At 50.7% G+C, this 55,901-nt stretch carries 64 protein-coding genes (2 of these 64 running past the window's edge); 55 read left to right on the plus strand and 9 right to left on the minus strand.

Annotated elements, in window-relative coordinates:
• Positions 1-569: the 5' portion of a hypothetical protein gene (locus WCV85_02705; protein MFA6473759.1), read on the minus strand. Its footprint begins 331 nt before the window's first position; only the first 569 of its 900 coding nucleotides appear in the window; the start codon lies at positions 567-569; its stop codon lies off the left edge, out of view.
• Between the two features lie 85 nt (positions 570-654).
• On the minus strand, positions 655-975 hold the full coding sequence (locus WCV85_02710; GenBank protein MFA6473760.1) for a YerC/YecD family TrpR-related protein: 321 nt from the start codon (positions 973-975) through the stop codon (positions 655-657).
• A 69-nt stretch (positions 976-1,044) separates the two neighbouring features.
• Between WCV85_02710 and WCV85_02715 the strand changes: the two genes are divergently transcribed.
• The 14 genes from WCV85_02715 to WCV85_02780 all read left to right on the plus strand — a co-directional run bounded on the left by WCV85_02715 (position 1,045) and on the right by WCV85_02780 (position 17,097).
• A complete protein-coding gene (locus tag WCV85_02715) occupies positions 1,045-1,863 on the plus strand; it encodes a succinylglutamate desuccinylase/aspartoacylase family protein (protein ID MFA6473761.1) in 819 nt (272 codons plus the stop codon).
• Positions 1,864-1,923: 60 nt separating this feature from the next.
• Complete coding sequence (locus WCV85_02720) at positions 1,924-2,682, plus strand: sugar phosphate nucleotidyltransferase (GenBank protein ID MFA6473762.1); 759 nt, start codon at positions 1,924-1,926, stop codon at positions 2,680-2,682.
• Between the two features lie 184 nt (positions 2,683-2,866).
• Entirely contained in the window at positions 2,867-4,039 is a 1,173-nt protein-coding gene (locus tag WCV85_02725; GenBank protein ID MFA6473763.1) for a phosphoglycerate kinase, read from the plus strand.
• Positions 4,040-4,047: 8 nt separating this feature from the next.
• The gene (gene eno, locus WCV85_02730; GenBank protein MFA6473764.1) at positions 4,048-5,307 is read left to right on the plus strand and encodes a phosphopyruvate hydratase; all 1,260 of its coding nucleotides are present in this window, start codon (positions 4,048-4,050) and stop codon (positions 5,305-5,307) included.
• Positions 5,300-6,856 (plus strand): 2,3-bisphosphoglycerate-independent phosphoglycerate mutase, encoded by a 1,557-nt coding sequence (gene gpmI, locus WCV85_02735; protein MFA6473765.1) that lies wholly within the window; start codon positions 5,300-5,302, stop codon positions 6,854-6,856. Before eno ends, gpmI (WCV85_02735) begins: the two co-directional genes overlap by 8 nt.
• A gap of 4 nt (positions 6,857-6,860) precedes the next feature.
• Positions 6,861-8,462 (plus strand): 2,3-bisphosphoglycerate-independent phosphoglycerate mutase, encoded by a 1,602-nt coding sequence (gene gpmI, locus WCV85_02740; GenBank protein MFA6473766.1) that lies wholly within the window; start codon positions 6,861-6,863, stop codon positions 8,460-8,462.
• Between the two features lie 13 nt (positions 8,463-8,475).
• A complete protein-coding gene (locus WCV85_02745) occupies positions 8,476-10,374 on the plus strand; it encodes an Ig-like domain-containing protein (protein MFA6473767.1) in 1,899 nt (632 codons plus the stop codon).
• Between the two features lie 71 nt (positions 10,375-10,445).
• Entirely contained in the window at positions 10,446-11,495 is a 1,050-nt protein-coding gene (locus WCV85_02750; protein ID MFA6473768.1) for an N-formylglutamate amidohydrolase, read from the plus strand.
• A gap of 13 nt (positions 11,496-11,508) precedes the next feature.
• Positions 11,509-12,363: a hypothetical protein gene (locus tag WCV85_02755; GenBank protein ID MFA6473769.1), complete on the plus strand. Its 855-nt coding sequence runs from the start codon at positions 11,509-11,511 to the stop codon at positions 12,361-12,363.
• Positions 12,356-13,792: a PEP-utilizing enzyme gene (locus WCV85_02760; GenBank protein MFA6473770.1), complete on the plus strand. Its 1,437-nt coding sequence runs from the start codon at positions 12,356-12,358 to the stop codon at positions 13,790-13,792. Before WCV85_02755 ends, WCV85_02760 begins: the two co-directional genes overlap by 8 nt.
• Positions 13,793-13,804: 12 nt before the next feature.
• Positions 13,805-14,740: a PEP/pyruvate-binding domain-containing protein gene (locus WCV85_02765; GenBank protein MFA6473771.1), complete on the plus strand. Its 936-nt coding sequence runs from the start codon at positions 13,805-13,807 to the stop codon at positions 14,738-14,740.
• 35 nt (positions 14,741-14,775) lie between these two features.
• Positions 14,776-15,018 (plus strand): DUF4342 domain-containing protein, encoded by a 243-nt coding sequence (locus WCV85_02770; protein MFA6473772.1) that lies wholly within the window; start codon positions 14,776-14,778, stop codon positions 15,016-15,018.
• A 99-nt stretch (positions 15,019-15,117) separates the two neighbouring features.
• Positions 15,118-16,407, plus strand: a complete 1,290-nt coding sequence (locus WCV85_02775) for an ABC transporter permease (GenBank protein ID MFA6473773.1) — start codon at positions 15,118-15,120, stop codon at positions 16,405-16,407.
• 21 nt (positions 16,408-16,428) lie between these two features.
• On the plus strand, positions 16,429-17,097 hold the full coding sequence (locus tag WCV85_02780) for an ABC transporter ATP-binding protein (protein MFA6473774.1): 669 nt from the start codon (positions 16,429-16,431) through the stop codon (positions 17,095-17,097).
• A gap of 76 nt (positions 17,098-17,173) precedes the next feature.
• Here the strand turns inward: WCV85_02780 and WCV85_02785 are convergent, their stop codons facing one another.
• Positions 17,174-17,863, minus strand: coding sequence for a ribonuclease III domain-containing protein (locus WCV85_02785; GenBank protein ID MFA6473775.1), 690 nt, complete (start codon positions 17,861-17,863; stop codon positions 17,174-17,176).
• An 80-nt stretch (positions 17,864-17,943) separates the two neighbouring features.
• On the opposite strand from WCV85_02785, the gene WCV85_02790 reads away from it, so the two are divergent.
• Together WCV85_02790 and WCV85_02795 are read left to right on the plus strand one after the other, a co-directional pair.
• Positions 17,944-19,995, plus strand: coding sequence for an acetate--CoA ligase family protein (locus WCV85_02790; GenBank protein ID MFA6473776.1), 2,052 nt, complete (start codon positions 17,944-17,946; stop codon positions 19,993-19,995).
• A complete protein-coding gene (locus WCV85_02795) occupies positions 19,992-20,270 on the plus strand; it encodes a hypothetical protein (GenBank protein MFA6473777.1) in 279 nt (92 codons plus the stop codon). Before WCV85_02790 ends, WCV85_02795 begins: the two co-directional genes overlap by 4 nt.
• 45 nt (positions 20,271-20,315) lie before the next feature.
• Here the strand turns inward: WCV85_02795 and WCV85_02800 are convergent, their stop codons facing one another.
• Entirely contained in the window at positions 20,316-20,612 is a 297-nt protein-coding gene (locus tag WCV85_02800) for a hypothetical protein (protein MFA6473778.1), read from the minus strand.
• Between the two features lie 48 nt (positions 20,613-20,660).
• Here WCV85_02800 and WCV85_02805 point away from each other — a divergent pair, with 48 nt between their 5' ends.
• The 19 genes from WCV85_02805 (at position 20,661) to WCV85_02895 (ending at position 38,185) form a co-directional block, all read left to right on the plus strand.
• A complete protein-coding gene (locus WCV85_02805; protein MFA6473779.1) occupies positions 20,661-22,412 on the plus strand; it encodes a 2-oxoacid:acceptor oxidoreductase subunit alpha in 1,752 nt (583 codons plus the stop codon).
• A gap of 4 nt (positions 22,413-22,416) precedes the next feature.
• Entirely contained in the window at positions 22,417-23,283 is an 867-nt protein-coding gene (locus WCV85_02810; GenBank protein MFA6473780.1) for a 2-oxoacid:ferredoxin oxidoreductase subunit beta, read from the plus strand.
• Between the two features lie 107 nt (positions 23,284-23,390).
• On the plus strand, positions 23,391-23,576 hold the full coding sequence (locus tag WCV85_02815) for a hypothetical protein (GenBank protein MFA6473781.1): 186 nt from the start codon (positions 23,391-23,393) through the stop codon (positions 23,574-23,576).
• Between the two features lie 81 nt (positions 23,577-23,657).
• Positions 23,658-25,391 (plus strand): single-stranded-DNA-specific exonuclease RecJ, encoded by a 1,734-nt coding sequence (recJ, locus tag WCV85_02820; protein ID MFA6473782.1) that lies wholly within the window; start codon positions 23,658-23,660, stop codon positions 25,389-25,391.
• Positions 25,388-25,795: a ribonuclease HI family protein gene (locus WCV85_02825; GenBank protein ID MFA6473783.1), complete on the plus strand. Its 408-nt coding sequence runs from the start codon at positions 25,388-25,390 to the stop codon at positions 25,793-25,795. The genes recJ and WCV85_02825 overlap by 4 nt, the downstream gene beginning before the upstream one ends.
• A gap of 4 nt (positions 25,796-25,799) precedes the next feature.
• On the plus strand, positions 25,800-26,681 hold the full coding sequence (locus tag WCV85_02830) for an alpha/beta fold hydrolase (protein MFA6473784.1): 882 nt from the start codon (positions 25,800-25,802) through the stop codon (positions 26,679-26,681).
• A gap of 98 nt (positions 26,682-26,779) precedes the next feature.
• Positions 26,780-27,565, plus strand: a complete 786-nt coding sequence (locus WCV85_02835) for a hypothetical protein (GenBank protein MFA6473785.1) — start codon at positions 26,780-26,782, stop codon at positions 27,563-27,565.
• 835 nt (positions 27,566-28,400) lie between these two features.
• The gene (locus tag WCV85_02840) at positions 28,401-30,245 is read left to right on the plus strand and encodes an alanine--tRNA ligase (protein ID MFA6473786.1); all 1,845 of its coding nucleotides are present in this window, start codon (positions 28,401-28,403) and stop codon (positions 30,243-30,245) included.
• 709 nt (positions 30,246-30,954) lie between these two features.
• Positions 30,955-31,152 carry a translation initiation factor IF-1 gene (gene infA, locus WCV85_02845; GenBank protein MFA6473787.1) on the plus strand — a complete coding sequence of 66 codons (198 nt, stop codon included), beginning with the start codon at positions 30,955-30,957 and terminating at the stop codon, positions 31,150-31,152.
• A gap of 8 nt (positions 31,153-31,160) precedes the next feature.
• Positions 31,161-31,274: a 50S ribosomal protein L36 gene (gene rpmJ, locus WCV85_02850; protein ID MFA6473788.1), complete on the plus strand. Its 114-nt coding sequence runs from the start codon at positions 31,161-31,163 to the stop codon at positions 31,272-31,274.
• A gap of 3 nt (positions 31,275-31,277) precedes the next feature.
• Positions 31,278-31,667: a 30S ribosomal protein S13 gene (gene rpsM / locus WCV85_02855; protein ID MFA6473789.1), complete on the plus strand. Its 390-nt coding sequence runs from the start codon at positions 31,278-31,280 to the stop codon at positions 31,665-31,667.
• A 9-nt stretch (positions 31,668-31,676) separates the two neighbouring features.
• Positions 31,677-32,144 carry a 30S ribosomal protein S11 gene (gene rpsK / locus WCV85_02860; protein MFA6473790.1) on the plus strand — a complete coding sequence of 156 codons (468 nt, stop codon included), beginning with the start codon at positions 31,677-31,679 and terminating at the stop codon, positions 32,142-32,144.
• An 8-nt stretch (positions 32,145-32,152) separates the two neighbouring features.
• Positions 32,153-32,761: a 30S ribosomal protein S4 gene (rpsD, locus tag WCV85_02865; GenBank protein ID MFA6473791.1), complete on the plus strand. Its 609-nt coding sequence runs from the start codon at positions 32,153-32,155 to the stop codon at positions 32,759-32,761.
• A gap of 18 nt (positions 32,762-32,779) precedes the next feature.
• Positions 32,780-33,553 carry a DNA-directed RNA polymerase subunit alpha gene (locus tag WCV85_02870; protein MFA6473792.1) on the plus strand — a complete coding sequence of 258 codons (774 nt, stop codon included), beginning with the start codon at positions 32,780-32,782 and terminating at the stop codon, positions 33,551-33,553.
• Positions 33,554-33,561: 8 nt separating this feature from the next.
• The gene (gene rplQ / locus WCV85_02875; GenBank protein ID MFA6473793.1) at positions 33,562-33,912 is read left to right on the plus strand and encodes a 50S ribosomal protein L17; all 351 of its coding nucleotides are present in this window, start codon (positions 33,562-33,564) and stop codon (positions 33,910-33,912) included.
• Positions 33,912-34,277, plus strand: a complete 366-nt coding sequence (gene rplM / locus WCV85_02880; protein MFA6473794.1) for a 50S ribosomal protein L13 — start codon at positions 33,912-33,914, stop codon at positions 34,275-34,277. The genes rplQ and rplM overlap by 1 nt, the downstream gene beginning before the upstream one ends.
• 12 nt (positions 34,278-34,289) lie before the next feature.
• Complete coding sequence (gene rpsI / locus WCV85_02885) at positions 34,290-34,859, plus strand: 30S ribosomal protein S9 (protein ID MFA6473795.1); 570 nt, start codon at positions 34,290-34,292, stop codon at positions 34,857-34,859.
• A gap of 47 nt (positions 34,860-34,906) precedes the next feature.
• Complete coding sequence (locus WCV85_02890) at positions 34,907-36,442, plus strand: flippase (protein MFA6473796.1); 1,536 nt, start codon at positions 34,907-34,909, stop codon at positions 36,440-36,442.
• A 6-nt stretch (positions 36,443-36,448) separates the two neighbouring features.
• Positions 36,449-38,185 (plus strand): glycosyltransferase, encoded by a 1,737-nt coding sequence (locus tag WCV85_02895; protein MFA6473797.1) that lies wholly within the window; start codon positions 36,449-36,451, stop codon positions 38,183-38,185.
• A 95-nt stretch (positions 38,186-38,280) separates the two neighbouring features.
• Here WCV85_02895 and WCV85_02900 read toward each other — a convergent pair whose 3' ends face one another.
• On the minus strand, positions 38,281-38,919 hold the full coding sequence (locus WCV85_02900; protein ID MFA6473798.1) for a hypothetical protein: 639 nt from the start codon (positions 38,917-38,919) through the stop codon (positions 38,281-38,283).
• Between the two features lie 311 nt (positions 38,920-39,230).
• On the opposite strand from WCV85_02900, the gene WCV85_02905 reads away from it, so the two are divergent.
• From WCV85_02905 to WCV85_02925, 5 genes are all read left to right on the plus strand, one after another.
• Complete coding sequence (locus tag WCV85_02905) at positions 39,231-41,201, plus strand: AAA family ATPase (GenBank protein ID MFA6473799.1); 1,971 nt, start codon at positions 39,231-39,233, stop codon at positions 41,199-41,201.
• A gap of 39 nt (positions 41,202-41,240) precedes the next feature.
• Complete coding sequence (locus WCV85_02910) at positions 41,241-41,642, plus strand: hypothetical protein (GenBank protein MFA6473800.1); 402 nt, start codon at positions 41,241-41,243, stop codon at positions 41,640-41,642.
• A 36-nt stretch (positions 41,643-41,678) separates the two neighbouring features.
• Positions 41,679-42,293 (plus strand): dihydrofolate reductase family protein, encoded by a 615-nt coding sequence (locus tag WCV85_02915; protein MFA6473801.1) that lies wholly within the window; start codon positions 41,679-41,681, stop codon positions 42,291-42,293.
• Between the two features lie 112 nt (positions 42,294-42,405).
• On the plus strand, positions 42,406-42,900 hold the full coding sequence (locus WCV85_02920; GenBank protein MFA6473802.1) for a hypothetical protein: 495 nt from the start codon (positions 42,406-42,408) through the stop codon (positions 42,898-42,900).
• Complete coding sequence (locus WCV85_02925; protein ID MFA6473803.1) at positions 42,900-43,061, plus strand: hypothetical protein; 162 nt, start codon at positions 42,900-42,902, stop codon at positions 43,059-43,061. Before WCV85_02920 ends, WCV85_02925 begins: the two co-directional genes overlap by 1 nt.
• Before the next feature lie 96 nt (positions 43,062-43,157).
• On the opposite strand, the gene WCV85_02930 is transcribed toward WCV85_02925, so the two are convergent.
• Positions 43,158-43,616, minus strand: coding sequence for a hypothetical protein (locus tag WCV85_02930; protein ID MFA6473804.1), 459 nt, complete (start codon positions 43,614-43,616; stop codon positions 43,158-43,160).
• A gap of 191 nt (positions 43,617-43,807) precedes the next feature.
• Here WCV85_02930 and WCV85_02935 point away from each other — a divergent pair, with 191 nt between their 5' ends.
• From WCV85_02935 to WCV85_02985, 11 genes are all read left to right on the plus strand, one after another.
• The gene (locus tag WCV85_02935; protein ID MFA6473805.1) at positions 43,808-44,158 is read left to right on the plus strand and encodes a DUF5674 family protein; all 351 of its coding nucleotides are present in this window, start codon (positions 43,808-43,810) and stop codon (positions 44,156-44,158) included.
• A complete protein-coding gene (locus WCV85_02940) occupies positions 44,155-44,478 on the plus strand; it encodes a hypothetical protein (GenBank protein MFA6473806.1) in 324 nt (107 codons plus the stop codon). The genes WCV85_02935 and WCV85_02940 overlap by 4 nt, the downstream gene beginning before the upstream one ends.
• Positions 44,479-44,507: 29 nt before the next feature.
• A complete protein-coding gene (locus tag WCV85_02945; GenBank protein MFA6473807.1) occupies positions 44,508-44,819 on the plus strand; it encodes a YdeI/OmpD-associated family protein in 312 nt (103 codons plus the stop codon).
• 22 nt (positions 44,820-44,841) lie between these two features.
• Positions 44,842-45,096, plus strand: coding sequence for a GIY-YIG nuclease family protein (locus WCV85_02950; protein ID MFA6473808.1), 255 nt, complete (start codon positions 44,842-44,844; stop codon positions 45,094-45,096).
• Positions 45,097-45,301: 205 nt separating this feature from the next.
• Positions 45,302-45,649: a hypothetical protein gene (locus tag WCV85_02955; protein ID MFA6473809.1), complete on the plus strand. Its 348-nt coding sequence runs from the start codon at positions 45,302-45,304 to the stop codon at positions 45,647-45,649.
• Between the two features lie 207 nt (positions 45,650-45,856).
• Positions 45,857-46,051 (plus strand): hypothetical protein, encoded by a 195-nt coding sequence (locus WCV85_02960; protein ID MFA6473810.1) that lies wholly within the window; start codon positions 45,857-45,859, stop codon positions 46,049-46,051.
• 146 nt (positions 46,052-46,197) lie between these two features.
• A complete protein-coding gene (locus tag WCV85_02965; protein MFA6473811.1) occupies positions 46,198-46,593 on the plus strand; it encodes an ATP-binding protein in 396 nt (131 codons plus the stop codon).
• Between the two features lie 142 nt (positions 46,594-46,735).
• Positions 46,736-47,539, plus strand: coding sequence for a M23 family metallopeptidase (locus WCV85_02970; protein MFA6473812.1), 804 nt, complete (start codon positions 46,736-46,738; stop codon positions 47,537-47,539).
• A gap of 11 nt (positions 47,540-47,550) precedes the next feature.
• Entirely contained in the window at positions 47,551-48,033 is a 483-nt protein-coding gene (locus tag WCV85_02975; protein ID MFA6473813.1) for a VOC family protein, read from the plus strand.
• Between the two features lie 4 nt (positions 48,034-48,037).
• On the plus strand, positions 48,038-48,457 hold the full coding sequence (locus WCV85_02980) for a DUF1801 domain-containing protein (protein ID MFA6473814.1): 420 nt from the start codon (positions 48,038-48,040) through the stop codon (positions 48,455-48,457).
• A 93-nt stretch (positions 48,458-48,550) separates the two neighbouring features.
• Positions 48,551-48,949 (plus strand): VOC family protein, encoded by a 399-nt coding sequence (locus WCV85_02985; protein ID MFA6473815.1) that lies wholly within the window; start codon positions 48,551-48,553, stop codon positions 48,947-48,949.
• Positions 48,950-49,269: 320 nt separating this feature from the next.
• Here WCV85_02985 and WCV85_02990 read toward each other — a convergent pair whose 3' ends face one another.
• The 3 genes from WCV85_02990 to WCV85_03000 form a co-directional block, all read right to left on the minus strand.
• Entirely contained in the window at positions 49,270-49,638 is a 369-nt protein-coding gene (locus tag WCV85_02990) for a hypothetical protein (protein ID MFA6473816.1), read from the minus strand.
• Positions 49,628-49,954: a helix-turn-helix transcriptional regulator gene (locus WCV85_02995; GenBank protein MFA6473817.1), complete on the minus strand. Its 327-nt coding sequence runs from the start codon at positions 49,952-49,954 to the stop codon at positions 49,628-49,630. The genes WCV85_02990 and WCV85_02995 overlap by 11 nt, the downstream gene beginning before the upstream one ends.
• Positions 49,955-50,487: 533 nt before the next feature.
• The gene (locus tag WCV85_03000; GenBank protein MFA6473818.1) at positions 50,488-50,847 is read right to left on the minus strand and encodes a hypothetical protein; all 360 of its coding nucleotides are present in this window, start codon (positions 50,845-50,847) and stop codon (positions 50,488-50,490) included.
• Positions 50,848-51,018: 171 nt separating this feature from the next.
• Between WCV85_03000 and WCV85_03005 the strand changes: the two genes are divergently transcribed.
• The 4 genes from WCV85_03005 to WCV85_03020 all read left to right on the plus strand — a co-directional run.
• Positions 51,019-54,213 (plus strand): efflux RND transporter permease subunit, encoded by a 3,195-nt coding sequence (locus WCV85_03005; GenBank protein MFA6473819.1) that lies wholly within the window; start codon positions 51,019-51,021, stop codon positions 54,211-54,213.
• Between the two features lie 86 nt (positions 54,214-54,299).
• Entirely contained in the window at positions 54,300-54,647 is a 348-nt protein-coding gene (locus tag WCV85_03010; protein MFA6473820.1) for a nucleotide pyrophosphohydrolase, read from the plus strand.
• A 163-nt stretch (positions 54,648-54,810) separates the two neighbouring features.
• Entirely contained in the window at positions 54,811-55,542 is a 732-nt protein-coding gene (locus WCV85_03015; GenBank protein ID MFA6473821.1) for a hypothetical protein, read from the plus strand.
• Between the two features lie 21 nt (positions 55,543-55,563).
• Positions 55,564-55,901, plus strand: the start of a protein-coding gene (locus WCV85_03020) for a hypothetical protein (GenBank protein MFA6473822.1). Its footprint extends 448 nt past the window's final position; only the first 338 of its 786 coding nucleotides appear in the window; it begins with the start codon at positions 55,564-55,566; its stop codon lies off the right edge, out of view.

Consider the following 55,901-nt stretch of genomic DNA (forward strand, 5'->3'; position numbering starts at 1 on the left):
AAATACTTTTCCCGACTCTCCGTTATGTAGCGTCCCCAAAGGCGTTCGTTACGTTGGTAGGCATCACGTAGTTCTCTGTTGCTGTTGAGGGCATTTAAAACGTGAACTGCATCTGCTGGATGCACATCAACGGTAAATTGTACAGATGAGCACCGGCACAAGTGCTCCAGTGCGTTTCTTCCATCCAACTGCACCCACAAAGCATCACGCTCTTCTTGGACGTAGAGCAGCGGGCCGTTCCAGCAGAAGTCAGGACGAAAGCAAGGGACTGCGTTGTACTGCTTCGCTACCCCGTATAGCCAGGTGAGCCCCGCTTGCACGCGTGGCCACAGGATGTTGAATGTCGGCTGCGGCGCGACGTTGATTTCAATCTTCTGGCGACCTAATTCAAGTTTTACCGTGCAGTCGTCGGGTTTTCCTGTGGCACAGCGCAGAATGCACTGACTTACTGCTTCCGTAATGGGCGTGCCATCCAGGAAGGTAAAATCAGTTTCAATCTCCACACCCACAGCCCCGAGCGTCTGTGTCCTTTCCGTTCCTTGGGTAAAGTAGTCAATGAGCGTTTTCATTCTTCCAACCTTTCAGAAAATTGTGTTTGGTTATTTCAAAAATCCCTCTCGTTTGAGAGGGGAGTAAGCTTAAAAATAATTCAGCTCAAGCCTCTGTCAAACGAGATCTGGAATGAGTTGCATGATGCTTTTTTTGGGACAGCATGAGTTGGTACCCACCCAAACCTTTGGTTAGCCAGCGCTGCACTCGGGCGACGGTTGTGGAGCTCAGGCCAGTCTTTGCAACGATTTGGGTATAGGGGATACCTTGATCAAGCATTTGCGCGGCTTTCCACCGACGGCTAAACTCAGTAATCTCAGCAGGCGTGAGGAGATCACGGAGGAATTTTTTCATTTCCGCAAGATTTCGCACCCGGAGGAGCGTTTGGAAGAGGTCTTGCGTTTGTGGGGTGTCCCAGGTGGGCATAAGAGTGTAGTACTTTACTAAACTAAAGTAGCATGCTACGGTTCAAGCTGTCAACATGTTCCTCCTGCTATGCCACAACTTCCTCCAAAAACTTACCTTTTCACTGGATCCAAGCCCGGAAACACCTCGGTTATTCTTGCTGGGGTGCACGGTGATGAGCGTGCCGGGATAATTGCCTTGGAGCAGCTTCTCTCGGATTTTCGTATCAAACGGGGTAAGGTTTTTGTCATTTTTGGGAACCCAGCGGCAATTCAGCTGGGGGTTCGGCAAGTTGAGGAAAATTTGAATCGGTGCTTTCTCCCAAACCAAACTGGTACTTCCCTGGAAGCCCGTCGTGCCCAGGAATTGCTGCCGATTCTTGACCAATCATCAGCAGTGCTTGACCTCCACGCCACGCATAGCACTGCGTCCATACCTTTCATCATAGTTGCAGGTGCGGGACTTCCGCTCGCTCGCCAACTCAACTTTCCCATTCTCTCCACTGGATGGAACATTTTGGAACCAGGTGGGACTGATGGGTACATGGCTTCACAAGGGAAAATTGGCATTTGTGCAGAGTGTGGATCAATGAATGATGAAGGGCGAGGTGTGCAAATCGCAATGCAAACGATCACTGACTTCCTTATCCTACGAGGTCATAGAGAGGGTGTGTCTTCCAAATCAACACCGAAGCGAATTGTGGAAGTGCAGCAGAAAGTATGCCGGCAAACGAATGATTTTCGGTTCCGAAAGAACTTCGCTGACTTTGAGCGCTTGCCAGCCGGAGAAGCATTTGCCTGGGATGGCCCGCGTACGTTTATTGCACAACCAGAACAGTGCATTATTTTTGCACGACCTGGGAATGCCCCCGGTGATCAGGTGTTCATTCTGGGTGCAGAAAGAGCGTAGGCTTGTACATTTTCAAGCCTTATGCGCTAGAATGGGTTTATCAGCATTAATGCAAAGCATATGAAAGGCATCATTCTCGCGGGTGGCACTGGTTCCCGGCTCTTCCCCCTCACCCGGGTGACAAACAAGCACTTACTACCTGTTTACGACCGACCCATGATTTACTACCCCCTCCAGACCCTGGTAGAGGCTGGGTTGAAGGATATTATGATTGTCTCTGGCAAAGGCCACGCTGGGGGCTTCCTGGAGCTCCTGGGTGATGGCCATGCCTTTGGGGTCAAGCTCTCCTACGCTGTGCAGGAGAAACCCGGTGGTATTGCTCAAGCTCTGGGATTGGCAGCGGACTTTGCGGATGGTGAAAAAGTGGTGGTCATTCTGGGTGACAATATTTTGGAAGACAGCATTGCCAAAGCAACTACAGATTTTGCCGCGCAAGAGCAAGGTGCCAAGATTTTCTTAAAGGAAGTGGACAATCCAAAGTCCTTTGGCATTGCTGAAGTGCAGGGTGACAAGATCCTTAGTATCGTGGAAAAGCCGCAGGAGCCAAAAACGAACTTTGCGGTCATTGGCGTGTACATGTTCGACGGCACGGTCTTTGACGTGGTGAAGACTCTCAAACCCTCAGCTCGAGGCGAATTGGAAGTGACTGATTTGAACAACTACTACGTGCAGCAGGGGACCATGACCTTTGAAAAGCTCACCGGTGCCTGGGGCGATGGCGGTGAATCCTTTGATTCGCTCATGAAAGCTTCTGCTCTGGCTCAAGCGTGGCGCCAGTCTGGGAAACTTGGTACGCCCATTGGGGCGAAGGAAGAGTAGGGGGAGGAGAGAGCCTTAAAGCCGTAAAGCTTTAGAGCTATAGAGGTTTTTTAAAAAAGGTGGTTGCAAGGCTGCCTTTTTGTCATGTCTATCATAGGTGTGTTGCATTTGGAAAATCGTCATAAAAATGGTATGATACATCTTGCAAGCAGGCAGCTTCCCCTCCAGATTTTTTGTTGACGCTATGCAGCTCAAGTCATTGCGGGATATGTCAGTAACCGGCCGCCAGGTGATTGTCCGGGCGGATTTTAACGTTCCGCTGCGCGATGGGAAGGTGAGCGATCCAAGCCGCATTTTGGCAGCGCTGCCAACCCTGGAATACCTCCGGAACCAGCAGTGTAGAATTGTCATCATCACCCACTTTGGCAAGGCGAAGGGGAAAGTGGATCCAGCATTTAGTTTGCGTCCGGCGTTTGAGGTGCTGGCAGAGCGTCTACCTGGCGTGCAGTTTGCATCCGAGGTTCCTGGCACACCTGAAGCTATTGCTCGAAGCCAGAAAGTCCGGCAAGGAGACATTACCCTTTTTGAAAATCTCCGCTTCCACCCGGGCGAGCAGGCCAACGATCCAGCTTTTGCAGCAGACTTAGCGAAAATGGGGGATTGCTACGTCAACGAGGCTTTCTCAGAGTGCCACCGTTCTGTAGCGTCCCTGGGTCAGTTAGCTGGACTCCTGCCTGCCGCGGCTGGGTTTCAGTTGGAAAAGGAAGTGAAATACCTCGACCGCATTCTCCAAGCACCGGCACGGCCGATGGTGGGGATCATTGGTGGGGCAAAGATTTCCACCAAGTTGCCGGTCATTCGGGCGCTGTTGGAGCACGTGGATTACTTGCTGCTTGGTGGCGCACTGGCGAACACGATTCTCAAAGCCCAGGGCGTGGCGGTTGGTAAATCACTGGTTGAAGAGAGCATGGTGGAAGCAGTGAAGGATCTGACCCTCACGACGAATAAACTCCGGATTCCGGTGGACGTGGTCATTGCACATTCGCTGGAGCCTGATGCACCGGAGCAGACCGTGGCCGTGGGGAATGTGCCCGATGACCAGCTCATTCTGGATATTGGACCGGAAACCGTGGAGCTGTACAAGCTCATTTTGCAGCAAGCGGCAACCGTGGTGTGGAACGGACCCATGGGGTACTTTGAATTGCCACAGTTTGCCAAAGGCACAGACGAGGTGGCGAAGTTCGTCGCCGGCCTTTCCGCAACGACGGTGGTGGGTGGTGGCGAAACCCTGGATGCAGTGAATGCGCTGGGTTTGGGTTCGAACATCACTTTTGCCTCTACTGGCGGTGGCGCCATGTTGAAATTTTTAGAAGGCAAACCCCTCCCGGGTATTGTGCCACTTCTTCAAAACGCATAATTTTTTCTATGCCAACAATTACCGCAATCCACGCTTTAGAAATTCTTGATTCTCGTGGCAATCCCACCGTACAAGTTTCGGTAACCCTGGATGATGGGACAGTTGGCACAGCAGCCGTGCCGTCCGGAGCCTCCACTGGTTCGCACGAAGCACTGGAGCTGCGTGATGGTGATGCAAAACGCTACGGCAGCAAAGGTGTTCAGAAAGCTATTGCCAATGTTGCAGGTCCACTTGCAAAGACCATTGTTGGGATGTCGGTTGCAGATCTTGCGGCAATTGACCAGAAAATAAGAGAAGCTGATGGGACAGAAAATAAATCGAACCTGGGTGCCAACGCGTGTCTGGGCGTTTCGCTTGCCGTGGCACGTGCGGCTGCAATAGCTGCCAAGCAACCCTTGTACGCTTTCCTGGCCGCGCAGTACGGGTATCCAACCACTGGGTTTCGTTTTCCTACACCCATGTGCAACGTGATCAACGGTGGGGTGCATGCCGATTCCGGTCTCTCATTCCAAGAGTTCATGCTCATTCCTGCGCCAGGTGATTTTCCTGAGCAGCTGCGCAAAGCCGCGGAAGTGTTCCACAGTTTGGCAAAAGTGCTGAAGGGGAAAAATTTGCCAACGCTCGTTGGCGATGAAGGCGGCTACGCGCCGCGCGTGACAAGCAACAGTGAGCCATTTCAGTTACTGGAAGACGCCATCACCCAAGCCGGACAAGCATTAGGTACTGACGTATTCCTGGGTATGGACGCAGCTGCCAGCGAATTTCAGCAACCTGACGGGACGTACCGCCTGGCACTGGAAGGGCAGAATTTGAGTGCGGACCAACTGACCGCGCTGTATCAAGAGTGGAACGCAAAGCATCACCTAGTCTCTGTTGAAGATGGTTTGGGTGAAGATGATTGGGAGCACTGGCCCGCGCATACTGCCGCGCTGGGCAAGGCTGGAATGATGGTTGTGGGTGATGACTTATTCGTCACTAATGTGAAACGGCTGCAACGTGGCATTACAGAGAAAGTGGCCAATGCCATTCTCATTAAGGTGAACCAAATTGGCACGCTGACGGAAACCGTTGACGCAATTCGCCTGGCCCAAAAAGCTGGGTACAAGGTAATCATTTCCCATCGTTCTGGTGAAACAACTGATACAACAATTGCTGACCTGAGTGTGGCTATGGGCGCAGACTACCTGAAGGCTGGTTCGCTGTCCCGGGGCGAGCGTTTGGCAAAGTACAACCGGCTCTTGGAAATCTGGCACGACCTCCATGCCTGAGCGCTGCCAAGTGGTCAAAACTCAGCTGCCGTTGGTCCTGGTCATCATGGATGGCTGGGGGATTGGGAAACCTGGCGCCTGGAATCCAATATCCGTTGCCAAGACGCCCAATTACAACCGACTCCTTCGGACGTCACCCTGGACGAAATTGCAAGCGAGTGGGAAGGATGTTGGCCTGGCGCGTGGGCAGGACGGCAATTCCGAAGCCGGGCACTTGAACATTGGTGCTGGTCGCCTGGTGCTCCAAGATGCAGTGTACATTTCCCGTTCTATTAGCGACGGTTCCTTTTTCCGTAACACCGCTTTCCAGCGAGCGGTTCGGCACGTGCAGAAGCACAAGTCAACTTTGCACCTCATGGGCATGCTGGGCAATGCGCAGAGCGCGCACGCAAATCCTGATCACTTACTGGCGCTGCTCACCTACGCGCACCTTTCCAAACTCCCGCACGTTGCGGTGCACTTGTTCACAGATGGCCGGGATAGCCCGCGTTTTTCCGCAATCAAGCTGCTGCGTAAGCTGGAGCGAACATTGCACCACACGAACATTGCCACGGTGTGCGGACGGTACATTGCCATGGATCGAGCTTTACATTGGCGGCGCATTGAACGCGCGTACGACATGCTCACCCTGGGCACAGGTTTACGGGCAGCAAGTGCAGATGAAGCCATTTTGGAAGCCTACAACCGGAATGAGAGTGATGAATTTATTCAACCTACGGTGATTGTGAAGGACAAGCAGAAGCCCATGACTATTGGGAACAATGATTCCATCATTTTCTTCAACCTCCGCAGTGACCGCGCCCGGCAATTGACGAAGGCTTTTGTCCAGCCAAATTTTTCTGGCTTTCGGCGAAAGAAAGTCATCAAGAACCTGGTATTCGTTGCCATGACCGACTTCGGACCAGACTTGCCCGGCGTACTTTCGGCTTTCCCTAGCCGGGATATCAACGATACATTACCCATTGCACTGAAGGCCTACCGCCAGTTGTACATATCCGAGAGTGAGAAGTATGCGCACATGACCTACTTCTTCAACGGTGGGTATGACCATGCCGTTGCAGGTGAAGATCGGGTGTTTGTTCCATCACCAAAAGTCATGACGTACGATACTCGACCGGCAATGGCAACGGCAGAACTCGTACGACGTGTGGAACGGGATGTTTCCCAACATGCACACGACTTCATCGCCGTTAATTTTGCCGCCCCAGATATGGTGGCGCACACTGGGCACTTCCACGCATCAGTGAAAGCTGTGGAAGCGGTTGACGCAGCCCTTGGGAAATTATCAGCATTGGTGAAGAAGGTGAAAGGCACGTTAGTGATTACCGCAGACCACGGCAACATTGAAGAACTGAAGAATGTCCGCAGCGGTGAAGTGGATACCGAGCACTCCGCAAATCCAGTTCCTTTCATTGTTGTTGGGTCACACCTGAAGAAAGTGCGTTTGCAGAAAACCGGTCGGTTGGCAGATATTGCGCCAACCATTCTCCACCTCATGAACACCCCGCAACCCGCGGCCATGACAGGCAAGAGCTTGCTCTGCTCCTAACGGTATGCCTGAAACCTTTACTCCAAAAAATCGACCCGTCGTGCTCATCATCCTTGATGGCTGGGGACTAGCTCCGGTCTCGCGCAGCAATCCCTTTAGCATGGCAAAGCTCCCTGCGTACGAATCGTTGTGCACGCATTTTCCCACCATGGCCTTGCAAGCCTCAGGGGAGTCAGTAGGTTTGCCCTGGGGGGAGATGGGGAACTCTGAGGTAGGGCACATCAACCTTGGTTCAGGCAAAATTGTCTACCAAAATTTACCACGGATTAACAAAGCGATTGCCGATGGATCGTTTTTCACCACCGCGGCATTTCAGCAGGCAGTAGCAAATGTAAAGCAGCGAGATTCGCAACTGCACCTGATGGGTTTGGTGAGTTCTGGTGGGGTGCATAGTTTCAATGAGCATTTGTATGCCCTGCTTGAATTTGCCAAACGTGAAGGGGTGGCCAAGGTTTTCGTCCATGCATTTTTGGATGGACGGGACACCCCACCCAAGAGTGCGGAAAACTTCATTGCGAAATTGCAGCAGCATATCCAAGAGACTGGCGTGGGGGCAATTGCGACGCTTGCGGGCCGGTTCTGGGCCATGGACCGGGACAATCGTTGGGAGCGCATTAGCAAGGCGTACGACGCGCTGGTTCGTGGCAAAGCTGACGTGCAAGGGACGGATCCCTTAGTCATCATTCAGCAAAGTTACGCGAAGGGAGTGCTGGATGAAGAGTGCGTACCGTCCGTGATCACGGATGCCAGTGGAAAGCCTGTCGCGACCATTCAGGACGGGGATAGTGTCATCACCTTCAATTTTCGGCCAGACCGGATGCGACAAATAACCAAAGCTTTTACGTTGCCGGGTTTTGAAAAGTTTGACCGAGGGCCGTACATGCAGAATCTCACGTACGTGACCATGACGGAGTATGATAAAGATTTGCCAGTCACGGTAGCTTTTCCACCGGAGCAAGTTGCCTTTCCTGTAGCACGTGTCATTGCCGATGCGGGGTTGTCCCAGCTGCACATTGCGGAAACCGAGAAGTACGCGCACGTTACCTACTTCTTCAATGGGGGGCAAGAGCAGGCGTATCCAAGAGAAGAGCATGTTCTCATTCCCAGTCCACACGTGTCATCCTATGACCAAAAGCCAGCCATGGCTGCGCGGGAAATTACCGAGCGGTTGGAAAAGGAATTAGCCAAAGCCGCGTATGACTTCTACGTCGTCAATTTTGCCAATGCGGATATGGTCGCCCACACCGGGAACATGCAAGCAACCATTGAAGCCATGGAAATTCTGGACGAATGTTTGCAGCGTGTGAGCGAAGCAGTACTTGCGGTGAATGGCGTCGCGTTCATTACTGCAGACCACGGTAACGCTGAAGAATTGTTGAATTTGCAAACTGGCTCGATTGATAAGGAGCATAGTACCAGCCCAGTGCCATTCATTGCGCTGAGTCAGGCTTGGAAAGACACCTCGCCCTATTTGCTCCCGGGCGGGACGCAGGTACTGACAAGCGTCCAACCGGTTGGTATACTCTCGGATGTTGCAGTGACGATACTCGAAACCCTTGGGTTGCCTGTGCCAGAAGAAATGACCGGGAGAAATTTGCTCAGTTAGTAACCTCCTCGCCATGATTCACTTCCTCACCCGCAAACTTGAAGGGATCCATCCAGCGCACCACTGGACGTTTGGCATTGCCGGACTGGCGTCCATTGCCATTTTGGTCGTGCTCTTCATGGCAAGTCGGCCACCAGTACCATCGCTGACCGGTCTGCGCGAGAATGGCCTGTACCGCATTGATAGCCCACTGGAACTGGAGTTTGCCTGGCCTGTGGAGCGAAAGCTGGACGTAACGGTTTCACCTGCAGTGCAGCCGCAGATTTCCTACCACAATTTTCTCCAGCAACGGCATTTAGCCACGGATGCGGTGATAACTCCAGAGCATACCTGGCTACCAAACACCACGTACACGGTTGAAGTGAAAAATGTCCGGCGGATGCTCTGGCCTTTTGGTGGACCAAAAACTTTCACTTTCACCTTTACTACACAAGCACTCCCAGCAGTCGCTGTGGTGCAGCCAGGATCGACGCAGGAAATTCCGGCTGATCAGCAGTGGGATGTGGTGCTGGACAGAGCAATTGATCGAGCGGCAACTTTTGAGGTGCAAACCGAGCCTGCGGGCGCATTGACCGTCACCGCGCAAGCAGATCAACGTACCTTACACGTTCAACCGCAGCAACTGTTGACGCAGGGGCAACCGGTAACCTTGGTGGTGTCGCGAACGCCGCAGCAGTTCATTTTTGATTCTGACGTTGTGGCCAGCCAAGGCGAGCCTGAGGAAATCCATCGGTCGACGTATACCGTGCGTCAGCCACCTGGCCTTTCCGCCGTGCAACCACAAGGAGCTGGAGTAGCGCTCGCCTCGCCCGTACGGTTAACCTTTTCTGAGCCAGTTGCAGTTGCGGATGTTGAAAAAAATGTAGCAATTGCGCCAAAGGTAACAGGGAACTGGTCGCAAGTTGATGCACAGACCGTGCAGTTTGCCCCAAGTGATCTTGTACAAGCAACAACGTACACCGTCAGTGTGCCCAAAGGTTTGAAAACCACCACAGGAGGATTTATTCCAGCCGAAGTCGTATCACAGTTCCGCACTATTGAACCAGTTGCAGTGACAGGGGTGAGTCCAGCACATGGGAGCGGTGGCGTCCGCGTCGGATCCAAGCTGCGCTACACCTTCAATCAAGTAGTGGACCATGCCAGTGCCGAAGCGCATTTCCGCATTACGCCAAAGGTGGAGGGGACTATGAGCTGGGCAGGGAATGTCTTATCATTTACACCCAAGACTGCATTGACGTTGGGTACAGCGTACAGCGTCACCTTGGGTTCTGGAATAACCAGCCCAGCGGGTTTGCCGTCAACGCAGGATGCAACGTACACCTTTTCCACCGAATTAGCCGTCACCCGCATTGCCGTGCCCTTCCACCGTCAGGAACGGAGTCTGAGTTGTGAAGCTGCTACTGCGGTTATGGCCCTGCGCTACTACAAGGTGTCTATTACCGAGAAAGCCATTATTGACGCGGTGGGTTTTGACCGAACGAAGAAACAGGGGAATGTTTGGGGAAACCCGCATGTAGCTTTTGTGGGAGACATTAATGGCCGGCAACCCAGCACTGGGTACGGTGTGTACTGGCAACCTATTGCAAAAGCTATTAGTGCGTACCGGCCAGCACGGTGGTTTACGGGTTGGTCCCTGCGGCAACTGCTTACTGAAGTGGAAGCCGGGCATCCAGTGATTGTCTGGGGTACAGCTGGGTCTGGGAAGCGGATTGACTGGAAAACCCCAAGCGGCGGGAACGTGGTGGCCGTGATGGGGGAGCACGTCTTCGTGGTCATGGGCTACATAGGCTCCATTGATAACCCTCAGGTCATCATCACCCAAGATCCGCTCTCTGGTGAGCACCGGTTTACCAAGGCGTCGTTCCTGTGGAATTGGGGCGTGTTGGGGAACAGCGGGGTCGTGGTAGAGTGAAAAAATTGCATAGACGAACTGTATTTATGGCGGTATAGTTTCTGTACCGAAGGATATAATTTATACACGATATGCCAGAATCATCTGAACACTTTCCATACATCCAAGAGGGTCAAGAAGCACGGGAACGTGAGCCCGTTTCGGTTGTTAATGCATTTCAGGAACGCGGATTACCATCAAGAGAAGATCAACGCGTTGTAGAGATTACAGGTGAACAATCTGTGGTTGAGCATTTGGAACCGTTGCAAGCGCAGAATGCGCCCAATGTACTGTACGGGGTACCCCATGGCGGCGAGCTTGTCCCCAAAGAGCTGCACGACCGAATGACCGAAGAGGGGCGAGAGACATCAGTCATGATTGATCTGAATACGCCAGATATTTTTCGAAGTGAAAGAATTCCTTCGGTTGAAACAAAAATTTCACGGTACATTGTTGATCCAAATCGAGCACCAGATTTTCGTCCAGAGGAAGCTTTTGAACCCGGAAAGGCGCCTGGAAAAATACTTTGGAAAACCGGGGCAAATATGGGTCCAATGTATGAACGTGAGCCGTCCGCTGATGAAATTCAAGAGTATGCGAAAAAGTTTTACCTACCCTACTATAATCGAATGATGGGAACGGTAGGGACAATGCTTGATCGACGTGCTTCACCCTCTGAGCGTGTATTGATTCTCGATGGTCATTCATTTCCAGTTGTTGAAGATTTACGAAAGTACTACCAGCATTATGGTATAGACCAACCTGAACTCCTCCCCATGTTCATTTTGGGAGACCGTGATGGTGAAGGTTGCGACCCAGACATCATGCAGCGTTTTCGGGTAGGACTTGAACGTGGATTCCAAGAACTCTCCGAGCAAGATCAGGCGTTACTTCAAACAAGCATGAAAGGCCCATTGGTTAGTCAAAATGAGTTCTTAAAAGGAGTGCATAATATTTCATTTTGGGGTGCGCGTGAGCAAGGGGCAAACGCAATACAAATTGAAATGAATGAGAGTGCTTATGTTGACAGGCAGGGAAGTAGTTGGGAAAAATTCACTTACAATCCGCAAAAAATCACTTTGATGCAGAGAATTATTGAACGTGCATCACTTGAAGTAAATGAGCTCTTGAAGCGGAAGTAATTCAACACTTACTATGTCCGAAACTTTTTTCCAAGAGTTTGACCAGAAGATCACCGCATTTGCCAGCAAGGGGAAAATTCGGCTTGGCATGGGTTTGGCTTCACCAGATGATGCAATTCTGAACAGCTTAAAGCAAGTTGAACAGTATGCCCAAATAACTTTGGTTGGACCTGCGTCCATTCAAGGTTTGAAAGATTTCCCAGTGATTGTTGACCCCGAACCAGAAGTCCGCTTAGCAACACTCCTAGCAAAAGGAGAGTTTGATGCTATTATCCGCGGGACAGTTGATGACTTTAAAACGTACGAAAAATACACCGAGTTGACAGGGGAAAAGTACACTTTTGCACCTGCACTTTTGGCGTCACCGAATGGTTTTCATTTTTTCCTCACCTCTGCAAGCAACCCGGAGAATTGGCAAAAAGAAGATCGGCTGCTGTCGTCATCACAAATTGCTGGTTTTCTTCAATCTTGGGATGTAACTCCGAACCTCGCTGTTTTTTCTGGGGAGCGACATGAAACTTACCCTCGGAAAAAGCATATTCGTGAAGGGGTGGTTGGAATACTCAATCAAACGTATGAAGATGCTGAGTGGATTGTGAAGGAACTGCAGGCGCAGGGGTTCCAAGCAAAGCACTGGGCAATAGATTTGAACCCAGCAATTGAAGCGGGCGCAAATATAATTTGTCCGGTCAATGGTATGGTTGGCAACCAAGTATTCCGGGTCCTCCTTTTCTGTGGTGGGAAAATTCTCTTTGGAACGCGCTTAGGTTTATCAAAACTGTACGAAGATAACAGCAGAACCGAAAAGGATTTTTCCTACCATGTGAAGTGGTTAGCGGCATTGGTGAATAAGCAAGCATATGCATGAACGTTTTGCTGATCGTTTTCTACATGCAGGTCAAAATCAGCTTCTCACAAAGCAGGAAGGGAACCTCTCGCTTCTCAATTTTGCCTGTTTGTTAAAAGGGTGTTCCCCAGCCTATACCCGACGATACTACGGAAAAATGGATTTTGGATCCCTTGCTTTTTTTAGCCAAAAGAAGCATGGTATTTCTTTTTTCTCATTACAAAAGTATCAAGAAACCACTCGTCGTACGTTCAGTGCATATCATCAACGAAATACGAAAAAAAGCCCAAATGTACAGGATTTTCAGAAGTTGTGGAGGGTGGTTGATGGTTTATATAGCAAGTTCAATGAACAGCGTATTCGTCAATTAGATGAACAAGCTTTACAGAAGTGCATTTCCGAAATTTTAGACAAGATTGCCCGTCTTTTGGCGATGACCGTGTATACCGAGTCATTGGATATTCCGCAAATACAAACTTACTTTCGCGAAAGTGGTGGAAGAGCGAGTATAGAAAATTCTTTCTTGCAAAAAGTTGTGGTACCAACCTTCGCATCATTTTCTCAGCATGCTCACAAGTTACTCCTTAAAAAATATTCGAATCATGATGCGCAATTTCTCTTCAGTGATTACTTTTCCAGCCCAACCGAGATACAAGCACAAACCCGAGCACATAGTTTCATTCGTCAAAAAGGTGGTGTACAGGCAATGCGCCAAACACTACGGCAAATGCAAAAAATGACAAAAAAATCAGAGCAGGTTATACGTCATTTTTGGAAGAAGTTACTACCGCAGGAGCGTAAAGTTTTCGCTTTTGTCCAAGCGAGTATTGCTTTACGGGATCTCCGAAAAATCCCGTTTAATAAACTGTTGGTGCTTTTAAACACTGCAACTCGGGAGGTGCTGCAACGAAATAAAATCCCAGCGCAACTATCCCCGTATGTTTTTTATGCTGAGCTTGAGGAAGGGGTGGTTCGTCAACCTTCCTATCTAAAAGTTTTACGTAGCCGGGAACGAAGAGGTGTGAACGCCTACTTTTTTCCAAATGCTGTCCATATCCGATCCGGCGCCTATAACCAAGAATTGAAGCAATTACTACGAGCCGTTGGGTCGAAGGCTCGGTCTACTCAACTGCAAGGGACAACTGCATTCATAGGCGTCGTGGAAGGGAAAGTGCAACGAATTCTGAGTGAAAAAGATTTTCACCGCTTCCGGAAAGGGAATATATTAGTTACCAGTATGACACGGCCTGAATTTGTCCCCCTACTTAAAAAGTCAATCGCCATCATCACTGACGAAGGTGGGGTGACTTGCCATGCCGCAATTATTTCTCGTGAATTACAAATTCCTTGTATTGTGGGAACGCAAATTGCTACAAGGGTGTTGAAAGATGGCATGCAGGTGCGAGTGGATGCTAAACATGGTGTTGTGCAGGTGTTGAAAAACAAGTAATACATGAATACAATGTATACAAAAGAATTTGCGAAAATTAGGAAATCAGATTCTTTCATGGCTGGGGGTAAAGGCGCATCATTAGGAAAAATGACACAAGCGCGGATACCTGTTCCCCCAGGCTTTGTTATTCTTGCCACGGCATTTGACAAGTTTATTCTTGAAGGGAGTATTGCAACTATCATTGGATCAACGTTGCGAAAGGTAGATTCCCGACAAACCAAGTCTGTCGTTGTCGCTTCTAAAGAAATCCGACAGGTCATACGTCGAACCAAAATTCCCAGTGAAATACAGAAAGCCATTCAGCAGCAAGTTTCAAAATTAGGAGCACATTTTTTAGCAGTACGCTCTTCCGCAACGGCTGAAGATGGGGTTGATGCTTCTTGGGCAGGGGAACTGGAAAGTTACCTTAACGTGACTCCGCAGAATGTTATGGCAGCAGTTCGGAACTGCTGGTCTTCGCTGTTTACCCCTCGAGCAATTTTTTATCGATTTGAAAAGAAATTCCAGAAGAGAAAAGTATCTGTAGCGGTGGTAGTGCAAACGATGATTCAATCCGAAGTATCTGGTGTAGCTTTTACCGTACATCCGGTAACCAAAAATCGAAATCATGTGGTCATTGAAGCAGGCTATGGATTGGGTGAAGCAATTGTGGGTGGAAAAATTACTCCGGATATGTTCGTGGTGCATAAAAAAAGTGGGAACATCATCGAACGTCGCATTAGCGAGCAGCACATGCAGATTGTCCGTTCAGGAACCGGTACAAAGGAGACAAAAGTACCACGTCAAAAAATTGGTTTGCAAAAACTTTCTGATGCAGTCGTGTTACGTCTAGCAAAACTTTGTCTGACCATTGAGCAGCATTACAAAAAGCCCCAAGATATTGAGTGGGCTTTTGCAAAAGGAAAACTATGTATAGTGCAAAGCAGGCCAATTACTACTTTATGATAGAATAAAAGTATCGCAAATAACCAGATTATTGTATGCCCGAAACCCAAGAAGAATTTAAAATCACCAGCGAAAAGCTGGTGGAAAAAGTGAAGGAACTTATCCACGAAGGGAACATTCGGCGGATCATCATTAAGAACGAGAAAGGGGAGTCAGTCCTGGAAATTCCTGTCACCCTGGGTGCGGTTGGCTTCTTGCTTGCCCCCTACTTGGCTGCCATTGGCGCTTTAGCGGCGGTGCTGACCAATTGTTCTGTGGTTGTGGTGAAGAAAGCATAAGCTCAACCTGGTGCGAAAGACAACAGTCTTGACTTTTTACGTAGGAGTTTAATACTATTCTACAGCCTCTCACTATAGGTAATTACTTTTTTCTCACATATGATGGAAATTTTTCGAAACATGTTTCGGCGGAAAATGCGAACTGTGCTGACCATCGTTGGTATCACCGTGGGCATTTTTGCGTTTACGGTTATGGGTTCCATGGCACTCCGTTTCAACAAAATGATTGCCGGGGGGAAGAGCTTCATTACCGGGCAGATTACGCTCATGCCCAAAGGGACGTCATTCACCTCCATGGGCGGTGCCGCGTTTTTGCCGGTTGATACCCTGCAGCAAATCAGCAAGGTGGAAGGTGTGCAGGCAGTTGCGGCTGGCGTGGAATTAGCTTTGAAGGAACCAGACCCAGATAATCCAACCGGGGAGTTTAGTTTTGGTCCGCCGCCGACCATTGAAGGTATGGATCTCAACTCTACCTATGAAAATCGGAACTGGAAGACCATGGATATGAAAGCTGGGCGAATGCTGGCGAAAGGGGACAAGGATAACCAGGTCACTGTCGGCTACACCATTGCTATTGATAAAGGATTGAAGGTTGGTGATGAAACGGAAATTCGTGGTCGGAAGTTTGAAGTGATTGGGATTATTGATCAAACCCTCACGGGGCCTGACCAGTACGTATTCATGTCCCTCAAGTCTGCACGTGAGCTGCTTGTGGAATCCAACCCTTTCCTTAAGTCTTTGAAAGAACGCTCAGACGAAGCAGCGAAAATCTCTGATGCAGATTTGGCAAAGTTGCCTGAAGCAACCCGGAAGCAGGTTTTGGATGCACGCGCGTTCAAGCTAGAAGACGTGACGCAAATGGGTGCTGTTTCCTGGCAGGATGGTCAAGACCCAGATGTGGTGGCGAATCGGATCAAGGATCAATTCAAAGATGAAGTCATTGTCCTCTCGCCCATCAAACTTGGGGAGACCATTGATAAAGCCTCAGCGATTTTCAACGCAATTATTCTTGGGAGCGCGGTCATTGCGTTGATTGTGGGTGGCTTCTCCATTATCAACACCATGGTCATGTCCATTTCTGAGCGGAAGCGGGAAATTGGGATTAAGAAAGCCATTGGTGCCTCCAACCGTTCCATTGCGTGGGACTACACTTTGGAAGCTGGTGCCATTGGGATTTTGGGTGGGCTCATTGGCATGGGCTTTGGCCTGCTGGCAATTTTCTTCATCAACGGGCAAACGGCGAAGAGTGGAGCTGAGATCTTCCTGGTTACTCCTGGCTTCATGGTTGGGGTGGTGGTTTTCTCCCTGGTCTTGGGTTTGGTCGCAGGTCTCTTGCCGGCCGTCCGTGCATCCAAGATGAATGCGGTTGATGCAATTCGTGAACTGTAATTTACCTTTATGAACCGAACTTTGATTCATACCGAAAACCTGCACAAGCAGTACCGCATGTCCAAAACGAACGTCGTGCACGCGCTGCGGGGGGTGAGCCTGGACGTCCAGGAAGGGGATTTCACTGCAATCATTGGTCCTTCTGGCGGCGGCAAATCCACGCTCTTGCACATCCTGGGCTTGCTGGATAAACCAGACAACGGGACGTTCATACTCGACGGCATTGATGTGATGAAAATGAAGGAGAAGGAAGCGCACCTGGTTCGCGCCAAAAAACTAGGTTTCATCTTCCAAGGCTTTAACCTCATTCCCACGCTCACCGCGTTAGAAAACGTGATGCAAGCTGGGCGCTATGGCGGTCTCAATGCCAAAGCACGAAAAACGCGAGCTTTAGAACTCTTGGAGCAGGTTGGTCTACACCAGCGCGGCAATCACAAACCCAATGAACTCTCAGGTGGCCAGCAGCAGCGAGTTGCCATTGCTCGGGCACTCATGAACAAACCCACCATTATTCTGGCGGATGAGCCAACTGGCGAGCTGGATTCCAAGACCTCAGCCGAAATTATTGCCATGCTCCAGCAGTTGAATAAGGAGCACAACCAGACCTTCCTCATGGTCACCCACAACCTAGACGTGGCCGCGATGTGCAAGAAGGTGGTGAAGCTGGTGGACGGGAAGAATGAAACGTAGAAAATGAAGCGCACGCATTATTGAGTTCGTAAAGAAAAAACCCAAAAATCTTCTGGGTTTTTTTGAAGCCGCAAGCTCACATCCGTGCAGAAATCGCTATTTTTTTGGAAGTGATTTTGTCAAGTAAATTTGTCGCAACACGAACTTTTGCTTCTTTTGAAGTTTTTCCCGTTGCGGAGTCGTAACTCCGTTGAAAAATAAGTGCTTGGGCAACAAATTTTCCATTTCTAAAGAAAACGCGGTATTCCACGAATGTCCTGTACACCTGTCGAACGTACTTGGCTAGTTCGGTTATTGGACAGGTTATTGCTCTATCGTTGGCCTTCCACTGCATCTCTGGATGAAGCGTTTCTTGTAAAAACCGTTTTGCTTCACGTATACCCCGCTCAATGTAGAGGGCTCCAACCAGTGCCTCATAGGTCGTTCCTAAAGAATGTGCGTTCGGCAGGTCTTGGTTGTGCAAAAGATCTTGTAAATAAATATCTACCGCACTTTTTTGGAGTATCGAAGCAAGGCGTTTGTTACTCCAACCCATTGACGCCATCTTACTGGCCAACGCAGGATCGAGACCCTCATGACGTATCAGTTGTTCACAGACAAAGAAATGGATAACACCGTCACCCAGGAAAGCAAGTTGATCCCGAGTGTAGAATGGGGTTCGGTATTTCTTTTTGTCTGGTAAACCAATAGCCACTGCAAGTGCTCTCCGTGTTCGCAGTTGTAAGCCCAGAGCTTTTGCGAAGTACTGGGCAATAGCATTTTTCACTTTTCCTCCTTGATTTTGTGTTTCAGTGTTAGTAGTTTTATGGAATGTATGATTTCTGTCAACCGCGCTATACTGTAACCATGAACTTTTCTGCACTCTTGCATCCAAGATCAATCGCCGTGGTTGGCGCATCGCATGATCGAAAGAAAATTGGGAATGTGCTATTCCGCAATTGCTTAGGTTTTGGCTACCGAGGAAAAGTGTACCCGGTTAATCCCACGGCCAAACGGATTGAAGGAAAGCGGGCGTATGCATCCATTGGCAGCCTCCCAGTACGTCCAGACCTGGTAATCATTGCTACACCAGCTGTTACCGTGCCTGCGGTGCTGCGGGATGCTGTGCGTGCCAGAGCCAAAGCAGTAATTGTCATTAGCGCCGGGTTCGCGGAAACCGGAATGGTTGGCACAAAGCTTGAACGTCAGATTATGGCGATTGCGAAAAAAGGAAAACTGGCTCTGCTGGGTCCAAATTGTTTGGGCATGGTTTTGCCACACCTAAAGCTCAATGCGTCATTTAGCCAAGGTATGCCAGACGTAGGAAACGTGACCATCCTGTCCCAATCCGGCGCAATTGCCGTGGCCAACATGGAGTGGGCAAAGAAGCATCACGTTGGCTTCCGGGCAGTGGTGAGTTTGGGAAACAAGGCAGTCTTGGGGGAGGAAGCGTTGCTTGAAGTGTTTGGGAAAGATAAAGGAACCGGGGTTATCCTCATGTACTTGGAAGACATCCGCAGTGGCCGAGCTTTTTTGGAAACGGCACAGCAGGTGTCCAAGCAGAAGCCAGTCATCATCTTGCGCGCGGGCAAGACCGCCGCCGGCGCAAAAGCTGCATTCTCGCACACCGGTGCATTGGCGGGGAGTGGGGAAGTGACCGATGCCTTGCTGCGTCAGGCGGGTTGTACCGTGGTGCGTACTACCGATGAATGGTTTGCCCTTGCGGCGGCGTTTGAGCAACTCAAGCGGGCAAAAGGAAATCGGTTGGCGATTTTGACTAATGCTGGCGGTGCGGGTATTTTGGCGACTGATGCTATGGCTGGAACCGCGCTGCAATTCGCGTCGTTCAAGCCAAAGACGATCCAAGCGCTGCGCAAAGTGCTTCCTCCTGCTGCCAGTGTGCACAACCCGGTTGATGTTATTGGTGACGCGCCGCCCAAGCGTTACGCAGACGCCTTACGAGTTGTAGTCGCAGATCCCGGGGTAGACATCGTGGTCGCTTGCATCACGCACCAAATGGTGACGCAGAGCCGCCTCGTGGCCAAAGCGATTGTCGAAATACAAAAGCGAACACCCAAGCCAATTATCCCAGTGTTCATTGGTGGTGCACAGGTGCAGCGAGCATTGGATACTGTTCGGAAGGCAAACCTCTCCGGTTTCGCTTACCCAGAGACAGGCATTTTTGCCGCAGGGGCATTGGCCAGAATGAGCAAAGTAAAACTTCCCATTCGGCCAGTGACAAAGCTACAACCGCAATCTGCGGGAAAGCTCACGAGTCTGGTTGGCGCCCAAGCCGCAAAACTTCTTCGATCAGCAAAGATTTCCGTGCTCCCAACCTACGCAATTCAGTCAGCGCAACAGGCGGTGAAAGTTGCCAAGCGACTTGCATATCCGGTTGTCATGAAGCTAGAAGCCTCCAGTGTTTTGCATAAAACCGAAGCAGGGGCAGTAACGGTTGATCTCCACACCCCAGCCATGGTGCAAGCGGCATATACGACGTTTGCCCGTCGTTTCAGAAAAGAATTAAAGAACCCTAACGCACATATTGTTTTGCAAGACCAGCGTCAGGGCGGAGTTGAGCTTATTCTCGGTGCGGTTCGTGATCCGCAGTTTGGGCCGATTATTGTCCTGGGGTTTGGGGGCATCTTTGTGGAAGCCATGCACAGCGTGGCTTACGCGTGCGCGCCCATGACTTTGGCTGATGTAAAAATTTTTGTGGAATCTTCACCAGTCTGGAAAGTGCTCCGGGGTGCGCGCGGCCAGGAATTTGCCACCCGGGAAGTTATGCACTTGGTTGCGAAGCTCAGTTCGTTCATTGCCAAACACCCTAAGGTGCAGAGTGTGGATCTTAACCCAGTACTGGTCAATCACCGAGCTGCAACACCTGTGGATGCCCGGATTATGCAATTTCCTGTATGAAAATTTCCATTCCGCTGAGCACAGTTGGCAACCCCCGCGTCTTCTTCTCACGTTTGGGCTACCATGCTGAACCCAACGGAAGTTACGCGCGGCGGGTGAGCGGCCAACCCTTTCCGCGGTACCATGTGTATGCGGATTTGCGCGGCGAAGAAGTGATCGTCAACCTACACTTGGATGCCAAGCGACCCAGTTACGCTGGCACATCAGCCCATGCCGGAGAGTATGACGGACCATTGGTCGAAGCTGAGTTGCGTCGAATTGCGAGTGGAGGGTAGGCGATGCATGTAAAAGACCTCCCGCAATTGCAGGAGGTCAGGTTGCTAGTCAAGCACTTGGCAAACAGAGCTGTCGAATACGAATGCGCCCATGTGTACGAGCGGCGCATTGTTTTCCCACCAGGCGCATGCTTTTTGGTTGCTTTGGCGTAAGATGTTCAGGGCTTCTTTGGTATTTACCTGAAAGCCACTTCTGTTCACTCGTTTCCCCGTCAGTACACCCCCGACGTATCCGCCAGGGCTCGCGTACTCAAAAGGTAGTTCTAGTCCTACCCAAGCTTCACGCACCCAGTCAGGTGCTTCTCCAGGAGGAGGAGTGACAATGAGAATTTTCCCGGGCATTTTCCCTCACTTTCATTTGGATTTTGTCCTTATGTTATACTAGAAACAATGAAACCAACGGTCAATAGTTTTACCTGGAAAATTGGGGGGCAGGCTGGCGATGGCATAATGGTCACCGGCGCCATGCTGAGCAAAATTTGCACACGCGCAGGGTTGTGGGTCACGGACTACAGCGAGTACCCCAGCCTCATTCGGGGTGGGCACAACACCCAGGTGGTGCAGGTGGATGCTGAGCAAATTTTTTCGCACGACCAGGGGATTGAAATCCTGGTTGCTTTGAACGAGGAAACCGTTCGGCTCCATGCCAAAGAGCTGAGTCCAGGTGGGGTCATTCTGCACGACCCAGACAAGCTGGTGATCAACGATGCAATGCTGGGGAATCGAAAAGATGTCCAGGTCATTGGTGTGCCTTTTTTGAAAATCGCGAATAACTTGGGTGGCAAAGATATCATGCGGAACACGGTGGCCTTGGGTGCAACGCTGGGGTTGCTTCGCGCACCCAAGGAGTTGATTGCCGGCGTCATGCACGACACGTTTAGCGCTAAGGGTGAGGCGGTGGTGAAAATGAATGAAGACATTTGCATGGCCGGGTACCAGCACGTGATGGAGCACGTGCCAGAGCAATTTGGCTGGAGCATGCAAGCGCAGCAACTTCCTCCGCGCATGGTGATGACGGGGAATGATGCAATTGTCCTTGGTCTGCTCCATGGTGGTTTGAAATTCTACGCGGCGTATCCCATGACACCTTCATCCTCCATTCTCACGGGTTTGGCGGAAGTAGCCTCAACCTACGGCATTGTGGTTCGCCATGCAGAAGATGAAATTTCTGCCGTGAACCTGGCTATTGGCGCAGCCTACGCCGGTGCCCGCGCTGCCACAGGCACCTCTGGCGGGGGATTCTGCTTAATGACCGAAGGTGTGGGTTTGGCCGCAGAAGCTGAAGTGCCGCTGGTTATTGTGAATGCCATGCGCCCCGGTCCATCCACGGGTTTGCCAACCTGGACAGAGCAAGGGGATCTGCGTTTGGTGATGCATGCCTCGCAAGGGGATTTCCCCCGCATCATTGTGGCGCCAGGTGATGTGACGCAGGCATTTCAAGAATCAGCCCGCGCCATGCAAATTGCCGAAGCCTACCACTTGCAGGTCACTATCCTTACGGATAAGTACTTAGCGGAGAGCCATTGGAGTACTCCACATTTTGCGCTGGAGCAGTTGCAGCCAACCAAAGCCGGGTTTGCTGATGCAGCGATGTTGCAGGGTGTGGATACCTACCAACGGTACGCAGACACGGCAAATGGGGTTACCCCACGCAGTGTCCCAGGGCAGCCGGGTGGGGTGCACACGGCAAATTCTGACGAGCATGATGCAATTGGCCATGCGGACGAAACCTCAGAAATGCGCGTGCTCCAAGTGCAGAAGCGGGAACGGAAACTCGCTGCGGCCATGGCAGACCTGCCGCCGCGTGTCCTTTTGTACGGAGACGCGGATGCGGATATTACTATGGTCACCTGGGGTTCTGCCACGCTCTCATGTCGCGAAGCCATGCGGAAGCTGACCCGGATGGGCATTCGGGTGAACATTCTGCAAACTCTGTACATCCTGCCATTCCCGGTGGAGGAAATGCATACTTTTTTCAAAGCCGCAAAGCAGACTGTGCTGGTGGAGAATAACTTTTCTGGCCAGTTTGGCGGCGTGCTGCGCGAGTACACTGGCTTGCAGTGCAACCATCAACTTTTGAAGTATGATGGTCGGCCTTTCTGGCCAGAGGAAATTGTGGACTACGTGAAAGGGATTGTCTAAGCCTATGGAAACCACACCCCAGCAGAGTGCAAAATTCAATACGGAGAAAGTGCCAACCTGGTGCCCAGGGTGCGGTGACTTTGGCATTTGGACAGCCTTGAAAAATGCCTTCACGGAAATGGACTGGAACCCAGCTGACGTTTTGGTGGTCTACGGCATTGGCTGCTCTGGTAACATGTCCAGCTTTGTGAAGTCCTACGGCTTCCATGGTTTGCACGGCCGCGCCCTGCCAGTGGCCGTGGGCGCCAAGCTGGCCAACCGAAAACTGAAGGTGATCGTGGTGGGCGGTGACGGCGACGGGTATGGTGAAGGCGGGAATCACTTCATCCACACGCTCCGGTCCAACCCGGACATCACCTACATTGTGCATGATAACCAGGTGTACGGTCTGACCAAAGGCCAAACCTCTCCCACCACGGAGCAAGGTGAGAAAACCAGCTCTGCACCTGAAGGTGCACCTGATCAGCCCATCAATCCTCCAGCTCTGGCTATTGCCGCCGGCGGGACATTCGTGGCGCAGGGCTTTTCCGGTGACACGCGCCAACTCACCCAGCTCATTAAAGACGGGGTAGCGCACCCAGGCATGGCGCATATCAACGTGCTGCAACCCTGCGTGACCTTCAACCATCACAATACCTTCTCCTGGTTTTTCAAGCGGGTGTACAAAGTGGAGACCACACCGTACGACTTTACGAACAAAACCGAAGCCTTTGCCAAAGCACTGGAGTGGGGTGACAAAATCCCCACTGGTCTGCTCTACCGGGAAATCCGTCCAACCCTGGAAGAGCGGATCTCTGAATTGCGGCACGAACCCTTGGTGCATAAGCCACTTGCCGTGGATCTTGCAGCGACGCTGCAGACCTTCATTTAGTCTGGCTAACCCATTGTCAAGCAGCCCTGCGCTTGGGGGTTTTTGGCAACCCTTGCATTTTTCAGCCGCCGGAGTAACCTAGTCTCTATCCCTCAAGGAGGAGGAAAATGCTCATTTCTTGGTTGCGTCAGAAGTTCAGTACGCCCCCAATTGCCGTTTCACACGAACCACTGTGCCCGTGTGGAGGCACACTCCAACATGCCGAAGCAACAACGTCCTTTGCGTGGCTTGTCTGCAGTAAGTGTGGACTTTTTCGCCACCCATCTTGCGTTGCCGGGTTTGGAAAAAAGTAGCCGTTGGTCACCTGACTGACGGCTTTTTCTTCCCTTTTTTTATGCGTAGAAAACCCAAAAAGTCTGGTATACTACCAGAATATGCAGACGACATGGCGGGTGGCAGAGCCGGTGCCTGAGGAGGTGCGGCGGCAATTCCCAGAACTCAACCCAATTGTGCTCCAATTACTCTGGAACCGGAACCTTCGTACCCAAGCGACGATGGACGAATTTGTGCAGCCCGACTGGGGGAAGGACATTCATGATCCTTTCCTGTTTCGGGATATGCAGAAGGCCGTGGATCGAATCCTCCAGGCGATTGCAAAGAAAGAACGGATTATTGTCCACGGTGACTACGACGCAGATGGTGTGTGCAGCGCCGCAGTGCTGACGACTACCCTGTCCGCCCTGGGTGCAGACGTGGACGTGTACTTGCCGCACCGGGAACGGGAAGGGTATGGCCTGAACCTGCAGACCATTGAGCACCTGAAGAAGAATCACGCCGCGCAGCTCATTATCACCTGTGACTGCGGCACCAGCAACGCGGCTGAAGTCGCCCGTGCGCACGAGCTTGGTATGGACGTGATCATTACCGATCACCACCACGCCCCGGCAGTCATGCCCAAGCCGTACGCCATTATCAATCCGCAATTACCTGACTGTGGTTACCCCTTCCCACACCTGGCTGGTTCAGGCGTGGCATTCAAAGTTGCGCAGGCGTTGCTCCGCAAGTGTGGACAAAAAATACTCAATGGTTTAAGCATCGAAGGTTTTGAAAAATGGCTGCTGGATTTCGTAGCCATTAGCACCATCACGGACTTCATGCCGCTCATTGGCGAAAACCGAACCCTGGTGAAGTTTGGCTTGGTGGTGCTGCGAAAGTCGCCGCGTCCGGGTTTGCGTGCCATGGCAGAGGTCAGCAGTATGAAGCAGGAGAATATTGATACCACCACCATTGGTTTTCAAATTGGCCCACGCTTGAATGCCGCTGGGCGGATGGATCATGCCAGTACGGCGTACCGTTTGCTGGTCGCCCCAGATGCATCTGAAGCAACTGCCTTGGCCATTGCGTTGAATACCAGCAATGCTGAACGACAGAAACTTACCGAAACAATTTTGCGGGAAGCAAAGCAATCCATTGGCGAGGTCACCTCATCAAAGCGGATGCTCATTGCCAAAGGCGATCAGTGGCCAGTGGGGATTCTGGGCTTGGTGGCCGGAAAGTTAGCTGACGCGTACCACCGGCCGGTATTGGTCATGTCTGCCCATGGGGAGGAGTTTGTGGGTTCAGGTCGCAGTATTCCGCAGTTTCACATTACCGAAGCCTTGCTCCGTCACAAAGAGTTGCTTGTGAGGTACGGTGGCCATGCTGGTGCGTGCGGCTTCACTCTCCGGGTTGATGCGGTGGACACATTTATCCAGGCAATGGAGCAGGACACCAGCGAGCGCGTGACTGAAGCTGATTTGGAAAAAGACATTCGGATTGATGCAGACATTCCGCTGCAGCACGTGGACTGGGAGCTCTTTGATGTGATGGATCAGTTTGAACCTTTTGGCGAAGGTAACCCCAAGCCCGTCTTCGCCACCCGGCACATGACTATCACCGACCTGCAACCAGTGGGTAAAGAGGGGAAGCACCTGCGCATTCACGTGAACCACGTCGTGCCCGAAGTGCGCAAGTTCATTGCCTTTGGCGCGGGGCTCACTTGGGGGAAGGATCTGACAGTAGGTGATAAAGTGGATATTGCCTACACCGTGGACAAGAATGAGTGGAACGGAACCCGGGAATTACAATTGAAGGTTGTTGATCTTCACCGTCACAATCTAGACGTATGATTCCCATCATGGCTACAGTGTGGACAGACGGCGGCGCCCGGGGTAACCCAGGGCCAGCCGCCATTGGCTACGTCATGGAAATTGAAGGGCAGACCGTGGCTTCGGTTGGCGAATGCATCGGCGAAGCCACGAACAATGTTGCTGAGTACACGGCATTACTCCGAGCGCTGAATGCGGCAAAAGCAAAGGACGCGACCATGGTGCATTGTTTCCTGGATAGTCTGTTGGTTGTGGAACAGCTCAACCGGCGGTACAAGGTGAAAGATGCAAACTTGGCCAAACTCTTTACCCAAGTATGGAACCAGTGCCAGCAGTTTCAAAAAGTAACCTTCCAGCATATCCCGCGCGAGCAGAACAAGCGGGCAGACGCCTTGGTCAACGCTGCTCTCGACGGAAAACTGTAGCTGTATGCTCATCAACCTTGCCCTCATTCTCTTCGTGGCTGCGGTGGTCGCGCTCATCGTGGCCGCCTGGAAAATTGCAGATAGCCTTATCAAAAGTCCGCGGGAGATCCGTCCGGAGGATTGGGTGACGTTTGGTTTCCACCCAGAGTTTGTCCGCTTTGCTGCAACGGACAAGGTACAGCTGTCTGGTGCCTTCATCAAAGGCAACCGGCCAGAAACCATTCTCCTCCTCCACGGGTACAGCCATTCCAAAACCCAGCTTCTCCCCCAAGCCAAACTCCTGCACGCGCAAGGGTACAATCTCTTTCTCTTTGACTTCCGTGGTTCAGGTGAGAGTGGAGGAGACTACATTACCTTTGGCGAAGAAGAGCAGCGAGATTTGGTGGGTGCTGTTGATTACCTGCGCTCCCGAAAAGACATTGATACAGACCGCCTGGGTATTTTTGGTTTTTCCATGGGTGGTTCGGTCGCCTTGCTCAAGGGTGGTGAATTGCCAGGTGTGCGAGCAATTATTGTGGACTCCAGTTACGCGGAATTCACCTCACTCATTAAAATGAGTTTCAAAGAGTACTTGGGTAAATTTCCTTTTTTTCCACTTGGGAACTTAGTGCTGTACCTCATTAAGGTTCGGACCGGTGCGTACTTTGCGAACATCAAACCTTTCCAAAATGTGCACAAACTTGGCAGCATTCCGTTGCTCGTCATTCATGGCACTGCTGACCGCACCGTACCGTTCTGGGATGCCCTGCGCGTCCAAGGCAGTGCCACAGGCCCTGCTGAGCTAATGGTAGTCCAAGGGGCTGGGCATAATGATACATTTGCCACGGGCGGGGATAGGTATGCCAAAAAAGTTGTGGGCTTTTTCCAAACCCACTTAGGCGAGTAAAAAAGCAGAAAATGTGGTAACCCTTGACAAATAAGGGGTTTTGGTGTATTCTCAGCAGTTAAAACTGAAATAAAAACACTTTACAACAAGGAGTTGTTATGTGCTTGTTTAAGAGAGTCTACGTAAACGGCCAGCAGGCCACAGTGGCTCAGGATGGTTTCTTTGAGACCGACCTACGCGGACCGCTGGACATCAGTGTTGCGGTTTTACCGACTGCAGCACAAGCTGCCCGGAGTTTCGCCTTCTCAATAACTGGGCGTGAAAAGGTTATCACACTTCGGGATTGGGTCGTGGAAGACGAAGTGGTTAGTGTTGAGTTCACCGTAAAGCTGAACGCTCAAGGCGTTCCAGCATATCCGGATAACCATATCAAGGTGTTTGCCATTGGCTCGGATGGAGACTTCTCGGTGTACGAAATTTCCGTGGTACGACAGGAAGACCGATTCTTCCTATGCCAGCAGGTTACCCACCGCGGAACTTGCTACCGTGACCAGGAAGGTCTGGTACGCTGCCCGTACTTCTCGCAAGGCATCCACCAGTGGACCGCGCTCATGCCGTACATCGAGAACCTAGCCAAAAAGTTCGTCAAGGTTCTCCCGCCCATCAGCGCATACCACGAGCCAAGAGAGCTACTCATTTCGCCGAAGAATGGTCATGGTTACGTTTGTTGGTTCAACATTGCCATGGGTGTCGGCGTTGCCAAAGTCCGTTTGGATGGAGAAGTGCAGTCAGTGAAAATTTACTGGCGGCATATCACCAACCGAACCAATAACGGTCTTCGGTACGTGCCTGAGAGTTCGGTCATTACGTACCAGCACATTCAACTGGTACCCAACCCCAAGGGCCTCTCTCACCAACTCATTGGTGTGAAGTTGGCCGCTTAAGTCGCACATTTATTTTCGGAACCGGGTACGAGCCTCACAACCTCGTACCCTCCTTCCTCCAGCGGTTTTCAAATAACCCTTGAAGGAAGGAATAGAAAATCAACAAATAGGAGAAAAAAATGGAGAACATTACAAATCATTTCATTGCCATGTACGTAGTCGTGGGTCTGATATTTTTCGTACTTCTTGTTCTGACAATCCGATCTTTTCTTTTCATGAGGAAGCGTTTGAAAGATCGCTGTTACGAGGCACACTGTTACGCTCTGGAAATGCTCCTCTCTTTGCGAGGCACTGAGATTATGCCTGCAACGCTTGAATGGCACCAGAAGTGTCTAATACTTCTGGAGTCACACCCCTCAATCCCAGAGTACTTCCGGACGTCAGGTATTGGACCAAGAACATCATCGTTGATGATCTGCTGCATTCGGATCCAAACCTTAAGCGCAATGTACCAACGAACGATGCAATTCCTAGTGAGAGAGGGACTCTCACAAGAGATGATTGACAGTACACAAAAGCGGTTCGAACAGGAATTTGCCGATACCGAAAAGGTTTTGCAAGAAAAAGGTTATGCGTACGATATTCAACCAATGCGTCACGCGCTTGCACACGTACTCGGCATTTAAGTGTAACTTCATCAAAGGCAGTACATTCGTCTCGTTCTTTCCATGACACGGTCCCTCCTGGATCGTGTTTTGCTATCTGCTGACCCCGCATACGTTAAAGTAATATGCAGCTGCGGGGTTTCGCTCTGCCTTTGCCTCTTTCATTACAGGCATTATTTGGCGGAGCTCAACTTGCCTTTGGCAGGGTTTTTCGCGTACACTAGGCACACATGCAGCTGAAGGATATTCGTTCAAAATTCTTGCATTTCTTTGAAACGCGGAAGCACCGGGTGATATTGTCGTCCTCGCTCATTCCCGCAAATGACCCATCCGTTTTGCTCACCACTGCGGGTATGCAGCAGTTCAAGCCATACATGCTGGGGGAGCGGGATCCCAAGGCAGACTTGGGTGGCCGCCGGTTCACCAGCGTGCAGAAGTGCTTCCGCACCTCGGACATTGACGAAGTGGGGGATGCCACGCACCTAACCTTCTTTGAAATGCTGGGGAACTTTAGCGTGGGGGATTACTTCAAGAAAGAAGCCATTGCCTACGCCTGGGAATTTTGCACAAAAGTGGCACACGTCGCTGAAGACCGGATGTGGGCAACGTACTTCCACGGGGATGACGTGCGGGTGAAGAAAGTGAAAACGCACTTACCTGCCGACAGTGAATCAGCCAAGCTCTGGCAGCAGTACTTGCCCAAGGAACGCATTGCTGGGTACGGGCATGATGCAAACTTCTGGGGTCCACCCGGCCAGACTGGCCCTTGCGGCCCGTGTACGGAAATCCACATTGACCGGACGGGTACGCCGTGTGACTTGGGGGCCAAGTGCTTGCCCAATTGCAATTGTGGTCGGTTCCTGGAAGTCTGGAATTTGGTACTTATGCAGTATGAGAAGAATGCTGAGGGCGCGTATATTGAATTGCCCATGAAGAATATTGACACGGGTATGGGTTTGGAACGCTTGGCTATGATCTTGCAGGGGAAGGACAGCGTTTTCCAAACCGAAGCGTTCGCACATATTATTGACGTGGTGAAAGCCGACCCGCACTTCGCGTTGACGGGTGTTGATGTGGAAGATGTGCGCCGCTTGCGCATTGTCTCAGACCACTTGAAGGCCGCGATCTTCCTCCGCGCGGATGAAGTGCGTTTTAGTAACAAAGAGCAGGGTTACATTCTGCGCCGCATTTTTCGCCGAGCCTGTGACCAGTACCTCCACCCAAATCCAGATTTGTCAGCAGTCTTTGATGCGGTGGCGAAAGAGTACGGGCATGCCTACCCCGAGCTGGAGCAGAAGCGCCAAGCGATTTTGGAAGACTTCCAAAAAGAGTATGGGAATTATGAGAAAGTCCGGCTCATGGATATTGGCAAACTGGTAAAGCAGTTGCCGCGGGACCATGTCCTTGGGCAAGTGGAAACGCCGCAAGGGGAGTCCCACATCCAAATTACTGGCAAAGCAGCCGTCCAATTGTTCACGACCTACGGCACGTCCGTGGATCAGTTGCGCCAAAAAGGCTTTGCCTTTGACCAGGCAGACTTTGAAATTGAACTGGACAAGCATCGCGGTGTGTCCCGCGCCGGCGCCACCAGCAAATTTGGCGGCCATGGTTTGTACAGCGCTGATTTGACGGACGAGGAACGAAAAATTGCCACGCGGTTGCACACGGCCACCCACTTGCTGCAGCAAGCTCTGCGCGACGTACTGGGTCCAGAGGTGCAGCAGGACGGGTCAGACATTACCCCAGAGCGTTTACGTTTTGACTTCCGTTACCCCCAGAAAATGACGCCAGAGCAGATTCTCCAGGTGGAAACCATTGTGAACGCCAAAATCAAGGAAGACTTACCTGTGGAAAAACAGGAAATGCCCATCAAAGACGCCCTCGCAGCCGGGGCTTTAGCTTTTTTCAAAGAGAAGTACCCAGAGAAGGTTACGGTCTATTCTGTGGGAAATTACTCCAAGGAACTCTGTGGCGGCCCGCACGTGACGCATACGGGGGAGCTGGGCAGCTTTAAGATCCAGTCGGAGAAGTCAGTTTCCGCCGGGGTACGGCGGATAAAGGCAGTGGTTGGGTAGTTGTAAAGCCATAGAGCGGTAAAGCTGTAGAGATCCTGGAAGCCTGCAACAATCTGTCATTGCGAGGAACGAGTCTTTCACCGCCTTGGCGGGACCCCGCTGCTGCGGTGGCGAGTGACGTGGCAATCCCGCTGTCATACGGAACCAAGATGACTCTCTGGCTCGTGACCAACAATCCACGCACCCTGGAGAGGGTGCTCTGGTTGTGCACCACCTTGTCACCTCCATTAGGGTTACCTCCCCTACCCCCTCCTTCGAAAGGGGGGGGGAGGAGTTTGTTTAAGTAAGCCATACCCCCCGTATCGAGATACGTTACACGGATGACGGCAATCGTTAAAGAATCAAGCAATTGTAACCCAACCTTTTACGAAATCCTATGCCCATTGCCGATACGGGTTGCGATACCGTTACCCGTATTCCATTCCTCCACCCCAGCCCTTGACGTCCCTCCAGCGGTCTGGTACAGTCCACTGGTAGCTGTTTTATTCTCTACAACCTGGTCTCTGTTGCGCTCGCCCTTGTCCTGATGCTGCTGTGTACTGACTATCCCATCTTTGTATTGGGAGGTAGTTGCACAGTACCGTCCTCGGTGTTTTCGGACGGGTGTTTGCCTGACCCAGGAACTTTCCACCGCATGGCTCGATTCCGCCGAAAACCCCAAGATGGACTTCCCAAGCCGGAAGCACGCGGGGTCAATAAGAAAGGTTTTTTGGAGGTTGATGGGATTATTGAAGAACTCCTGCCTTCCGCTACCTTTCGCGTCCGTTTGCAGAACGGCCACATTATTCTGGCGCACCTCTCCGGCCGCATGCGCATGAACAAGATTAAAATTCTCCCCGGGGACTCGGTGATTCTGGAAATGACCCCCTACGACCTGCACAAGGGTCGGATTACCTACCGCAAGTAATTTCCTGTATGAAAGTTCGCGCCTCTGTTAAACCCATTTGCATGAAATGCCGCGTCATTCGACGGGGCAAGAAGCTGCTGGTCATTTGCAGTAACCCCAAGCATAAGCAACGTCAAGGCTAATCTATGGCTGCACGTATCGCCGGTGTCACCCTTCCAAATAAACCCATCCGCATTGCCTTGCGGTACATTTATGGCATTGGGCCCACCCTGGCTGAGCGGATTTTGGCTGAGGCAAAAGTGAATCCCCAGACGCGGACCAATGATCTGAGTGATACGGACGTGAACAAGTTGCGTGAACTGGTGGAAAAAGGCCACAAGGTAGAAGGGGATCTGCGACGTGACATTCTCATGAACATCAAGCGTTTGAAAGAAATCAACTCGCACCGGGGCATGCGCCACGCGCGCAACTTGCCGGTTCGCGGCCAACGCACCAAGACCAATTCCCGCACCACGCGTGGTAACGTCCGCCGCACCATGGGCAGTGGCCGCAAACCTTCAGCAGAAAAGACCTAACCCGCCTCTATGTCTGACGACCAAGCAAAAGTCTTACCCGAATTTAGCACCGAACTTCCCGGCGCTCCTGTTGCACCTGAGGTGGAAGCCACGGCTCCAGCCAAAAAGAAGCGCAAGAAGTCCAAGAAGTTCGTGCAGCACGGCATTGCTTTTGTGCAAGCCACCTACAACAACACCATTGTGAGCATTGCGGATTTGAATGGGAACGTCATTGGCTGGCGCTCTGCCGGCGCCGCAGGTTTTCGCGGCCCCAAGAAGGGCACACCGTACGCCGCCGGGGTGATTGTTCGCCAGCTCATGGAGAAGATTAAGGACGTGGGGTTGCGCCAGGTGGATGTCCGCGTCAAAGGCATTGGCAGTGGCCGGGAAGCCGCGATCCGCGCCCTGGTTGGCAATGGTTTAGCAATTACGTCAATCAAAGATGTCACGCCCATTCCGCACAACGGTGTTCGGGCACCTAAAGTTCGCCGCGTCTAACACTTCTTATGGCTCGTACTCTTGGTCCAAAACATAAGCGCTGCCGTCGGTACGGCGTGAAACTCTGCGACGCTGCGAAGTGTCCAGTCACCCGTCGTCCCTACCCAACCGGGCAGCACGGCCCCAAGGGCGCGTCCCGCATGTCCGAGTATGGCACCCAGCTGGCCGAGAAGCAGAAAGCCCGCGCCATCTACGGTTTGCTGGAACGGCAATTTTCAAACTACTTTGTGAAAGCCAAGCGGAAGAAAGGCGACACTGGCCAGCACTTGCTGCAGCTCCTGGAGCGCCGGCTGGACAATGCCGTGTTCCGCGCTGGCTTTGCCGCCACGCACGCCCAGGCCCGGCAGTACGTGGGCCACGGCATGGTCATGGTGAATGGCAAGCGCGTCACCATTCCTTCCTTCAGCCTGAAAGTTGGCGAAGTGATTACCCTCAAACCCACGGCCCGGGTGAAAGCCCAGGTGCAGGAACGTTTGAAAGGCGTGCACGAAGCCGTGCCTACCTGGTTGACCGTGGACATGGAAAAAGTGTCAGCCACGCTGGCTCGGCTCCCCGAACGGGATGACGTGCAGCAGCCGCTCAACATGCAGCTCATCGTCGAATTTTACTCTCGCTAGTTCGTTTACGAAACGCTTATGGAACGCATCCAACTCCCATCCAAAATTTCCTTCACCGACACCGAGCCCAACGTTACGGACGTGGTCATTGAACCATGCTTCCCTGGCTACGGCACCACGCTGGGCAATGCCCTGCGTCGCGTCCTCCTGTCCTCGTTACCTGGCGCTGCAATTACCGCGGTGAAGATTACCAATGCCACGCATGAATTTGCCACAGTTCCACATGTGAAAGAAGACGTGGTGGACCTCATTTTGAACCTCAAAGGCGTACGCTTGGCTGTGCACGAAGGGGAAGGCGGCACCGTGATGCTGAAGGTGAAGGGTGAGAAGGTTGCAACCGCTGGGGACATTAAGTGCCCAGCCAACATTGAAATCCGCAACCCTGAGCATGTCATTGCTACCCTAACCGACAAAGCTGCCGATTTGGAAATTGAGTGCACGGTTGGCGTTGGCCGTGGGTACGTCCCCGTGGAGCAGCGCGAGAAAGAGCGGTTGGATCTGGGCGTGATTGCTGTGGATGCGATTTACACTCCAGTGCGCAATGTGAACTTTGCCGTGGAGCACGTCCGCGTTGGCCAAATGACCAACTACGACAAAGTGACATTGACCATCCGCACGGACGGTACCATCACCCCCGCAGCTGCCTTTGGTGATGCCACGCATATCCTGGTTGACCACTTCCAACATTTGCTCGAGTCCGTTCCTGCTGTTGCGGTTGCTGAAGTAGCAGACGAAAAACCTGCGAAGAAAAAGAAAGCAACCAAGAAAGAGAAAGCTGAAGACGCTGAATAATATTTTGTATGCGCCACCGGAAGACCCGTCCCACTCTTGATCGAAAAGCTGCACCACGCAACGCCATGTTGCGCCAGATGGTGGCGAGTGTTGTGCTGACCGGACGGATTGTGAGCACCACGGCTAAAGTCCGCGCGGTGCAACCTCTAGTGGAGCGCGCCGTGACCACGGCGAAGAGCAACACCCTGGCTGCCCGGCGTCAGCTTATGCGCACCTTGCCGGAAGCTGCAGTCAACAAACTCCTTACCACCTGGGGCCCCAAGTTCAAAGAGCGCAAAGGCGGCTACACTCGCCGCATGCTCATTGGCCAACGCCAAGGCGACGGCGGCCACCAGGCAATGCTTGAATTCATCGACTAATGCGTAAACCCTCACCACCACAAACGATTGTGACTCTGGATGCCAGCGGCAAAGTCCTGGGTCGTTTTGCAACCCAAGTTGCCGTCTATCTCATGGGCAAGCACCGTCCTAGCTACCGGCCAGATGCCATTACTGGCGACCGGGTGGTGGTGGAAAATGCCAAGAAGATTATGGTGACCGGCAACAAGCTCACCCAGAAGCACTACCACCACTTCTCCGGCTACCCCGGTGGCTTGCGCAGCACCAACCTGCGAGACAAGCTTGCTAAAGATCCAACCTCCATCATCATTCTGGCCGTGAAGCGCATGCTGCCCAACAACCGGCAGCGCGCGCTCCTGCTCAAGCGGCTCACCGTCAAACCGTAAACTTTTTTCCAAATGCCTACCAAAGCTACTGCCAAGCCAGCCCGCAAACCCGCCGCCAAAGCCGCGGCCAAGAAACCCACCAAGCACACTGCTGCTGGCGGGAAGATTGTGGTGAAGCGCGCGGTGAAGAAAGTAGTCCACAAAGCAGCCGTACCAAAGGTGGAAGCGCTGCACACGGTGGCCATGCCCGCCCGGGAGGAGTACCAGTCAACAGTTGGCCGCCGCAAAACTGCGGTTGCCCGCGTGCGCTACTACAAACTGGGTACCGGGGAAATTGTGGTAAACAACTTGCCCGTGGAAAAGTACTTTGGGTACTTTACCTGGCAAGAGCTGGCCAAGCGCCCGCTGACCATTGCCAACTGGCAAACTGGCCGCTGGACCATCAAAGTCCAAGGCGGTGGCGTTCCCGCCCAGGCGCACGCCATGGCGCACGGCATTGCCCGCATGCTCCAAACTCTGGACGTTGATCTGCGTGCTTCCCTCAAGAAGGCAGGCATGTTGACCCGGGATGCCCGCGTCAAAGAGCGCAAGAAGTACGGTTTGAAGCGTGCTCGCCGCGCCCCGCAGTGGCAGAAGCGTTAAGCTTTGCCCATGCGCCACTGGCGCACTGTCGGTGCTGGTGATTCCCTATGACCAAGCCCGAACCTACAACCGAAACCAACAGCGGCCAAAGTCGCATTTTGCGGAACACGTCGTACCTGACGGGGGCTTTTGTGCTGCAGAAGGTTATCTCCTTTGTCTACTACACGGTCGTCGTCAACCACATTGGCGTGTCCCGGTCTGGGGAGTACGATCCGCTCAAGTCGCTCATTCCCATTGCCCTCATCCTCATTGACTTCTCCTTGTCCCAGGTGGTCACCCGGGAAATTGCCCGCAACCCTGGGCGGATGAAATCCATTCTGGGCAACGTGCTGGGGCTTAAGCTCCTGTTCACCCTGGTGGTCATGACTGCCTTTGGGTTTGTCACCAACTTTGGGAACTTCAGCCAGGACGTGCAGTCTTCGCTCTACCTCGTTGCGCTCATCGTTGGCTTTGACACGTTCACCCTCACGTTCTTCGCCGTGCTCCGGGGTTTGCAGAACATGAAGTACGAGGCCATGGGCATGATCATCAACCAAGTCCTGGCCGTGGGCATTGGCTACACCACCCTGCGCCTGGACCTGGGTCTGCGCGGCATTTTCTTTGCCACCCTGCTGGGTTCTGCTGCAAACTTCGCCTGGTCCACCTACGCCCTGCGCCGGTTCGCCAAAGTCTGGCCGCGGTTATACTGGGATGTGGTGCTGGTCAAAGAGTTGCTCAAACTGGCTGTCCCGTTCGCCATTGCTGCCATGCTGGTGAAAGTCTACACCTACACCGACCGGTACTTGCTGCTCATCCAGAAGGGTTCTATTGCGGTTGGGTACTACGCCGTGGCGCACAAGTTGACGTTCGCCCTGGAGTTCCTCCCTTCCGCCTTTGCCGCGGGTTTATACCCAGCCATGAGCAATTTCTACGTAAGTTCCAAGGAGAAACTAGCTGACACCTTTGAGCGCGCAATGGTGTACATGATGATCATTAGCGTGCCCATGTCCTTGGGCATCTTCGTGCTCGCGAGTAGCTTTGTGGGCCTGGCGTTCAAAGACTTCTTTGCTCCGTCCGCAGACCCCCTTCGGATCCTCATCCTCAGCTTGCCGGTCATCTTCATGAACTTCCCGGTGGGTACTTTGCTGAATGCTAGCAACCGCACCCGGTTCAATACCATCAGCATGGGCATCACTGTCTTGGTGAACCTCTCCCTCAATACGTTGCTCATCACTCGGTACTCGTACATGGGCGCAGCTGTGGCAACCTTCATTAGCGGCACCGTCTTGTTCTGCATGGGCATGTACTGGACCAAAGGGGTCATTGACGTGCCCTGGCGCCGTTTGCTGCACCGCCTGGGCCGGGTCTACCTGTCAGCGGTCGTGGCCGGCGCTGCCATTTTCCCCATCCGGAATGCATTCCCCATTTTCGTCAGCGGCCGGCGGGCTGACGTGGTGCTGTGGACCTTGCTCTTCGTCATCATCTACGTGGCCGGTCTGTTGTACTTCAAAGGTGTGAAGCGGGAAGAGCTGGCTGCCATTTGGAAAATCATTCGGCGCAAGTCTGCCATTGCCAAAGCTGACGGACCTGCAGCCGGGAAGTAGACACCCATGAAGGTGCTCCTCCTCACCACTACCTTTCTCCCAGCCTACGGCGGCGTGGAGAAGTTTTTGGCCACGCTGTTTGGAGACCAAGCTGCTCTCCACGTTGATGTGCTCACCGAACCCGGGGCAGACGTGGTCCCCAAGTGGAAGCTTATTCGTCAGCCCTTGCTCACTGGGAAAATCCGCCCCCGCTGGCTGCAGACTCTGTGGCAGATTCCAAAGCTCGTTAGCGAGCAAAAGTACGACGTCATTGTGCTGGGCCACTACGCTCCATACCTCGCAGGCGCGTTCAATGCACGCAAGAAGTTTGGCACCAAAGTCGTGGTTATCACCCATGGGTACGATGTCCTGAGCTATGACACTGCTGGTGGCTTCCGCCGGTGGTGGTTGCGTCGTCACTTGCGGAGTGCAAACCTGGTGGTCGCCAATAGCCAGTTTACAAACGAGCACCTGAAGCGCTTGGGGGTGGCGGAAAGCCGCAGAACCGTCCTGACGCCTGGGGCAGAGATTCCCATTGACGTCCTGAGCAAAGCTGAGGCTCGGCAAAAATTACAACTACCTGCTGATAGCCAGGTGCTGCTCACCGTGGGCCGATTAGCGAACCGTAAAGGCCATACCCTGGCTGTCGACGCCGTGGCGCAGCTTGTGCAAACCTTTCCCAAGTTGCACTACCTTATTGTTGGCCGCGGGTCAGAAGAGGGGAGTATTCAGCAGCGGATTGCCAAGCACAAGCTGGAAGCGCAGGTACACGTCCTGAACAACGTAGAAGATACCAGCATTGTCTACGCTGCCGCTGATTTGTTCCTGTTCCCCAGTACCGAAGGCGGGCGGGGGAATGTGGAAGGTTTTGGCTTGGTGAGCGTGGAAGCGCAGATGCACGGGCTACCAGTCATTGCCAGCAACACCGGCGGCATTCCCGAAACCCTGGAAAAAGGTTTGACCGGCGAGTTGGTAGAACCCGGGGAAGCGGATGAAATTGCCAAAGCCGTGGAACCGCTGCTGGCTGATCCCTTGAAACTCCAACGTTACAGTGACCGCGCCCGGAAGTTTGCCGTTGAGCATTTCCAGTGGGAAACCCGCCGTACCCGGATTGTGGAACTACTCACTACTGTCACAAAAGTTCCCAAGGTGAAAGTGAGCGTAGTAATTCCAGCCTTTAACAGTGCCAAGACGCTTGCCACCACCCTCAACAACCTCAATGCCCAAACCTTGAAGCCAGCAGAGATTGTCGTTGTGGATGATGGTTCTACTGACGACACCTCCGAAATCGCGAAGAAGTTTGACGTGCAGCTTATCCGCCAGGAGAACAAAGGCGCCCCTGCCGCTCGGAATGCCGGGTTTGCCAAAACCACAGGGGACTTTGTGCTGTACTGTGATGCCGATGTGCAGCTGCAGCCAACCATGCTGGAAAATATGACTCGAGCCTTGCTCCTGCACCCTGAGGCCGGCTATGCCTACAGTGACTTCAAGTTTGGCTGGCATACGTTTGATTTGTTTGATTTTGATTCAGAGCGTTTGCAAAAAGCCAACTACATTTCCACCATGTCCTTGCTGCGGAGAGAGAACTGTATTGGCTTTGATGAGAGCTTGAAACGGTACCAGGACTGGGATTTGTGGAAGAGGTTGCTGGTGAAGGGTGTGAGGGGGATGTGGGTGCCTGGACGACTTTTTAATGCAGGCTTCGGAGGGATAAGCAAAGATTCTGTGAAGGATGTATGGAAACTCGCAAAGTCGAAAATGTAGTAAATTGGTATAGCCGATCGATTTTGCCTCGGAAAAGGAGAAGTGAGGGTAAAAAAATCCCATCGGGTGATGGGATGTAAATTCTGGGAGGTGTATTAGACCCCCTGGGTCAATTTGTGTTGGTACCATGGAGCAATGTCGAGGTGCCACCCGAGCTCCTGGGTTGCTTTCCACAGGAGAAGCTCAATTGCGGCGAGGCGATCGTTCGGGTGTTCTTCGACGAGTAGCCTGACGGCTTTGACAAGGTTGAATGCAACCTTGTCGCAGGCATAGCGCTCGGTTTTGCCGAGGCACTCAATGAGCAGATCGAGATTGTCGAGGACCCCTATGAACCCAATGGACTCACCAGTCATGGAATCACGGTAGTACTCGTATGCATCGTCAGAAACGGTACCATTCACATAGAGCCCTGGTATGACTGATTGGGGAGGAGCGTCACGCACGCCGTCAAGCGGGTAATAGCCGAGACCGCCCAAGCCGTTCTCGAGCTTATTGACGATATAGCCCGGTGAATTGCTCGGTCCCTCCGGTGTCATCAGCGCGATTACCGCACGCATGATAAGTTCACACGCATTGTGCGGAGAATAGTCCTTGCCGCTTAATGCCAGGCAATACTGGACCGTTTCTGCGCGGGCTAAGAGATCGGAGCGGCTGATCGTGCCGTTAGTCGATGTGACGTATGCATGGGTCAACGGGATTTCCCCCGGCTTGATCCTAATGGAGATAGGGTTCACTTTTCCTCCTGGGAAGATGCTTTGTTTTGAGTTTTTGCTTTCGTAAAGATTACCTGTGATTTACACTTATGGCAAGGTCAGTAGTTGATTTTTGGCTAGGAAAGGGGGAGAATGGGGGCATGATCGAACTCAAGACCAAGAAAACCAAGGCATCAAGCAGCTCAAGAAAAAGCTCTATAGCAAAGTCCGTCGAGGTCCGGTTGAGGGGAAGGCTGTGAGCAGGGATTGAGGTAGGAGAGGGTTGTTTTGGTTGGTTTTCGTCTCGCCGGCAGGCTTTGATTTATCGGCAGTATTTAGAGTAGACTAGCTTTATGAAGATTACTTCTGTTTCAATATCTAATATCCTTAGTTTTCCTCATAAGGAAGCATTTTCTACTCCCACTATTACCTTTCAAGGCGAACGATCAGGAGGAAGTCAGCATATTTTGATTGGTCCAAACGGGTCGGGGAAAAGTAATTTTATTGAAATAATCAACCAGATTTTCCAAAGGGTTCTGTTTCAGCCTATTGTCTTTAATGAAAGCTCTCTAAATCAATTTAAAAGGACTGGTAATAAGAATGGCTTAGGGCAAACAATCCAGACACCACAAAAAAGCCCCACTAGTTATATTGAAAAAAATTATTATTCAACCCAGATGGATAAAAAAGTAATTATAGAGATTGAACTAAGCGATAAAGACCAGGAAAACATAATCTTTCTTGGACACAATATTGAACAAATAAATGAAATGATTGATAGGTATGGAAGTTCAGGCACTCCGGTGATTCATAAATTCTCAACCAGTTTTGATTTAAACGAACTTGCCAAAATTCACAAGTTAGAGTTAACAATTGAAGATAATTCACCGACAAATACCTATACTGTAAACGTAAATGGAAATACCCCAGAAAAGCAGCTTGCGAGTGAATACCTTCAATTTTTTAAACTTTTAAAAAGGCTTATATATATTCATAACAGTTATGAGATAGGAGAGCGGGGAACTTCTTGGAAAGAAATAAACGAAAATTTCGTTTTGCTCGGAAGCTACAGGAATTACCATAGCTTTAATGAATCAGTCGATGTTAATCCTGATCCCGAGGCTCAATTTAGGGCATTGGATGAGAGGCGATTAAATGAAAATACTAAGAGTGGTGACAATAACGAACCAGCTGTCATGGAACTTGTTCGCCGAAAAGTAGCAAATGAATACCATCGTTTAATACATAATCCGGAAGCAACTGTTAAAAAAGCACCCGAGTTAATAAAAAGCTTCCCATTGCTAAAGAAAATTAATGAAAAGTTAAATTCTTTTTTAGGTATAACCCTAGAAATCACTGATCCAGAATATAGGGATTTAAGCTATGAAATGTTTTTTTCCGACAATAACGCAGGTGGTCAAAGGGTGAATTTCTCCGGTTTAAGTTCAGGCCAAAAAAGTATAGTACACCTTATTTTTACTTTGTTTGGATACGATCTTGATAACGGTTCTATAATAATTGATGAGCCAGAACTTCATTTGCATCCTCAAATGCAACAAAAGTACTTAAAACTTATTAAAGAATTAAAGGAAGAAAAGAACATACAATTTGTTATCGCTACTCACTCCCCAATTTTTGTAAATTCTGAAACTATTAAGGACACATATCGATTTTTTATGGACCAGAAAGAGACAAAAATTATTAATCCAAAGATCACGAGTTCAGAATATGAACTAATCAAAATTCTGGATTATACAAATTCTTCAAAGATCTTTTTCTCTGAAAAAGCAATTCTAGTCGAAGGCGAGTCTGACGAGTTTTTTTATAGGTACTTCATTGAAGAATATCTGAAAACAGAATTCCCATCTCTACAAAGTCAACAGTTAAAAACTTATGAAGTTTTTAATATTAGTGGGAAAGGAAGTAGTAAAAGATGGAGAAAGTTTTTAGAAGATTTTAAAGTCGATGTCTCTTTTGTGGCAGATTGGGACAATATCGCTAACTTTAAAATTGAAAATGTACAAGAAATGGCGAATCTTACAAGCAAGACTCAAACTGATTATTGCGGAATAACTGAAGAATTGATCAAGAATCATAACGTAAAGTTTAGTGAGATTTCGTCAGCTATTGATAGCCTCAAAGCGTCTAAGAATTACATATTAAAATTAGGGTCCCTTGAGTGTTACCTAGGGTTGTCAGGAAAGGAAAAAGTGGAAGAAGTCATTGATTTTTGTCATACAAGATTTTTAAGCTGGAAAATAGAACCCGTCTATGAGAACAAACGGCTTGAATTAGAAAATATTTTTAAAGGCATACTAGTATAAAAAAATCTAGGCTCATGCCCAAAACCCCACTTCAACCCCATGAAATATCCCCTCACAATCATCGCCATCATCACTCTTCTCCTGACCGCCACGGCATGCACAAAGAATACTCCAACGACTAACACGCCGGTTGTGGTCAATACTATAGTGAATCAAGGCACCGCACCTACCGAATCCGGATGTCCGCAAGAAGGGCATATTAAATCTCCGGCCAGCACAAACGCGGCGACGATTACATTTGATAACCAAACTGGCGCTGACCTGAAAGTTTACTGGCTCGACTTTAACGGGGCGCGGAAGTTTTATACCGACGTGAAAGCGCATAGCAAAAAAGACCAAGCCACCTGGGTCGGACATGTATGGGTCGTGGCTGATGGTGCCGGACAATGCGTCAAGCTTCATTCCGCCAACGCCGTCGCTCAAACGCTCGTGATTGATTAAGAAGGCTCAGCTTTACATTGCTTAACAACCAACTGTATGCGTAAAATAGTCACAACGACATTCATTACCCTTGATGGGGTCATGCAAGCGCCGGGCGGCCCAGATGAGGATAAAGCCAGTGGGTTTGCGTTTGGTGGATGGCAAGCGCCGTTCGTGGATGGTGAGCTCATGAAGACTATGGGCGAATGGCTGGGGCAGCCGTTCGAACTGCTCCTTGGCCGAAAAACCTACGATATCTTCGCAGCGTACTGGCCCTCGAATACGAGTGTGCCGGTTGTGGCCGAGCCATTCAATGCAACCAGAAAGTACGTCGTTTCACACAATCCTGATTTCAAGCCCACGTGGAATAATTCCGTGGTGGTGTCTGGCGATGTTGCAGCCGAAATTGCAAAACTCAAAGCCATGGAGGGCAAGGATCTTTGGGTGCATGGCAGTGGGAGCCTTATTCAGACCTTGCTTAAGCACCAGTTGATCGATCGGATGCACCTCTGGATCCATCCACTGACCATTGGCTCTGGCAAGAAATTGTTCGAACAGGGAACCCAGCCGGCGACGTGGAAACTGGTTGAGGCAAAGATTGGGACCTCGGGGATAATCTTAGCCACCTATGAGCCTGCCGGGCCGCTGGAAACGGGGACCGTGGGGACATAAACATTCACTTTTTTGGCTGATGGTGCCGGACAATGCGTCAAACTCCATTCAGCCAACGCCGTTAGCCAAACGCTGGTGATTAATTAGCAAGCTTAATTGGTTATTAACGCCTATGAAAAAAACAATTTGTTTCCTCAGCACCGTGCTATTTGCCCTTCTCCTCTCCGGCTGTACGTCTGGCAGCACAACGAACACGACAAATACTACTGGTGTGGTGAATACCATAAATCAGGCCGTGGCGACAGCGAATGAGAACAGTAATGCAAGTGTCGCAAGCGATACAGATAAAGTATGTGGCTGGGTAAATAAATCTGATGTGATTATGAAGCTCAACTTTGCCGATGGTGTGGCAAAAGATACTTCGTACGAAGCAGGGTTTTATTTGTCAGAAATAAATCTCTTTGCCCGGCTCGCCCGCAAGGAGTGTGATTACCGGACTGGTTTCAGCTACGAAGAGCTGAAGGGGAAGGGCGCAGTTCAGCTGGGCGTGCGGGGGTATACGGATAGCAATCGGCGCCAGCTGGCAAACGAGCCGCTCAGTGTTGTCATCGGTGCTGATGGCCATCCCAATATTGGGTCTGCTATCGAAGTAACGGTTTTGGATTAATGAAAAGAATAACCCTCTCCATCCTCGCAATACTGCTCGGAGTATTTCTCTTTATCTACGGCGGAGCTGATGATAGTCCTGGCGCCCAAGGACTTGGGCTGCTCCTGGTGCTTTTTGGGGTATACTGGTTCTGGAAGATGAAGAAGAAAAAGGCTGTCTAACATTCCCCGTTTGTATGTAATCCGTTTTACTCAATAAAAAGCACCCCGTTGAAAAACTCAACGGGGGCTGAAATGTGCTGATTTGACCGAAGTGGCTTACTTATTCAAAAAGTCAAACAGAGCTTTCTGGGAGGGAGTCAGGTCTTCGACGAGTATCATTTCTTCATCCCATTTGGTCTTTCCTGGGCGAATGAATGAAAGGTAAATCCTTTTTACTCGCTCGCAATAAACAGTATGACCAACTCTTCCTGCCGCATCAACAAGATCGTCGGTGTCTTCGTAGTCTTCCGTTACGAGTCTATTCGTGGCTCCAGATACCGTGCCAATGATCAGACTCGCTTCCTTGTCTTTGCATGAATCCGGTACTTCGGTTGAGTAGATCACTTTGACTTCGGCGCTTTCCATTCGTGCCGCCTGCAGAAGATTGACCAACGTGATGTTGTCAGTGGATTCAGCTTTCGCCTCTCCTTCAGAACTCCCGCTGCAGCCAACTAGCGAAATGCTTGCGAACATTGCGGCGAAAAGCAGGGTCAGTAGAATTGTACTCTTTTTCAAGGTGCCTCCTAGATATTAGGTGTTGGTGCTTGGTTTCTTCGTTTCGTAATCAAAAACAATAGCACAAATTGATTATTTGTCAATAGCATTAGGGAAAGGGTTGACCGTTAGCACCAATAACGAAGTTTTCAATTCGCACGGGAGGGGAAGGTGACAAGAGAGAGCCGGTATGCTATAGCTACATGCACACTATGGCGCAAATTCAACTACTAACGACAGCACTGACGAAAGCCGAGTTGCAAGAAATTGCAAACGAACGTTTTGGTGATATGGTGAAAGGTGTTGTGGACGTTGCGCAGGGGCTTTTGGCACTTGGCGGAGAGCTCCATGCGGATATTGAAGCGTTTCTCCTGGATCATGGCTCCGTGCAGGCAAATTTGTGGGGCATAAACCTCTACCCATCAATGGATTTCCCGGGTATGGTTGAATTCGATTCAATGATCAATATTCGTCCCAGCCAAGGAAATTCGTCCCGCGGGGTTGAAAATGAGGATCTCCAGAAAAAGATTCTGGCAGTTGTACAGAAGCACCTTGTCCAATGAGCCAAGCACAGCATCATGACCTGGCGCAGGGACGGTGGCAAAATATGACTTTAGCCGAACAGCTTGGGAACGTTGGAAGTGAGTACAGCCGAGCACGAAAGTGGAAGGAGCAGGGGAACGAACAGTTTTTTGGTAAAGCTTTTTCTCGGCTCCTTGAGCTTCTGGATTTGACGATTACTGATAACCGCTGGCACGGACCACGTCGCCGCGAACTCACTCGGGTGCGTAGTGGGGTATGCGAAGAGCTCCTGGGGAGAGAAGCAGCAGGAATGAGCTTCAACAAGTACTTTGATGTCATGGCTGTAGCGGCGCGAAGGTAGAATCTTCGCGTTGTTTCAGAGTAATCACTATGACCAAACCAAAAATCTCCGGCGGTGTCGCCCACAAAATGCCCTTGGATTTGCAGAAAGCTCTGCTTGCTGACAAAGCTGCTTTGCATTTGTGGGAAGACATTACCCCGCTGGCCCGGAATGAGTGGATTTGCTGGGTGGAATTTGTGAAGTCACCAGAGAAGCGGAAGGAGCATATTGTACGTGTGGTTTCCGAGCTTAAAGAGGGGATGCGCCGACCGTGCTGTTGGATTGGGTGTACGCACCGGAAAGATAAAAAAATAAGCCCATCAGTCAAAGGGATACTTTTGAAACGGGGATATAAAGTTTAGGGGTATACCCCCACACCAAATTATGTTTTATCTTTATATCTTAAAAAGTCACAAGGATAATAAGCTGTATATTGGATCAACGAATGACCTTCGACGACGCTTTAAGGAGCACAATGAAGGTAAAGTCTTTTCGACGAAAAGCAGACGACCATTTGAGATCGTATACTATGAGGCATATAAGGCCGAAAAAGACGCGCGTCATAGAGAGGTAAATGTAAAATTACGTAGTCGTGCCTTTACGCAATTGAAGAAGCGAATTGGAAATAGTCTAGAGTAATTTGGTGTGGGGGCAAGCAGAAGTGGATTCTTGGGAAAAAGAAGTAATAAAGTTGCGGTGGAGAATAATAACCCCACTGAAATAGACAGGGTATATTTTGATTCCTAGGGGGCGTGTTCATTTTACCTGCACGCTTGACATTCTTTACTTTCCATGATAGTGTAGTAGATCAAAAATACATTACATTGAAATAATTGGAGGTTTTATGTTCGGATCAATGCGCTACCCGGAGGGACTACATAAGCCCGAACGAGGTGGGGAAGTGGATTGGCATGTCTGGTGCAACACAGGCGCACAAGAGATTCTTCGGACAGAAGAGTATGCGGAGAAAATTTCTGCAAATCCTGCCTATAAGTGGGTAGTAAGTTTTGCCAATGCTTCTGCTGCACGCATTTTTCCCGGCCATCCAATGTGGGAATTGCTGACAAGCATAGCCAAAACGTACAAAGTGGAAGTATTTCAACTCACTTTGGAGGGCGGGTATGTTCCTTGGCACGGAGGATCTGGTGATCTCCGCGAGTTTGATGGGATTAAAATTAGTGCGCTCGGCTAGCACATTGCAAGAGGTACAAAGGCACAACTACGGTTGTGCCTTTTTGCATATTTTTAGACATCTGGTACGCTAATACACATTGGATCCATACTCTTGCCCTGCCCTTGGGATGCGTAAAAAAGAGTCCAATTTCTACTCAACAAGGGCCCCAATCATCCAACTAGTCAGGTCGAGTGGATGATCTTCGCTCACTAACTCTACCCACATATGGACCAAGAAGCAGAGTTCAAGAGTACCCACGGCGGTATGACGCCGCAAGAGGAGTACTGGGTGAACCATAAAGGGCGACGGTGGAGATGGGATGAATGGGGCTCGCCAGTTGGCTTAAGCCTGGGCTGGGCACTCTTCATAATCCCCCTGGGGATATTCCTGTACTTCCTGCACCTCTCGGGCATTATCTAGCATCGCAGTGGTAATGCAGAACCGACCTCCTTTGTAGGGGGTCGGTTTGCTTTTTTAACCAAGCCATTTCCATCCGGGTTGACACAACAGACAACCCATGGTACGGTCAGGTGTTAAAAAATCGAAACTGAAAGAAGGAGAAGTGCATGCGTATTGCATACATTATGCGTGGTGTGTCTGGCAGCGGCAAGACCACGGTAGCAAAGCAGCTCATTCAAAATGGAGGGACAATCCACGCAACAGACAACTACTTCATGGTTGAGGGAGTGTATACGTTCGACCCGGCGAAGCTTTCGGAATACCATGAACTAAACTTCCAGTCTTTTTCCGAAAGTCTGCAAGCAGGCGTGCCTGTCATTGTGTGTGACAATACGAACATTCTGTATACACATTACCAACGGTACGTTGAGGCTGCTGAGCAGGCTGGCTACCTGGTTGCTATTGTGACCTTGCCGCACCCAGATCCGCAGCAAGCGGCTGAGCGTAACCTGCACGGTGTCCCTCTGTACGCCATCGACCGGCAAATCAGCCGTTTTGAGTAGTTCTAGTGGCTCTTCGATTTTATCGGGGAGCCTTTTCCATTTGCACTTTTGCCCGAAGGAAAGACCAAGAAGAGATGTGGCCACAAAGGAAGCGTTCAAAAATATTTTGAACAATCACAGAACGTACGCTATACTACGGCTTATGAAAAAAGCACACATGTTTTCCGTTCTGGTCGCTGTCGTTCTCCTGGGTACCGCGTGTAGTACACCCAGCCAGCAGATAAATGCCCCGGTTGCGAACACGAACACCAGCACATTTTCGAACACGAATGAGGGCACAAACACGAATACCGCTGTCACGACTGATCCCAACCAACCAGACCTCCTAATAAAGCATCTGGGTTTGAACGTTGGTCCGTACGATTCAGCCACCAAAATGGCGGGAGATATCAAGTTTATCAAATCCAAGCTAGGGGGGACCGACCGGCCGCTGTCCGAATTTGGCTACATTATTCCAGGGGCAAATACCTCAACGCGGATGGATAAACCAAACCCACAACCAACTTTCAGCGCGCCACTAGGCACCAAAGTCCATGCTATTGTGGATGGCGAAGTCGTCCGTATTGAAACGCTGTACAGCAATGACTTCTCCATTATGCTTGCCTCATCACGCGAGAGTGAGTGGATCTACGAACTGGAACACGTCATCAAACCCGTCGTCAAGGTTGGCGATCACGTCAAGGCTGGCGACATCATCGCCGAGGTCAGTACTCACGACTCGCAGCACTATCCTGGTATTGGCCTGGTAGAAATTGGGATTCTCCGTGGTGGCAACCCCCCACAGCACGTCTGCCCTTTCCAATATTTGGACCCAACCGTAAAAGTTGACCTTCAGCAGCGCATCAAAAATCTACAGGACGCGTGGGAAACGTATCGCGGAAATAAGAGCATCTACGGGACTGACCAGATTATTGGTTGCAAGAGCTTGGAGCCAATCCAAGGGTAAAACACTATCCTATGAACCCACTAATGAAACCCATTACCCCACATCTGTGGTTTGATACGCCTGAGAAAGTGAAAGCCGCGGTTGAGTACTATGTCTCGGTTTTTCCGAACTCCAAGACCCTCAGCTCCTACGTGCTGCACAACACACCCACGCCTGGCGGGGACACGTTTGTCTACGAATTTGCATTGAACGGCCAGCGGTTCATCGCCATCAATGGTGGTGACCTGTTCAAGTTTAACGAAGCGATCTCCTTCATCATTACCTGTGAATCGCAAGAAGAGCTGGATGCCTACTGGTCCAAACTCTCGGCCGTTCCGGCGTCTGAACAGTGTGGCTGGTGTAAGGACAAATTTGGATTGATTTGGCAAATCACGCCGGTGTATCTGGATGAGGTAATGTCCAGCGGGAATCAGGCGAAAATTGACCGTGTGACGCAAGCATTCTTACCAATGAAAAAGATTATCATTTCTGATCTGAAGAAAGCTGCAGAGTAAACCCATGCCCGAAATAAAGACCAAGAAGAACAAAGGCAGTGTGTCCAAGTTCATCCAGGCTGTCCCTGACGTGAAGCGGCGCAAAGATGCCCAGGTGTTGGTGAAAATGTTTGCTGAGGTGACGGGTAAAAAGCCAACTATGTGGGGCACGGCTATTGTGGGCTACGGCATGTTTCACTACAAGTCTGCGCGCAGCACCCAAGAAGGTGATTGGCCGCTGAGTGCCTTTTCACCGCGGAAGCAGAATCTGACCTTGTACATCATGCATGGCCTGAAGCCGGCTGACCTAAAAAACCTGGGACCACATACCACGAGTAAAGGCTGTTTGTACATCAAACGGTTGTCTGATGTAAATCTCGTGGTCCTGAAAGCCGCGATTTTGAAGTCGTACAAGTTTATGCAGAAGCAGTACCCACGGGGATAAAGAACAAAATTCCCACCAAATCACTAGGAGTTTGTCGGGCAGGGGATTTTTTGGTATCGTAGACACATAGCTTCGTATTCAACAACCGACCATATGAAAATGTGCCCTGTGGTGCACTTCGAAATGCCTGCCGAAGATAAAAAGCGGATGACCGAGTTTTACACCAAAGTTTTTGGTTGGCAAACCCAGCAGCTGGGCAAGGAGATGGGGGAGTACGTGGTGGTTACCACCACGGAGACTGATGAAAATCGGATGGTGAAAGCACCTGGGACCATCAACGGTGGTTTTTACCAAAAGACTGAGGACAAGCTTTCACAGTACCCGTCCATTGTCATTCAGGTGGATGATATCCAAGCGCATATGAAGATTGTGGAAGATGCCGGCGGAAAAATCTCTGGGAAGATGGAAGACATTCCCGGGATTGGGTTGTGGGCATCCATTATTGATTCCGAAGGCAACCGCATTAGCATGCTGCAGCCGCACAAGCGGTAACGATTGAAAAACGTTTTGCTTCTTTTGAGCCGCGGGGTGCCCCAACCAGTTGTTTGCAGATTCCCATCGCTGCAACTGGCCCACCCCCGGCTCTTTTTTGTGAAGAAAAAAAGCAGAAGGTTAGTTCCAAAACTTTTTCCCGCTGTGGTAGAGCGTTGACTAAACGCCAAGGCAAGTTTGAGGATTTTTGGGTTGTATGAATTATCCATAGTGTAAATTTACGAAAGAATTGAAGCCCGAGCGAAGTAGATTGGAAAAATAAAAAGAAGCCCAGGCGAAGTTTCGTCGGGCTTGTTTGGTATAAAACCGTAAGTGATGAGTTATGCAGAAGCGGAAAGGGAACGGTGCAGCACCTCTGCTGCCTTTTCTGCAGAAGGGTAGATATACACTTCCTTATTCAAGAATGCGCATGCTAGTTGTATAAGGAGCGGGTGTTCACCACCAAGCGTGAGGGCAAGTTTCTGCTTTTTGTTGCCCAGGAGCTTGTGGATCAAAATGAGCTTGCCCACCGCATAGTCGCTAATGGCTGTAACGCCTGTCAGGTTTACGAGATGCAGGGTATACTCGTTTGCCTCATTCGTTATGGCGAAATCAAGTATATCCGCAACATAGTCATTAATGGCTCCTGTTAGCGTGTACTCCATAATATCCCGGTCGCGTACCTGCTGGACTAGTTGTTTAGGGTTCATTTTTCCTCACTTTTTTTGATGCCTTTGCAATTATCTCAAGTGATGCCTGAGTGATTCTTTGCCCTTTTTTTGTAAGTGCAAAATACGTTTTTGCACGACCACCACGTGTTGGGGTAGGTTGTCTCGTTTGCTTCGACAGCATTCCTTTTTTCACAAGCCGATTGAGGGTTGTGTATAGCGCGCCGACAGTTGGCATGTTTGCGAACTTGCCGATGTCTTCGCGGATGCTTATGCCGTAAGCGTTTTTGTTGTTTCGCATAACGGCAAGCATCACCAGCAATTCAAAACGTATAAAGTGCATTTTTTTGATTTTCATTTTTCCTCTTTTGGAAATGCGTGATATTCAAATCATTTTATAATAGTAAGGCTAGCCCGTCAATACTATCTTATTGATTGCCTGAATCTTGCGTAAGCACAGGGGTTGGAGCTTTCCCAGAAGTTGAGAACCGTACGGTACGATTGCTACAGCTGGCTCACCCCCGGCGCTTTTTGTGAAAAAATACCCCGGTAGTTGGTGTCTACCGGGGGCTGCATCCCATATTCTACAAGGTTGAAAGGCTCCCACAGCTGGAGTCCAAATACAGTCTGTGCGTCAATGGAGCCAAAAATACGGAATGAACAGGTTTTCAGTGTAGCAAAGTGCTTTCCTATGTCAAGAACAAAATACCCCAGTAGCAAGCTACCGGGGCTGCCTTCCACATATGTAGAGGCTGATAGACACCCACACAGGGTCAGTGCAAAGACGTACCTGTGCTTTGGGCGCCTAAACGAAAAATATGACAGATATAGGACTTCGGCTTTGTATTCCTTTCGCCTGCAGTCAGAGGTACACAACCCAGCTACGGAGATTTAGCGCGTCTGCCTGCGGTTTTTCGTGATATCCACCAATGCAGCCTTGGCTCGAGTGCCGCAGCTTCGAATGAGGACGTCCAAGGGCTTTTTGAGGAGTTCCAGAACCGTCTCCGGTGTTGGTGCTTGATCCAGCATACGCAAGGTTTTCGTGCTTTTTTGCTGGGTAGCGTAGGCCAGCCAGACGCAACCGCAGGTTGGACTTTCCCCCCGAACCGCGGCGTAGTGCGTGAAGGATGGATCTACATCATTGGGATGTACTCCTTCCAATTCTCGCAGGTCGTACCACGTTGTCACCGCGTGCAGAATAGTACCGTGCCGGGGGCAGAATATTTTCATTTTCAAATTTGGTTTTCGCATGCGCAATCTCCTTTTGTTTCTGTCTTTTGCATTCACTCTAGGTCGAGTTTTAGGCTTCTGTCAACGTCGTTTGCTCAGGCTTGATTCTTCCGCAGGGGTATGGCACCATGGGGCTACAGTGAAGGTGAACTATCACCTGAACATGTTTTTTCTCCGCTTACTGAATACCATATGGAAAATCCAGGGCAGCAGGCCGGTTCGTTTAAAGAGCATCCGTTCGATTGGAACGCGAAACTTGTCCGGTACTTCTTGCACAACTCCCGGCTGGTGTGGGTCATTATTGGCGCCATTGTTATTGGCGGACTTTTTGCTTTAGTACACTTTCAGCGCCAAGGCTTTCCTCAGGTAAGTCCGAAAATAGTCTTGGTGCAGACACTTTTTCCTGGAGCCACGGCAGAGGAAATGGAACGGCAGGTGACAAGCGTGATTGAGGCGGCGGTGAAAGATGTCAAAGGCCTGAAAGAAACGTCCTCAACGTCTGCCAACAGTTTTTCTAATGTTGTGGTTACCTTGGAAGAATCGGTGAATTTGGATACCGCCACCCAAGACGTGCAATCCAAAGTCCAGGCGATCCAGGCCGAGTTGCCAGACGATGCTGAGGCGCCAAAAGTAGAGACGTTCTCCACCAGTGGCCCAGCCTTCATCTTCGGTATTACGCACGAGAGCCAAAAGATAGACACGATTCGTCAGGTTGCTAGTGACGTCATCCATGCATTGAGCGATGTCCCAGGAGTGAAGTCTGTCACGCTGGCTGCTGATGCCCCGGAGCAGATTCACATTACCTTTGATCCAGCAAAGATGTCGCAGGCTGGGGTCAACCTGCAAATTCTCCAGCTGGCACTCCAGGGCGCGAACGTCAATTTTCCTGCCGGCACTTTGGATTTGGATGGGAAAGCGCAGTCCATCGTAACGATTGGCGCCTATAGCAGATTGGAAGATATTTCGAATTTGCTTTTGGGTGTAAACCCGCAAACCAAGCAGCCGATTCGGGTTCAAGATATTGCCAAGGTCACCCGGGGTTTTGCAACCGAGGAAAACATTGATCGGTTTGGGTACATTACCAATAATCAGCTCGTGAGCCGGCCTGGTGTACTGGTGAATATTATGGTGACGAATGATGCTGATGTCATTAAAACCAAGGCCGCCATTGATGCCCACCTGGCAGAAATGCGAGACGCAAACACATTGGCGAAAGAGGTGGACGTGGTTGAGCTCAGCGACACGGCGCGTGACACGAAGAACCAGATAGGCGAAATTTTAGATGGCGCAGTTGGATCGCCAGCCAATGCGTACTTCCTTGGGGGGATTCAGCTCCTTTTCCTGGTCATGCTGGTGTTTGTGAACTGGCGTACTGCCATTGTGGCCGCCTTGGCCATTCCGCTGTCCATGCTCTTCACGTTCACGGCTTTGGCCATCACTGGCACGCAGCTGAACACCATAGTGTTATTCTCTCTCATTTTGGTGCTGGGGTTAATTGTGGACCCAGCGATCATCATGATTGAGGCTATTCAACGCTACCGGGATCTGCAGCATAGTGCTACGGATGCCGTGTTGGAATCTGGCCGACGGTATGGCGCGTCACTGTTCATGGCGGTGCTAGCGTCCATCATTGTCTTCCTGCCCTTTGGAGTAGTGTCTGGTATCTTTGGGGAAATTATTACGTACATTCCGCTTACTGTCATTCCCGCGCTTATTGCCTCGTACCTCATCCCCATTGCCATTCTGCCCATGCTTTCCAAGTGGCTCATGCGGCCGCGGCGGGTGAAAGCCGGGGATCAGGCTATAGCTGCCGAAGATGAAGGACTGTGGCCTGTTGCCCGCTGGTTCATGTCCGTAAGCCAAAAGTTGTTGAAAGCAAAGTGGCGGCAGATTACGACTATTGTCGTGGCACTCATTTTAGTCATGGCCTCAGTCTCTATTGTGGGCTCTGGCAAAGTGCAAGTGGTGCAATTTTCCAAAGCGAATGATAATCCTTACATTTCTATTGATGCACGCTTTACCAAAGGGTTGACTTTCGCTGATCGGTCGGCCACAGGTACTGCCCTGGAAGCGCTTTTGCTGGACGAGCCAGGAGTGGCAAAATTTTTCTACTACCAGCAGAGCCGGGATAACCTTTTCCTCTTCGCTGAACTACAAGCGAAAGCCGAACGGGATGCGGAGAATACTAGTAAAAAGATTGTGGAGCGTTTGAAAGCAAATGTTGCAGCTGTGCCGCACTTGGATGATGTGCTGGTGGGTGAGCTGGGCGTGGGTCCACCTGAAGCGGACTACCAAATCCAGGTTCAGTTGAATGATAATGACCCGACGATTCTGGAAAAAGCCGCGGTGGATATTGGCAACCACCTGCGCTCGTTGGAGCACATTATCCGGGTGGATGATGGCTACACCGGGAAAGGCGAATCCGAAGTTCGGGTGACTCTGGATCGGACGAAAGTGCAAGTAGCGGGTTTGTCCAGCTTTGAAATTGGCCAACAGCTGAAAGCAGTAATCGGTGAAACCACGGTGACCAAGTTCACGGGCGAAGGTGGCTCAGCCGACGTCATTTTGAAGAACGGGGCTGTACCCAAAGACTTGGAAGCCATCCGCAACCTGCCACTGGTTAGTAGCCGCACAGGCCAAACGGTCCGCGTTCGTGACGTGGCGACGGTGCAGCAAGAATCAACAGTCAGTGCTATCCAGCGGTTTGACGGTCTGCGCTACGTCAGCGTCCGGGCCCGGATTGATGACAGCAAGAACTTGGTGGCCGTCCAGCAGAAGCTGAACGACTACCTGACCGATGAGAAGTTGGAGCAGTTGGGGATTGATAGCCGAGATTCCCGTGGAGACTTTGACGACATTGCCAAGTCATTCAAAGACTTGGGCATGGCGCTGGCTGCGGCCATTCTGCTCACCTACATTTTCCTGGTGCTGCAGTTCAAGTCCTTTTCTCAGCCGCTCATCATGCTCATCACCGTGCCGCTTTCGCTCACCGGCGTCTTCCCGGCGCTGCTACTCACCGGGTCTGACCTAGGCTTCCTGGAAGTGCTTGGCGTTACTATTCTGGTGGGGATTGTGGTAAGTGTAGGTATCTTCCTCATGGACTACGCCAACCAGCTCGTCAAGGAACGTGGCTACACCGCGAAGGAGGCCATTATCCAAGCCACCGGCGTTCGCTTCCGTCCCATTGTCCTCACAAAACTGGTAGTCATTGGCGGGCTTTTGCCTCTGGCCATTGAGTCAGAATTCTGGCGCGGCTTAGCCGTGGTAATTATTGGTGGTATTGCTCTCTCCGGTTTCCTGTCCCTCATTGTCCTGCCCATTCTCTACGTTTGGATCCAGGCGGGCCGGAAGAAACTGCATGGATCTCTGACGAAACTTGAAGGTTAGGCCATTCTCAGTTTCCCAGCCGCCTCATGGATTGGGGCGGTTTTTGGGTTGTTGATTTCTCATCGTAACAATGAGATGATACGCATATGGAAAATGATATCAAGGACCTCCAAAAGCGAATTATTGCTTTCCGAGATGCGAGAGACTGGGCGAAGTTTCATCAACCAAAAGAACTGGCTATTTCTTTGGCCATTGAGGCAGCAGAGCTACTAGAAAAGTTTCAATGGCAAAAGGGCGGGACAAAGGAGTACCAGGACGAAAACCGGGAAGATATTGGGGATGAGCTTGCAGATGTCTTCATTTACGCGCTCAACTTGGCGCACCAGATGGGTTTTGACGTGAAGGAGATCGTGGAAGAGAAGTTGAAGAAGAGTGGTCTGAAGTACCCCGTGGAAAAGGCAAAAGGGACGGATAAGAAGTATACGGAGCTATGAAAATCAACGCCATTTGGCACAAAGCACATCGAATGCCAAAGAACGCAACGCTGAAGCAGAGAATTACCTGGCACACAGGACATGCCGAAAATTGTCAGTGCCGGGACTCAAAGGCTCATCTCAACAAACTTAAACTGAAGCAACGCCATGTTGCACTTACTGTATGAATGACACATTAACGAATTGGGTGAAGACCGCGAAACAGGCCGGCATGTCCGAGGTTAATATCATTACACAACTAAAGGGGCAAGGCTGGCGCTTAAATGATATTCAACCGGTATTGCAGACCGTGGCAGACGGAGAACGTGTCGCTACAAAGGAGTTGGTAACATTTTCTTTACCTCCGGAACCATTTTTAGGGTACTGGGTAGGTGCAGGAACTTTGTTCATTGGGATGCTTATTGTTACCGGGATTGGACTACAATTTGTCCCCAGTGACCAAGATGCACCGTTGTCAGATGTTTTTGTAAGCTGGTCTGGTCTAGCAATTATTTTTCTTCTATTTTTGGCACCGGCACTCTTCTACGTTGTTCATTTTCTGGTTCCGTGGTTCCAAAGCGCGCGTTACCACCGAACCCTTACTTTTTCGCAGACTGGCGTGAGTATGCAATTTCATGGGGGGAGGAAAGATACATATATACCCTGGGAAAAAGTTGATCATTACTCAGTAATCACTCCAAAAGCATTAGATTCTCTGGTCAAAAAAATAAACCACAGTCTTGGTACCGTCGATATTCATTTACACCAAAAATCGGCGAAGAAGTCAGTTTTTGCTGGGGCAGGCGGCACCACTTTTTTTGGCGATGATCTAAAGTACGTCCTGGAGATTCCAGCTGAAAAACAAAAAGACGTTAAGACGTTCATGAGTGCGAAGAATATTTCTTTAGAAATGTAAAGTTCGTTCCATCGTATCCATATGCGAAAACTCTATCTTCTCCTCAGCGTCAGCCTTCTCCTCCTCATAGGTGCAGCCTGCACCAAGCAAGTTGCAACGACCCAGAACCAGAATAGTTCTGCTTTGGTGAATACTGCGCAAACAAATGAAAATCCGCACAGCGCAAACGCCAATGCACAGGTTGTTTCTGACACGCATTTTTTGACTGCTGATGTTTTACCCGTAAATTTGGTCGGGCAAATTTCCAAGTTTCGGTCTGGCTCCGGGCATGATTTCAACGACGGAACCGAAACTTGTCGGAGCATGAAACACTACCTTGACCCAAAGACCCGGCAGCTACTCACACCCGACGAGCTATT

Source organism: Patescibacteria group bacterium, assembly GCA_041665345.1.
GTDB lineage: Bacteria > Patescibacteriota > Patescibacteriia > PEXW01 > PEXW01 > JBAYJA01.

Bases quoted from the DNA above. Each gene is read 5' to 3' on its own strand.
- WCV85_02725 (MFA6473763.1), top strand. From the start codon at position 2,867: ATGCAGCTCAAGTCATTGCGGGATATGTCAGTAACCGGCCGCCAGGTG.
- WCV85_02770 (MFA6473772.1), top strand. From the start codon at position 14,776: ATGCCCGAAACCCAAGAAGAATTTAAAATCACCAGCGAAAAGCTGGTG.
- WCV85_02830 (MFA6473784.1), top strand. From the start codon at position 25,800: ATGCTCATCAACCTTGCCCTCATTCTCTTCGTGGCTGCGGTGGTCGCG.
- WCV85_02965 (MFA6473811.1), top strand. From the start codon at position 46,198: ATGCGTATTGCATACATTATGCGTGGTGTGTCTGGCAGCGGCAAGACC.
- WCV85_03015 (MFA6473821.1), top strand. From the start codon at position 54,811: ATGAATGACACATTAACGAATTGGGTGAAGACCGCGAAACAGGCCGGC.
- rpmJ (MFA6473788.1), top strand. From the start codon at position 31,161: ATGAAAGTTCGCGCCTCTGTTAAACCCATTTGCATGAAATGCCGCGTC.
- WCV85_02905 (MFA6473799.1), top strand. From the start codon at position 39,231: ATGAAGATTACTTCTGTTTCAATATCTAATATCCTTAGTTTTCCTCAT.
- WCV85_02870 (MFA6473792.1), top strand. From the start codon at position 32,780: ATGGAACGCATCCAACTCCCATCCAAAATTTCCTTCACCGACACCGAG.
- WCV85_02720 (MFA6473762.1), top strand. From the start codon at position 1,924: ATGAAAGGCATCATTCTCGCGGGTGGCACTGGTTCCCGGCTCTTCCCC.
- WCV85_03010 (MFA6473820.1), top strand. From the start codon at position 54,300: ATGGAAAATGATATCAAGGACCTCCAAAAGCGAATTATTGCTTTCCGA.
- WCV85_02805 (MFA6473779.1), top strand. From the start codon at position 20,661: ATGAAACCAACGGTCAATAGTTTTACCTGGAAAATTGGGGGGCAGGCT.
- WCV85_02755 (MFA6473769.1), top strand. From the start codon at position 11,509: ATGTCCGAAACTTTTTTCCAAGAGTTTGACCAGAAGATCACCGCATTT.
- WCV85_02835 (MFA6473785.1), top strand. From the start codon at position 26,780: ATGTGCTTGTTTAAGAGAGTCTACGTAAACGGCCAGCAGGCCACAGTG.
- rpsM (MFA6473789.1), top strand. From the start codon at position 31,278: ATGGCTGCACGTATCGCCGGTGTCACCCTTCCAAATAAACCCATCCGC.
- WCV85_02915 (MFA6473801.1), top strand. From the start codon at position 41,679: ATGCGTAAAATAGTCACAACGACATTCATTACCCTTGATGGGGTCATG.
- eno (MFA6473764.1), top strand. From the start codon at position 4,048: ATGCCAACAATTACCGCAATCCACGCTTTAGAAATTCTTGATTCTCGT.
- WCV85_03005 (MFA6473819.1), top strand. From the start codon at position 51,019: ATGGAAAATCCAGGGCAGCAGGCCGGTTCGTTTAAAGAGCATCCGTTC.
- rplQ (MFA6473793.1), top strand. From the start codon at position 33,562: ATGCGCCACCGGAAGACCCGTCCCACTCTTGATCGAAAAGCTGCACCA.
- gpmI (MFA6473766.1), top strand. From the start codon at position 6,861: ATGCCTGAAACCTTTACTCCAAAAAATCGACCCGTCGTGCTCATCATC.
- WCV85_02955 (MFA6473809.1), top strand. From the start codon at position 45,302: ATGTTCGGATCAATGCGCTACCCGGAGGGACTACATAAGCCCGAACGA.
- WCV85_02825 (MFA6473783.1), top strand. From the start codon at position 25,388: ATGATTCCCATCATGGCTACAGTGTGGACAGACGGCGGCGCCCGGGGT.
- WCV85_02920 (MFA6473802.1), top strand. From the start codon at position 42,406: ATGAAAAAAACAATTTGTTTCCTCAGCACCGTGCTATTTGCCCTTCTC.
- WCV85_02995 (MFA6473817.1), bottom strand. From the start codon at position 49,954: ATGAAAATCAAAAAAATGCACTTTATACGTTTTGAATTGCTGGTGATG.
- rpsD (MFA6473791.1), top strand. From the start codon at position 32,153: ATGGCTCGTACTCTTGGTCCAAAACATAAGCGCTGCCGTCGGTACGGC.
- WCV85_02935 (MFA6473805.1), top strand. From the start codon at position 43,808: ATGGCGCAAATTCAACTACTAACGACAGCACTGACGAAAGCCGAGTTG.
- WCV85_02890 (MFA6473796.1), top strand. From the start codon at position 34,907: ATGACCAAGCCCGAACCTACAACCGAAACCAACAGCGGCCAAAGTCGC.
- WCV85_03000 (MFA6473818.1), bottom strand. From the start codon at position 50,847: ATGCGAAAACCAAATTTGAAAATGAAAATATTCTGCCCCCGGCACGGT.
- WCV85_02765 (MFA6473771.1), top strand. From the start codon at position 13,805: ATGTATACAAAAGAATTTGCGAAAATTAGGAAATCAGATTCTTTCATG.
- WCV85_02745 (MFA6473767.1), top strand. From the start codon at position 8,476: ATGATTCACTTCCTCACCCGCAAACTTGAAGGGATCCATCCAGCGCAC.
- WCV85_02910 (MFA6473800.1), top strand. From the start codon at position 41,241: ATGAAATATCCCCTCACAATCATCGCCATCATCACTCTTCTCCTGACC.
- WCV85_02750 (MFA6473768.1), top strand. From the start codon at position 10,446: ATGCCAGAATCATCTGAACACTTTCCATACATCCAAGAGGGTCAAGAA.
- WCV85_02715 (MFA6473761.1), top strand. From the start codon at position 1,045: ATGCCACAACTTCCTCCAAAAACTTACCTTTTCACTGGATCCAAGCCC.
- WCV85_02925 (MFA6473803.1), top strand. From the start codon at position 42,900: ATGAAAAGAATAACCCTCTCCATCCTCGCAATACTGCTCGGAGTATTT.
- WCV85_02800 (MFA6473778.1), bottom strand. From the start codon at position 20,612: ATGCCCGGGAAAATTCTCATTGTCACTCCTCCTCCTGGAGAAGCACCT.
- WCV85_02960 (MFA6473810.1), top strand. From the start codon at position 45,857: ATGGACCAAGAAGCAGAGTTCAAGAGTACCCACGGCGGTATGACGCCG.
- WCV85_02895 (MFA6473797.1), top strand. From the start codon at position 36,449: ATGAAGGTGCTCCTCCTCACCACTACCTTTCTCCCAGCCTACGGCGGC.
- WCV85_02985 (MFA6473815.1), top strand. From the start codon at position 48,551: ATGAAAATGTGCCCTGTGGTGCACTTCGAAATGCCTGCCGAAGATAAA.
- WCV85_02790 (MFA6473776.1), top strand. From the start codon at position 17,944: ATGAACTTTTCTGCACTCTTGCATCCAAGATCAATCGCCGTGGTTGGC.
- WCV85_02950 (MFA6473808.1), top strand. From the start codon at position 44,842: ATGTTTTATCTTTATATCTTAAAAAGTCACAAGGATAATAAGCTGTAT.
- WCV85_02775 (MFA6473773.1), top strand. From the start codon at position 15,118: ATGATGGAAATTTTTCGAAACATGTTTCGGCGGAAAATGCGAACTGTG.
- WCV85_02945 (MFA6473807.1), top strand. From the start codon at position 44,508: ATGACCAAACCAAAAATCTCCGGCGGTGTCGCCCACAAAATGCCCTTG.
- WCV85_02760 (MFA6473770.1), top strand. From the start codon at position 12,356: ATGCATGAACGTTTTGCTGATCGTTTTCTACATGCAGGTCAAAATCAG.
- WCV85_02840 (MFA6473786.1), top strand. From the start codon at position 28,401: ATGCAGCTGAAGGATATTCGTTCAAAATTCTTGCATTTCTTTGAAACG.
- WCV85_02710 (MFA6473760.1), bottom strand. From the start codon at position 975: ATGCCCACCTGGGACACCCCACAAACGCAAGACCTCTTCCAAACGCTC.
- WCV85_02975 (MFA6473813.1), top strand. From the start codon at position 47,551: ATGAACCCACTAATGAAACCCATTACCCCACATCTGTGGTTTGATACG.
- WCV85_02810 (MFA6473780.1), top strand. From the start codon at position 22,417: ATGGAAACCACACCCCAGCAGAGTGCAAAATTCAATACGGAGAAAGTG.
- WCV85_02980 (MFA6473814.1), top strand. From the start codon at position 48,038: ATGCCCGAAATAAAGACCAAGAAGAACAAAGGCAGTGTGTCCAAGTTC.
- WCV85_02795 (MFA6473777.1), top strand. From the start codon at position 19,992: ATGAAAATTTCCATTCCGCTGAGCACAGTTGGCAACCCCCGCGTCTTC.
- rpsK (MFA6473790.1), top strand. From the start codon at position 31,677: ATGTCTGACGACCAAGCAAAAGTCTTACCCGAATTTAGCACCGAACTT.
- rpsI (MFA6473795.1), top strand. From the start codon at position 34,290: ATGCCTACCAAAGCTACTGCCAAGCCAGCCCGCAAACCCGCCGCCAAA.
- gpmI (MFA6473765.1), top strand. From the start codon at position 5,300: ATGCCTGAGCGCTGCCAAGTGGTCAAAACTCAGCTGCCGTTGGTCCTG.
- WCV85_02990 (MFA6473816.1), bottom strand. From the start codon at position 49,638: ATGAACCCTAAACAACTAGTCCAGCAGGTACGCGACCGGGATATTATG.
- WCV85_02815 (MFA6473781.1), top strand. From the start codon at position 23,391: ATGCTCATTTCTTGGTTGCGTCAGAAGTTCAGTACGCCCCCAATTGCC.
- recJ (MFA6473782.1), top strand. From the start codon at position 23,658: ATGCAGACGACATGGCGGGTGGCAGAGCCGGTGCCTGAGGAGGTGCGG.
- WCV85_02940 (MFA6473806.1), top strand. From the start codon at position 44,155: ATGAGCCAAGCACAGCATCATGACCTGGCGCAGGGACGGTGGCAAAAT.
- WCV85_02970 (MFA6473812.1), top strand. From the start codon at position 46,736: ATGAAAAAAGCACACATGTTTTCCGTTCTGGTCGCTGTCGTTCTCCTG.
- rplM (MFA6473794.1), top strand. From the start codon at position 33,912: ATGCGTAAACCCTCACCACCACAAACGATTGTGACTCTGGATGCCAGC.